Source organism: Neisseria animaloris, from assembly GCF_900637855.1.
GTDB lineage: Bacteria > Pseudomonadota > Gammaproteobacteria > Burkholderiales > Neisseriaceae > Neisseria > Neisseria animaloris.
This window is the reverse complement of sequence record NZ_LR134440.1, coordinates 1,778,385-1,836,055: the sequence shown is the minus strand read 5'-3', so window position 1 is coordinate 1,836,055 and position 57,671 is coordinate 1,778,385. Positions and strand designations below refer to the sequence as shown.

Sequence of the window (57,671 nt, the reverse complement as noted above, 5' to 3'; positions counted from 1 at the left end):
CAGATGGCCTCTTTACATATCCGCCATGTCTACTCGGTATCCAAGTGCTGCAACAAAGGCCGCAGCAAGTCTTCAATCAGATTCAAAAACAGCGGCGTTTCTATGGGGTCGGTGCCGCCGAACACCAGCGCCACTTCGGTATAGCTTTTCTGGCCGGTGTTTTCTTTATTGCCGAGATATTCTTTATAGGCTCCGGAAAGGGCTTTTCCACCCTCTCCGGTTTTCTGCCATTCTTCGGCGGCGGCAAGGCTGGTTTTGGCGAAAAAGGGCAGCGGGCGGGATTGGCCGAGCCGGTAGTATTCGAGCCACTTTTCCAAGAGTTCGCAAGCGGTCTGCCGGGGGATTTCGGGTAAGGTTTGGGGGTTGCCGGGCAGAAGCAGATGGGTGGCGCGGCAGTCGGTTTCAGACGGCCTTACGGCGCAGAAAATGAGGTGCTCGAGCATGCGGGCGATGCGGTCGGGGGCGGAGGGTGTTTTGTTTAAAAAATAAATCTGCCCGTGCCGGTAGAGATGATTGAGGCTGCCTTCGAGCGTGCCGTTTTCCAAAACGAGGGTGTAGGCGCGGGCAGGCAGTTTGGGGCTGCATACAAGTTCACCGTCGAGCGATTTGGCATTGATTTGATATTGGTTTTGCCACAATGTGCCAAGTTCGCCCGCAGGGAAAAGGCTGGCAGCTTGCAGGCGGCGTTCGGTTTGCCTGAAATCTTCGCGGTTGCGGCGGGCGGCGGTGTAGGCAGCAACGATGGATTCCGGCTGCTGCGGCTCGAAAGGTTCGGCGGATTTCCATGCGCCGTCGCGGTAGGGTTCGCGCCAGCCGAGGGTGTGTTGCAGCCACGCACGTACGGGGTTGCGCCAAAAAGCGATGAATTCGTGGTGGCCGATCATTTGCGGCGCGGCGGGGTCGGGAGCGTTGCCGAGCGGTTCGCTGAAAAACGGCCCGACTTCGGCAGCGGGGGCATTGAGGGCGGCGGCATAGTCTTTGCGGGAACTGACGAGGCCGTCTGAAAAAGCCTGCGGGGAAAAATAACGGTGTGAGAAGGCTTGCAAGGGCTGCTGCCTGACCCATTGTTCGTGCAAGTCTTTACTGCGCGTGCCGGTCATGGCGGCAACGGTATCAATGAGTTCGTTGAGCAGGGCGGAGGGGGCAAGCGGTTCGTCGCTGTGGATGCTGCGCCCTACATAAGACAGATAGAGGATTTCGCGCGCGCTGATGATGGCTTCGAGGAAAAGATAACGGTCGTCGTCGCGGCGGGCGCGGTCGCCTTTTTGCGGGTACTTGGCAATCAGGTCGAAGGCGGCGGCTTTGGTGTTGCGCGGGAAATTGCCGTCATTCAGCCCGAGCAGGCAGATCACTTTGAACGGCAGGCTGCGCATGGGCACCATGCTGCAAAAGGTGATGCCGCCGCGCAAAAATCCGGCTTGGCTTTCGCTGTCGAGAAAGCGGCTAAGATGGCGGATGACGGTGTGTCGGGGCAGTTTGCTGCCGAAACGGGCGAGTGCGGCTTCTTCCTGCCAGCGGGCAAGTGCCTGTTCGAGCTGTTGCAGAGCGTGTTGGTCGTCGCTGCCCGGGGCGAAAAGATCGGCGAGCAGCCGGCGCACGCGTTCCGTCCATTCTTCTATGCCTGCGGGCTGCTGCCAGCGGCGGGCGGTGTCGGCCAGCGTGCGCACGAAAGCGGTGAAGCGGCTGAACACGGCGGTTTGGTTGGGGTCGCCGTGCCATGCGCTGATGTCGAGCCACAAGGGATTGCCGCTTTCGGGCAGCAGCCAACCGAGCACAAGCCGTTCCAAACCTTGCTGCCAAGTAAAGAGGTTGTCGTTGCGGCCGCGCATGGTGCCGTCCAAGCCCCAATGGATGTTGAGTTTGGCGATGGTATCGTGCAGCAGCGGCAAATCTTCGCGGCCGAGGCCGAAGCGGTCGAGCACGAGGTTGTTGTCTAACAGCGGCAGCAGGCGATTTACTTCAAAACGGCTTTCGAGCAGCGCGAGGGTTTGTTCGAGCGCATAGAGTAAGGGCTGGCGGCGGCTGAGTTTCACGTCGGAGACGGAATACGGCAATGCCTGTGCGCCGTCCTGCGCCTGCCCGAACACGGCTTCGATAAAGGGACTGTAAGGTTCGATGTTCGGAGTAAGCACGGCGATGTCGTGCAGCTGCCAATCAGGGTGTTCGGCAAGAATCTTCAGCAGTTGGTCTTTCAACACCTGCAATTCGCGCAGGGGGCTGTGGGCGGAAACCACGCGGACGGAGTCGTCGTCCAACGTAGCTCTGTTTGTTTTTTCAGACGGCAGGGTCAGGGTTTGGATGTCATGCTGCAAACGGTGCAGCAAAGTAGGTTCGGAGGCCGTCTGAACGCTTTCCATGTCGGTGAAATAGTTGCGCTCTTCGGTAATCTGCGCTTCGGCAAGCGCATCGAAAAAATCGCGCCCTTGTTTGCCCAGCGAGGCTAGCAGCGGATGGCCACTTTGCGAAAGGTCGATGTCGTCTTCGCTTTGCAGAATCTGCGCGGCTTCGATAACGTTACCCCAGTATTCGCTGCTGGGGTTGAGCGCGAAAATGTGTACGTCGCAATGCTCGGCCAGCGCCTGCAACAGTTGCAGATACATCGGTGCCATGGTTGCGATGCCGAACACGAAAAAGCGTTCGGGCAGTTTGTCGGCGCTCAATGCGTCGAGTAGTCGCCGCCACAAGGCCACGCGGTGGGGAGCGGTTTGGCGGCCGTCGTCGAGATAACGCCACAACTGCGCCTGCCAGATTTCGTCGCCGCCCAATCCTACCAGCCCGCCGGCTTGCCAAGTGTTGATCCATTGCGGGCGGTAAACCAGATATTGGTCGAAAATATCGGCAAGCTGCCCCGCCAACTGATAGGCCGCCGATTCGCCGCTGCCGAGATAGCCGTGCAGTGCCGAGCGTGCCGCTTCGTATTCGGAGGCCGTCTGAAAAACGGGGCTTTGAAACAAATCGAGCAGCCGCCAGCACATCACTTCGGGCGCAAACGGGCTGAGGGCGGGAATATCGGGAATCAGACCGCACATCAGCCGCCAAGTCAAACCGGCGGGCAGACTGAAATGCAAGTTGGCCGCCACGCCTAATTCGCGCGCGAGATACGTGTTCAGATAACGGCGCATGCCTTGGCTTTGCACCACAATCTGCTCCGCCGCCAGCGGGTTTTGCAGCGGGGCGAGCTGTTGCAGCCGGGTGAAAACGGCGGCAAGGTTTTCAAGGCGGTTGGATTGGTAAAGATAAAGCATGGCGGCTTTGGCAGTGTGGACGGATAGCGGGATTATGAATGAAGAGAGGCCGTCTGAAAACCGCAACGGCAGTTTGTACAACCGGTTTTTCAGACGGCCTGCCAACCATGCCGAAGGCCGTCTGAAAGGTGGAAAGATATGGCAAATAGACTTAACTTGCCACGGCGTTGCCGCGCTTCAGCCCGAAGAGAATCATTTTGCAGGCTGCCACGGCGGTAACAGAATCGGCTACGTGCTGCCCGTACCGCCTACGGTTTGCCGCCTTGTATCGGAAATAAGTCATTGCCCATATGACGAGGCCAAGCTGCCGGAAGCACTTGCGGGCTTGAGAGCAATTGAAACAGGCCGTCTGAAAATAAGTTTTCAGACGGCCTGTTTATTAAACGATACGGTAATGCAACATACGGCCCATATTCCGCAACGGGGCAAACCGTTTCAGCAGACACCCGCGCCAACCTACGCGTTTCCAAGCGTCGAAATCACAGTAACAGCGGCTGTCGATCAAACGCAGGTTTTCCGCCCAATTCTCCATTTCGCGGTCGTTATCGCAGCTGTAATCGAAGCGTGCACCGTTTTTTCTTTGCGCCGGATGGAGGTAGGCATGCCGGCAACCCCATGTACTGAGCACGTTAAACAATATTTCGCTGCTGCAACGTTTGAAATGGGCGGCAATGTTTTGAAAAAGTTTTTCAACCTGTTCGCGGGAAAAATACATCAACAGCCCTTCGGCGATAATCAGAAATTGCGACTCGGGATGCAGGCGGCGCAGCATGTCCATCCAATGCGTGTCCAATATCGAACCGCCGAGCAGGTATTCGTTGCTCAATGCCGGCAGCAAGGCAGCTCTGAATTTGATTACCCCAGGCAAATCGAGCTGGTAGAAAAAGGCTTTTCCGGCAACCCTGCCGATGCGACCCGTGCGGTCGTCCAAACCGCACCCCAATTCGATAATCACCGGCCGTCGGTGGGTTCGGATGAAATCGGCAGTCACACGGTCGAAATAAGCAGCACATATAGCCACACCCAATGCGCCTTTCTTGTCATTGCGGAAGGCGTCAAAGTCGAAATCTATTTGTTTCACCAGGCTACAGGCAGTGGAATCGCAAATAACGGGGTTGGCTTTTTGCGATTCGAGAGACTTCATATACAGGGAAATCAGCGAAGTATCGGAAACGGCATCTTGAAAATCGGGTTGCAACATAACGTTTCTTTCAAAAAATGGCATTTGACTATATATTCTAATAATTTCTAATCACTTGTCAAAAAAATGTCATTTTATTTGGCTGAGATTTGATTATATGCAATAAAATGCTTTGAAAACTTTAAAAAAACCAATAACTTCGGCGGACTACCGCATCCTTCCCGCACGTTTGTGCATCAATATAAAACCGCAGGCCGTCTGAAAACTTTTCAGACGGCCTGCGGTTTTCATTTTTTTCAACCGAAGAAGCCCATTTTCACTTCAATCAGTTTTTCCAGCTCCCGCAGCACACGGCGGCGGGATACGAAGAAGATGATATGGTCGCCGTCTTCCATAACGGCATCTTCTTTATGCCCCATCACCACTTCATTATCGCGCACGAGGGCGGCAAAATGGCAGCCCGACGGCCATTTGATTTCGGACACACGGCGGCCGACCAGCGAAGAAGTATGTTTGTCGCCGTGTACCACCACTTCGATGGCTTCCGCCGTGCCGCGCCGCAAAGGGTGGACGGCTACCACGTCGCCGCGGCGGATGTGGGCAAGTATCGAGCCGATGGTGATCAAATGCGGCGAAACCACGATGTCGATTTTGTTGCCCTCAAGCAAATCAACATAGCTGGAACGGTTCACAATGGTAATCACCCGTTTGGCACCGCGGTTTTTGGCCAGCAGGCTCGACATGATGTTGCTTTCGTCGTCGTTGGTGAGGGCGCAGAACACGTCGATTTCGTCGATATATTCTTCATCCAACAGCGTTTCGTCGGTAGCCGTGCCTTGCAGCACCAGCGTATTGTCGAGATGCTCGGCCAGCCATTCGGCACGGTTGCGGTTGTATTCGATGATTTTGATGTCGTATTGGTTTTCAAGCTGTTTCGCCAGCCGGTAACCAATATTGCCGCCGCCGGCAATCATGATGCGGCGGTTACTTTGCTCGCGCGGACGCAGCTCGCGCATGATGGCAGCCACATTTTCCGTGCCCGCCACGAAAAATACTTCGTCGCCTTCGATAATCACGGTTTGCGCGGAAGGCACAATCAGGTGGTTGTTGCGGTAAATGGCGCAGATTTGGCAATCGACCCCTTCCGGAAGATGTCGGTTGATTTGGGAAATTTCCCTATTTACCAACAAACCGCCTTTCCGCGCCTGCACGATGACCATACGTGCTTTATCATCGGCAAAACGCAACACTTGCAGGGCGCTGGTATAACTAAGCAGGCCGACCAGGCGTTCGGTAACCAGCTGTTCGGGGCTAATCGATTCGGTAATGTCAAATAAATCCAAGCTGTTGCCGTTGTCTTCGCCTTCGGTGCGGTAATCAAGGTAATCGGTGGAACGGACGCGGGCGATGCGGCTGGGAATATTGAACAAATCCGCCGCCATTTTGCAGGCGACGATATTGGTTTCGTCGCTGCGGGTAAGCGCCAGCAGCAAATCGGCATCGGCCGCACCTGCGCGTCTGAGCACAAACGGCGACGCGCCGTTGCCGAGCATGGTCTGCACATCGAGTCTGCTGCTCAAATTCTGCAAGGCTTTTTCGTTGATGTCGACGATGGTTACATCGTTTCCGGGCAAAGAAGCAAGGTTTTGGGCGACGGTCGAACCGACTTGGCCGCTGCCGAGTATCAGTATTTTCACGTTGGTTGCCGTATCAAAGCGGTAAAAGAAAAGTATTTTAAACCAAAAGACACGGAAAAGGCCGTCTGAAAAAGTATTTTAAGCAGACCGATTAAACGGTATTATGCAAAACATGCCGTCGCCATAAAACTTAACGGCGACCGCCGCATACGGAAACAGCTTCTCTATAAAAAGGCACGACAACGCGGCGGCTGCCGTTTGCAAAGCGATACCAATTGACTTGCGTCATATCTGCCGAACGGTAAAAACGGTAGCGTGATGGGATATAATTCTAAAATACCTATTGATTCAGAGGACGCAAACAATGGAAAATTGGACCCAAACTTTAGGCACGGGCGAATTGCTCGGCATTGCGGCTGGGGCGATTCTGCTTATTTTGGTACTAATCATCAAATTCCGCATACATGCCCTGCTGACTTTGATGATCGTCAGCCTACTTACTGCAATTGCCACCGGTCTGCCGATGGGCAGTATCGTAGGCGACGTATTGGTGAAAAGTTTCGGCGGCACACTCGGAAATGTGGCCTTGCTGGTGGGTTTGGGTGCCATGCTCGGCCGCTTGGTAGAAACATCGGGCGGGGCGCAATCGCTGGCCGATGCGTTGGTACGGGCATTCGGCGAAAAACACGCACCTTTTGCATTGGGTGTGGCTTCGTTGATTTTCGGTTTTCCGATTTTCTTTGATGCCGGTTTGGTGGTGATGCTGCCGATTGTGTTTGCCACCGCCCGCCGCATGAACGCACCGGTTCTACCCTACGGCTTGGCTTCCATCGGCGCATTTTCGGTAATGCACGTGTTTCTGCCACCGCATCCGGGGCCGATTGCCGCGTCCGAATTTTACGGTGCCAGCATCGGCCACGTGCTGCTGCTCGGTTTGCCGCTGGCATTTATCACCTGGTATTTCAGCGGTTATTTGTTGGGTCAGTTTCTCGGCCGCCGCATTCATGTGCCGGTGCCGGACTTGCTCAGTGGCGGCAAACAGGATGACGACGAACCTAAAACACCAGCCAAAGCCGGCACGGTTATCGGGATTATGCTGATTCCTATGCTGTTGATTTTCCTTAACACCGGTTTGGCCACACTGACTGCGGAGAAGGTGGTGGACGGCAGCGCAGAATGGGTGAAAACCTTGCGTATGATCGGTTCGACACCGGTTGCACTGCTGATCTCGGTATTGGTAGCCATGTTTGTGCTGGGGCGTAAACGCGGCGAAAAAGCGACGGCTCTCGAAAAAACCATCGACGGCGCACTCGGCCCCGTTTGCTCGGTGATTCTGATTACCGGTGCGGGCGGCATGTTCGGCGGCGTGCTGCGTGCTTCCGGCATCGGCCAGGCTTTGGCCGACAGCATGGGGCAATTGGGTATTCCCGTATTGCTGGGCTGCTTCTTGGTGGCATTGGCTCTGCGTATCGCTCAGGGTTCGGCAACCGTGGCGTTAACCACTGCCGCCGCATTGATGGCACCGGCGGTTGCCGCAGCCGGATTCAGCGATTGGCAGCTTGCCGCGATCGTATTGGCTACTGCCGCCGGTTCGGTGGGCGTGAGCCATTTCAATGATTCCGGCTTCTGGCTGGTGGGCCGCCTGCTGGATATGGATGTACCTACTACGCTGAAAACGTGGACGGTCAACCAAACCCTGATTGCCATTATCGGCTTTGCTTTGTCAGCTTTGGCATTCAGCGTGTTGTAACGATAAGGAGCGTCGAAATGAGTAAACCGACCGTGCATTTTGTGGTAATGGGCGTAAGCGGCTGCGGCAAAACCACCGCTGCGGTTGCCCTGCAACAACATTACCGATGCCCTTATGCCGAAGGCGACGATTTTCATTCGCAAGCCAACCGCGACAAAATGGGTTCGGGCATTCCGCTTACCGATGAAGACCGCTACCCGTGGCTGCGTAATCTGCGCGATTGGATGAGTAGGCAGGCGCACAACGGTGAAGCCGTCAGCGTGGTAACGTGTTCGGCTTTGAAACGCCAATACCGCGATATTCTGCGCGAAGCCGAAGGCAAAGTGGTGTTCATCCACCTCGCCCCGCCGCACGATGTAAACTTGGAACGCATGATGGCGCGTAAAGGCCACTATATGAAAGCGGATATGCTGGCTTCGCAACTCGAAATTTTGGAAGATCTGCAAGCCGATGAAAACGGCGTGCGTATCTGCAATGCCGGCAACGCGGAAGATGTTCAGGCAGAAATCATGGCTTGGATTGAAGCGCAAAAGCTGGTTTGATAACCGGGGAAGAATGCCGTCGACGATACGGCATCGGAAAGGCCGTCTGAAACTTTTCAGACGGCCTTTTTTTCACATTCATATCGGGGAGGAAACGCTGCAAAGCACGGGCTGTTGCTGTTTTATTCCGCCGTTACCGAATAAACCCGACCGATACTGCTTTCATCGCCCAGCACTTCGCACACGGCGGCGGCCAAACCGTTGCGGTTCATATATTGGCGGGGGATGTCATTAAGGTTTTGGTGCAGCCGGTAAGCGTCGGAATCGCCGCTGCCCAAGCCGCACGGGCGCAGAATTGTCCAGCGCAAACCTGTGCCGCGTAAAACGTTTTCCGCTTCCGTTTTCGCTGTCACAGCCTCGCCCAATGCCTGTTTGAACGGTTCGCTCATCCCTTCCCATTGTTCGCCGCAGCCCATGCTGGTAACGAATACGAAGCGGGCGGTGGGAACGTGGCGGGCGGTGGCTTCGATGATATGGATGTTGCCGGTTGCGTCGCTGCGGATGCCTTGTTCGTTTTTACCGCCGACGAAGCTGACCACCGTATCAGGGCAGTATTGTTTGATAACCGCTTCGCAAGCGCCTGCATCGAGCACATCGGCAGAGGCCGTCTGAAAACCGTGTTGTGCAAAAAAGTCGTCTTCGGCGGGTTTTCTTAAAACGGCAACGGTATCTTTGTTATTCAGGCGTTCCAGCAAGGCACGCCCTGAAGGGCCGTTGGCTCCGAAAATCAGCATCATGGTTTACGCCTCCGCGTTGTCGAAAAAACGGCGCATCGCTTCGATTTGGTTCGCGCGCAATTCGCCGTTTTCATCGCGGCCGACAAAAATTTTAAACATCGCCCCGCCTTTGCGGTTGATAAAGTTGAGCGACACGGTTGATTTGCCCATAAACGGGCGTTCCAGGAGGTAGATGGCAGCGCAGTTTTCATAATAAATATGCCCGTGCACACCGCCCTGCTCGGCATGCTCGAAGTTGTAGAAACCCCTGCCGATTTTGCCGCCCGGCAATTTTCCGGTTACTTCCACAATCGCATCGGGCGTGTGGGCGATAAAAGTAACGGCTTCGTTCCATAAGGCAATGCTCTGCAAAATTTCAACAATACGGCTGCCTTCGGTTTTGCGTACCATGTTTTCGGGCAGGCAGCGGATTACCGATTCGAAACTGCATTGGTGCTGGCCTGCCAGCATTTCGAGAATCTGGCCGGGGTTTTCGGCTAGCGAGTTGCGCAATACGGTTTGTTGTTCGGGGCTGAGTTCTGCGGTCATATTTTCGTCCTTTTCATCAGTTTCCGGAAGGGCAAGCATCAGCTTGCGGATTAGAGTGGGCGACCAATAGCGGCCGCTGGTGTTCAGGCGGGCGATGCCGTCCGAACCGATTCGGAGCAGCGATTGCCGCTGCCATTGCTGCAAAAGTTTTTGGGCTTCGCGGTTGTCGGCAAATAAAGCGGTGTCCAGCGAACCCAGCTCCATACTGTGCTGGATTTGCCCGAGTAAATGTTTGTGCGGACCGTGTTTGCTCATAAACGATAAGTTTTTGATGCCCGACGGCGTGGCGAGATAGCTTTGCAAATCGTTCTGAACCTGATAGCTGTATCCGCCGAAATTACCACCCGCGCACGAACCGAACGGCAGGCAGGGCATATTGGATTTTACCGAGGTATTGTAGCGGTTGCGCTCTCCCCTGCCCGGATAGGCAAAATGGCTGTTACTGACCTGCTGCCAGCCTTTTTCCGAAAGTTTTTCAACCGCATAGGCGTATTGGCAGGCTTGGGTATCAAACCCGGGCGGGGGCGGAAACGCGCCTTTTTCGATCATGCGGTTAATCGGCAGAAAGGGGTAGCAGTTGAAGGCATAGGTATCCAAGCCCGACAAAGGCAGGCTTGAAGCCAATTCGAGGTCGTTTGCCCAGATTTCATCGCTTTGGCCGGGCAAACCGAAAATCAAATCGGCAACGGTAACGACGTTCAGACGGCTTAGCTGTTCCAGATAACGCAAGGCTTCCTCACCGCTGTGTTTGCGCCCCAAACGCCTGCGGATGGCGGAATCGAAAGTTTGGATGCCGATGGAAATACGGTTCACGCCCGCATCGATGCAAGCTTGCGCTTTATCCGGCCCGAAATGGCTCATACGGCCTTCGAGGGTGAATTCGCAGTCATCCGACAGCGGCAGATAGCGGTAGCAGGCTTTAATCAAACGTACCAAATCGGCGGTTGCGAGCGCAGTGGGCGTGCCGCCGCCGAAATACACGGCCTGTATTTTGCCGCCGCCCTGCCGCAGTTCGGCTTCGTAGGCCAGTTCTTCGATAACTTTATCGGTGTAGGGGCGGCTGTGCTCTTCTTTCCACAGATTGCGGTAGAAACCGCAGAAAACACAATGGTTGGCGCAAAACGGAATATGTATGTAAGCCAAACCGTCTTCATCGAGCGAATGTACGACATTTTTGCGCCAAACATTCTGCCACTGCGCGGGCGGCAGCGGCACGCCGCCCCAAATCGGCATCAAAGCCTGTCTTTCGGGGAAAGCATCCGGTACAGCCTGCTCGGGCCGCCATTGAATGGCCTGAATCATGGTCGGCAAACCTTTATGAATAATATTAATGATAATGAATTGCTTTATATATAGTTGAGAAAAACGGTGCGTTGATATAAATCAAAATCAGAATAATAAATGAATCTTTATTATTCGGGATAAAGGAAACAAAATACCGATTGAAACTCAACACATTGTTTATTAGAATATTTTATCCTTCAAAACAACTGCATCGGAAATGCTTTTTGAATAAAGCAAACAGAATAACGAGATAAACAGAGGCCGTCTGAAATCCTTTCAGACGGCCTGTTTTAAATGACGCTTGTGCATCCGCACCTACGCTGTACCGCCGGCTTGTATGCCGTCGGGCTTTGAACGGCATCTTCCGAACGGCTTTACAAAAATTGCGCTTTCGCGGTCGAACGGCATGGCCGCATGCTATTTCCACTCCGCACAAAATTCCGCCCAATGCGGTTTTTCTTCAGCCAAGGTTTTCAAATAGCTTCTCACACGCTTGATTTCTATTTCGTACTCGTCAGCATCCAATGCACCGCTCATCATGCGGAAACGCAAATACATCAGATAGGTGTTGGCGGCATCGGTTTCACAGTAATCGCGGATATCTTTCAGATTACCGGCATGATAGGCATCCCACACTTTGCTGCCGTCCATGCCGAGTTTGCCGGGGAAGCCGCAAAGTTTGGCCATATCGTCGAGCGGCACGCTGGCGCGCGGCTGATAGAGGGCGAGCAAGTCCATCAAGTCGCAATGGCGGTTGTGGTAGCGGCTGATGTAGTTGTTCCATTTGAAGTCGCGGCTGTCGCCGAAATCGCCTTCGCCGGTATCCCAGTAACGGGCGGCAGGAATACCGTGGATAAGGGCACGGTAGTGCAGCACGGGCAGGTCGAAGCCGCCGCCGTTCCAGCTTACCAGTTGCGGCGTGTGGGTTTCGATAAGGTCGAAAAACTTGGCGATCATGGTTTCTTCGTCGTCGCTGGTTTCGCCTATGGTGCCGACGTGGATTTTATCCTGCCCCCAACGCATGCAGCAGGAAATCGCCACCACTTGATGCAGATGGTGCTGCATGAAATCATTACCTGTTTGGGCACGGCGTTTTTGCCGGGCAAACATAACCACATCGGCTTCGGCAACGCTGGAAGGCAGGCCGTATAGCAGGCGGATACCGTTTACATCGGGCACGGTTTCTATGTCAAATGCTAAAATCGGGGTCATGGCGGATGCTCCGTGATAGTTGCGGCATTGTGGCATGAAGTCGGGTATGCGCCAAGTATAGCGGAAAACCGCATCATGCTCTCCGGCCGTTGCGTTGGTTAAATCTAACGGGCATTGCCTTTTGATATGCGGGAGATTTTTCAGACGGCCTTTTTATTTGCTACAATCACTTCTCTGGTTTTGAAGCAGCTGCTCAACCTTACTTTACGGAACCCAGTTTATTTATGAAAAAATATTTAATCCATAGTTTATTGCCGCTGGCATTACTGCCCTTGCTGGCTTGCGGCCAAACACCGGTAAGCAACCACGGCAAGGCTTCCGACGCGCCTGCCGCATCTTCCGACATTAACGGCGCGATTACTGCCAAATTGGAAAAAACCTACGCCGGCCAAGGCCTGAAAGTGCAAAGCGTACGCACCACGCCGGTTACCGGTTTGTATGAAGTGGTGGTAAACGGCAACCAAGTCGTGTATGTCAACGAAAAAGCCACTCACATGTTGGTAGGCGATTTAATCGACATCGACACCCGCAAAAGCCTAACCGAAGAGCGCAACTTGGAGTTGAGCAAAGTCGATTTCTCCAGCCTGCCGTTCGACAAAGCCATTAAAGAAGTGCGCGGCAACGGCAAACTGAAAGTAGCAGTATTTTCCGACCCCGACTGCCCCTTCTGCAAACGCCTCGAACGCGAATTTGCCAAGATGGACAACATTACGATTTACAGCTTCATGATGCCGATTGCCAGCCTGCACCCCGATGCCGCCCGCAAGGCACAGCAGATTTGGTGCTCGCCCGACCGCGCTGCCGTATGGACGGCATGGATGCGCGAAGGCAAAATGCCGCCTAAAGTAGCCGACTGCGAAAACCCCGTTGAAGAAACCACCTCTTTGGGCGAACAGCTCGGCTTTAACGGCACTCCGGCCCTGGTTTTCCCGAACGGCCGCACCCAAAACGGTTACAGCCCGATGCCGCACTTGCAGGAAGCGATTGAGAAAAACCAATAAAGCCGTTGGTAACTTTACCGAAAGGCCGTCTGAAATGTTTTCAGACGGCCTTTACTTTAATATTCTCTTACATCCGACACCTGTTAAGCCGCACCGCATTCGGGTAAACTCTCCTCTATTATCCACCCGTCTGCCGCTTTCCCATGAACCCCGCTATCCCGCTCAAACAAATCACCCTTATCGGTGTCGGCCTGATAGGCGGTTCGTTTGTGCTCGATCTGAAACGCAAAGGATTGGTAGAAAAAGTGACGGGCATCGACATCAACAGTGAAAACCTCGAGCGCGCACTGGAGCGGAAAGTCATCGACGAAGCATTCACCGGTATTGGTGCGGAAAGTGTTGGCGAAGCGGATTTAGTCGTTATCGCCACACCCGTAGCTACCCTGCCCGCCGTATGCACCGCCCTCACCCCTGTGCTGAATAGCCGAACACTCGTTACCGATGCCGGCAGCACCAAACAATCCGCCATTGCCGCCTTCCGAAAATACCTGCCGAACCACCTGCCCCGCTGCATTGCCGCGCACCCGATTGCCGGTTCCGACCGCAGCGGCGCACTGGCCGCACAATTCGGGCTGTTCCAAGACAAAAAACTGATTGTCTGCCCGCACGGGCAAGAACATCCAGACGGCCTCGAACAAATAGAATCATTATGGCAGGCGGTGGGTGCACAAACCTACCGGATGCCGGCAGCCGAACACGATGCCATCTTTGCCGCCGTATCGCACTTGCCGCATATGCTCGCATACGCCTACGTACACCAGATTGCCGATCATTCCAACGGCGAAACCTATTTCAACTTCGCCGCCTCAGGCTTTCGCGACTTTACCCGCATCGCATCCAGCCATCCCGCAATTTGGACTGACATCTGCATGGCCAATAAAAACAGTTTGCTGGATTTGCTCGAAGGCCAACAACGCCAGCTTGCAGATTTGCACAAACTGCTCGAAGAAGGCGATGCCGTCGCACTTTACCGCTATTTTGCCGAAGCCAAGCAAGCACGGGATAATTGGCAGGCTTCGCAATAAAAAGCAGAGGCCGTCTAAAAAAATCCGACGGCACATCATCCTGTTCTTTAACTGCAACCGATTACGGAACCTCTCATCATGAATCTTTTCCGCAAAACCTTGTGGGGCATTGTATTTTTATCAGTGTTAACCACCATCGGCTCGTTTTATTCCCAATACGGCTTAGGGCTGAACCCCTGCGTACTGTGCATCTTACAGCGGTTGGCAGTGCTGGCCGTAGGCATAGCCGCTCTGCTTACCGCATTCGACCGGCAAACCGGCAAAACCAGCCGCACCGTCAGCGCATTGCTGGTCAGCATTCCCGCCGTTTACGGTACAGGCGTGGCAGTTTACCAGCTTTACCTCCAAAGCCTGCCGCCCGGTACCGCTCCCTCATGCGGCGCACCGTGGACATTCCGCCTGCGGGATTGGCCGCTGTTCGACTTGTACGAACCCGTTATCCGCGGCTTCGGTGACTGTGCCGTTCCGGATTATTTCCTAGGCGTACCCCTGCCGATCTGGAGCGTACTGTATTTCGGCTTCGTATTGCTGACCATATGGCTCGCATGGACAAAAACCCGTCCCTAAATGTACAGATGGCCTCAAGCGGGTTGCTTGAGGCCATCTGAAAAAACAAAACCGGCCCGAAAACCAAGCCGGTATAAAGCAAGATTCCATATCATTCCACCCACCTTTGCCATCGCGCAATATCGGCATTCCCCAATTGCCGCCATCTACCAACCATAGCTACGATAAACCTACTTCATTACGGCTCATCATACCCAACCTTAACCCGAATATCTCGAGCTTTCAGTAAGGTTTGGAAATACTCAAGCCCATCCCGAATATGACGAATGTTACTTTTTAAGCTGATTCACTAAAACTGTATAAGTCAAAAAACCACACTTACCTCTATCCCCTCAAAAACCCATTACCACATCGCGCATGCCGGCACACCCTGACAAAAATTGTTACATGACAGAAAAGTAGCCTCTGGCTACCGCGTAAGGGCAAAAATGTGACAAAAAACGGCATCAAAAAACGGCACCAAAATACAAACGGCACTTCCAAAATCTATTGTCATAGATAAATCTTAAAACTTAAATTCATTTAAATTAAATACTTATAAAATTTACTAACAAATCTTTACTAAATTGGCACACCCGTTGCTTTATACATAACATCCGCAGCAAGCCAAGCCGAAACAGAGCAGCGGCAAAAGCCCAAAACGGATAAGCTGTATATTCCTTCTTCTTTTGGTTGTAAAAAAGCAGTACCCGGGGCGTGCCCCAAAGAGCGCGCCCCGTATAACAAAAAAAAAACGTGCCAAGCACATTACGGTTTTATAACGGTTACATAACAATAGGTTTTATCAAAAACCAATTTATTCACTTTTTAAATTAAATTTTTAACTGGAGTTTTAAACATGAAAGCTATTCAAAAAGGTTTTACCCTAATCGAGTTGATGATCGTTGTAGCGATTATCGGTATTTTGGCTGCGATTGCATTGCCTGCTTACCAAGATTACACCGTTCGTTCCAAAATTTCTGAAGCCCTGATTTCTGCTTCTGCACCAAAGAGCCTGATCAGTGAAGCATTCCAAACAGATGGTTTAACCGGTGTGAAAAATGCTGCTGCTGCATATAATGCCAAATCTAAAGATGAAAAAGCCACTAAATATGTCGCCGACATGACAATTGGTGGAGGTAATGGTAACGGTGCTCCTGGTGCAGCTGATGGTGTAGGTGTTATTACTGTAACTTTGCAAGATGGGAATACCGCAGGTGGAGCTAGCTTCCCTACTGATGTACAAGGTAAAACTATTATTCTGACACCAAATGTACAGAAAAAAGCACTTGCCGCCGGTGCACAAGGTGCAATTGATTGGGCCTGTACCACAACAACTGGTGAAAATGCCAAAAATAGAGGCTTAACCGCGACTCTCAATGGAACTTTACCTGCCAAATACGCCCCTTCTGAGTGCCGTTAATATTGTTTTAATCTAATAAAAGCCCAAGAGCTTCATCTTATGCTCTTGGGCTTTTTTCTCAAAAAGGATACAGAAGCACATGCAAAAGAATAAGTTGGAAGCTTTTAAAATATTTCTAATGCAAGGTTTCACTTTGATCGAACTAATGATCGTTGTGGCAATAATAGGCATTTTGGCCGCCATCGCCTTGCCTGCCTACAGCGATTACACCGTACGCGCAAAACTTACCGAAAGCCTGTTAATGGCGAGCCAGCTTAAAACAACAGTCAGTGCAGCTTATACGGCAGGCGGTATGAGACGGGTAAGCTCGGTAGCTAAAAGCCATAACGCATTCCCGGATGTGGATAAACAAACCAAATATGTAGCTACCACCACGATCGACGAACAAACCGGAGCCATATCCATTCAAACTTCCGATTCCGATTCCCTGCCTTCGGATGCCCGCAATAAAACGCTGGCTTGGACACCGTTTATTGAAAAAAAACCTTTATCAGATGCTGTTAAAGTAGCCAGTATCGATTGGGCTTGTGCCTCCGATTCTGCAAAAACAGCCGGCGACCGTGGTTTTACCAATGTTAAAATGGGTACTTTACCCGCCAAATATGCCCCTTCTGAATGCCGTTGAATATTTTCCCAAATATTATGAACATTCCCGCTGCTCCAAACCGTTGGCGTTTTGCCGCCAAAGCCCTGCTTACCCATTTACTGATTTGCGCATTGATTGTGCTGCTGGTCAGCCTTTTAGTGTTTAAGGTGTGGTTTCCCTATCCTTATTATGAAATGATAGGCAGCCTGAAATTGATGGGGCTTATTGTGGCTGTAGATTTGGTATGCGGCCCTTTGCTTACTTTTGTGGTTGCCAACCCTGCTAAATCCAAAAACGAGCTCATTAGGGATTTCGGCTTGATAGGCCTGATTCAGTTGGCTGCACTATGTTACGGCCTATTTGCTTTGGCACAGGCCCGCCCGGTGGCTTTAGCTTTTGATAAAGACCGTTTCTATGTGGCAACTGCTGTACAAATAGAACCCGAGCGTTTGGCAAAGGCACCAAAAGCTTTCCAAAAACTGCCTTTATTCGGTATTTATCAAGTGGGAACTCGAAAACCCGCCAATGAACAAGAATTTTTTGACAGCATAAATCTTGCTTTTGCCGGCATTCCTTCCTCTACCCGGCCAGACTGGTGGCTGCCGCGCAAAGATGTAGAAGACAATATCACTAAAGCCAAGATTCCTTTGGCTTCTTTAATGGCTAAATATCCGGATCGTGCCCAAATTATCAATCGGCATCTGGGAAAGTTGGCACGAGACAGTACAAATTTATATTACCTGCCTCTTACGTCTGAAAAAACTTTGAATTGGATTATGGTGATGGATTTTGAGAATAAAGCAGTAGCTTATGTTCCTGTAGACGGTTTCTAAATCAATCGTTTTCTCAATCCCTCAACGGCCGTCTGAAAGGTTATTTCAGACGGCCTCCGTTATTCATGTTGCCGGACACTCCCTAAGCAGCTATTAGTCTTTGTTTTACAGTTTACCGCCCGGACCGCGTCGGTCCGTATCGTCCATGTATCCTTTATTGCTTCCTGCAATATAGCCGAGCAAAATACCGCCGCCGATTTTGCTGAACTCAATGGCAAAATCCATATGTTCGGTTAATACCGAAGTGAGTAACACAATCAAGCAAGATGCAACTACGATACCGATCAGGATAAACCGTATTTTCGTGGCACGGGCAAACATCATGGCTTCGTTAAGCCGTTTTTGATTTTTAGCTTCAATTTCGGCTAATGCAATTCTTTCTTCAGATTCGATTTTACGGCTTTCAAGTTGAAGCTCTTTGTATTTCAAATCAATATATCTTTGCTGACTTGCCAGCAATTCCTCTAGAGAATGGGTAATAACATTTTCAGTATCTGTTTTCGGCATCATTAAATCATTCATAATTCAGATTCCTGTTTCAGAAGTAAAGGTATAACATATCTGATTTTCGCCATCTTTTAAGTCGAATGGCCATACGAAACAAGCATATTGAGCTAAATTTTAATACAAATTCCTTTATTTTCAACCACTAAAGTAACAATATCAGCCATTTTATTTCATAGAGCTTTACTTCTAAACAATAAAATTATTTATATTTCATGCATTTACAAACAATCTTGTATATCAATAAACTTCTATGTAATTGTTGGTAATTGATGCTTCACGGCCAGTTTTATGTCTCAAACGGTAGCTCATTTTGCATAAAGAAACCTGATAAATGCTTTTCTTCTGAGTTACTGATTTTTGGCAGCAGATTACTGTACTTTTGTAGTGGTTACTTTGCTTACAATTATCTCATTATTTTTATATTAATAATATCCTTTGTAATATTATATCCTCATCAGAGGAGATAACCAACGGAAGGACAGAACTATGATTATGTAACATCCGTATCTGCATACTGCCTCTGTAAGGCTCACTGCAAATAAACTTTTTTATATTAGGCAATTAACTCGGATTAACGTATCATTCCACATTATATTTACAGCCAACCTACCTGGTTTTGGATGCCAATCTTCGGCTGACTGCCCAATTTCTTATAAAAATAAGGAAACAAACAATATCTTTGCCACCATTCGGATAAACGGGGGCTCTGTTTCTGCTTCTAACTAAAGAATTGAGCAAAATATAGTATGCCTGCAAATTGACATGTTATACCAGTGATTTACCCCCCTTGGCTATAGGCTATATAAAATCAAAAGGCCGTCTGAAAAACGGCTGAATAAACCAAACCTTCAAAGGAACACTCTCCATGACCGTTATCAAACAAGAAGACTTCATTCAAAGCATTGCCGATGCCTTCCAATTCATCAGCTATTACCACCCCGTCGATTACATCCAAGCCTTATACAAAGCATGGCAAAAAGAGGAAAACCCTGCCGCTAAAGACGCGATGACGCAGATTCTGGTCAACAGCCGCATGTGTGCCGAAGGCCACCGCCCCATCTGCCAAGACACCGGCATTGCCACCGTGTTTTTAAAAGTGGGCATGAACGTGCAATGGGACGCGCAAATGAGCGTGCAGGAAATGGTCAACGAAGGCGTGCGCCGCGCCTACACCCACCCCGACAACACTTTGCGCGCCTCGGTTTTAGCCGACCCTGCGGGCAAACGCCAAAACACCAAAGACAACACGCCGGCGGTCATCCACATGGAAGTGGTTGCAGGCGACAAAATCGAAGTAACCTGCGCGGCCAAAGGCGGCGGTTCGGAAAACAAATCCAAACTCGCCATGCTTAATCCTTCCGATTCGATTGTCGATTGGGTGCTGAAAACCATCCCCACTATGGGCGCGGGCTGGTGTCCTCCCGGCATTTTGGGTATCGGTATCGGCGGCACACCGGAAAAAGCGGCTTTATTGGCCAAAGAATCGTTGATGAGCCACGTCGATATTCACGAATTACAGGAAAAAGCCGCTTCGGGTGCGGAACTCTCCACCACCGAAGCCCTGCGTTTGGAGTTGTTTGAAAAAGTGAACGCGCTGGGCATCGGCGCGCAAGGCTTGGGCGGCCTGACCACCGTTCTCGACGTAAAAATCTTGGATTACCCCACCCACGCCGCGTCCAAACCCGTAGCCATGATTCCCAACTGCGCCGCCACCCGCCATGTGGAATTTGAATTGGACGGCTCCGGCCCCGCCGTACTGACCCCGCCTTCGCTCGATGATTGGCCGGACATCACATACAGCCCCGACAACGGCAAGCGCGTGGATGTGAACAACATCACCAAAGAAGAAGTGGCCACTTGGAAAATGGGTGATGTGTTGCTCTTGAACGGCAAAATTTACACCGGCCGCGATGCCGCCCACAAACGCATGGTCGATATGCTCAACAAAGGTGAAAAACTGCCGGTCGATTTCACCAACAAACTGATTTACTACGTCGGCCCGGTTGACCCCGTGCGCGACGAAGTAGTCGGCCCCGCCGGCCCCACCACCGCTACCCGCATGGATAAATTTACCCGCCAAATGCTGGAGCAAACCGGCTTGCTCGGCATGATCGGCAAATCCGAACGCGGCGCAGCGGCTTGCGAAGCCATTGCCGACAACCAAGCCGTTTATCTGATGGCCGTGGGCGGTTCGGCCTACTTGGTGGCCAAAGCCATTAAAGAAGCCAAAGTCGTGGCCTTTGAAGACTTGGGCATGGAAGCGATTTACGAGTTTGAAGTGAAAGACATGCCTGTAACCGTGGCGGTGGACAGCAGCGGAAAATCCGTACACGCCATCGCGCCGAAACAATGGCAGGCGAAAATCGGCATTATTCCGGTTGAGGCCTAATCGCAGCCCAACTTAACAATACAGGCCGTCTGAAACTTTTCAGACGGCCTTCACTATATAAGGAAATTCAATATCCGGCACAAAACGACAAACCTGTATCGCAGGGATTAATTTTTTCAGCCATATCTTCACATATCTTATCAAACAGCATGATAGGCTTATGCTAAATTATTGTTTATTTATATTTTTCCGGTAAAGTTTAAAATTATGTTGAAACCTGCCTTGCTATTGGCTGCTGTTGCCGCCATTGCCCTTCCTGCCGCTGTTGCGGAACCTCTGAATTACAACATCGTCGAATTTGCCGAGAGTGCTTCGCTTGAGATACCGCGCGATACTATGAGCGTGTTTCTACGTGTGCATGAAGAAGGCCGCAACCGAAATGCCGTTAATACGGCATTTATGAAAAAGTTCAACAGCCTGAACCGCAAAGCGGCAACCGGTAGCGGTTTTAAAACCGAATTGCTTTTCCGCAGGGCTTTTCCGCGTTATGAATACACCAATAACAAGCGTGAGCAGTCCGGTTGGGAAGAAGAAGCGCTTGTTAAAGTAACGGGTAAAAACTTCGATGCGCTCAATAAACTGATTGCTTCGGTACAAAACGAAGCCAGCCTCGACAATATCAAGTTCAGCGTGTCGAAAGAAAAACGTGAAGATGCGGTAGACCGAGCCAGCAAAGCCGCCCTGCTCCGCTTTAAAGACCGTGCCTCCACACTGACTAAAATAATGGGCTTCAACCACTATAAAATCGTCCACATTGATTTAGGGCAGATCGGTAACCGCTCCGCACAGGAAACCGAGCCGATGATGATGCGGTCTGCCAAGTCTGCCATGGCCGAAGATGTTTCTGCCCTGCCCGAAACCGCAAGCCCCGGCATGGAAGAAATCAGCATTACGGTGCGCGGTTCTATCCAAATGTAGTTTTTTTCAGACGGCCTTTGGTGCTTATGCCGTCTGAAGCAATTACCATTTATTCCATATGTATAAAATTTACCAAAATTGCGTTATAATTAATAACGTAACTTCCTAATTTTTAATTTGGAGTTTACTTCGATGAAATCACCAACTTTCCGCCTGTCCGCCCTGATGGTTTCCGCCGTCTTAGCTTTATCGGGCTGCACGTCCGTTGCCGATATAGTCGGCTACGATTCGGCCACTCTGAACGAAAGTGCTGCCAAAAGTTATACCCAAGTGATGCAGCAAGCCAAAAGCAAACGTATTTTGGACACTACTTCGCACACTTCGCGACGCATTCAAACCGTATTCAACCGTTTGAAACCCTATGCCGAGCAAGCTAACCAAACCGGTGTGCCGTTCCGCTGGGAAATGAGCGTGATTAAATCCGACGAATTGAACGCATGGGCCATGCCGGGCGGCAAAATGGCCATGTACACCGGCATGGTTGACCGTTTGAAATTGTCTGACGACGAAATCGCCGCCGTTGTCGGCCACGAAATGACTCACGCCCTGCTCGAACACAGCAAAAAAGCCATCGGCCAACAAGTATTAACCGGTTTGGCAGCCGATATCGGTGGTTCGTTAATCAGCGGCAAAGCGGGTGTAAGCAGCGATATTGTCGGCCTCTCTTCCAATATTCTCAGTCAATACGGTGTCAACATGCCTTTTTCCCGCAGCCAAGAACGTGAAGCAGATGCAGGCGGCGTACGTTTGATGGCTCAAGCCGGTTACAACCCGCAGGCAGCAATCACCGTATGGGAAAAAATGAACCGTATCAGCGACAACAACAATACTTGGAACGCCATTACGTCCTCACATCCGACCAATAACGCACGCATTCAGGCAATTCGCAATATGTTGCCCGAAGTGATGCCGATTTACGAGCGGAACAAACGCGGGCAAAACATACCCAAGCGCAACAGTTAAGATTTAGTTTTTAACCGGAAGAAGAAATAAGGCCGTCTGAAAGATTTTTCAGACGGCCTTCCGCTTGCAGATAATGCTCCGTTGTACTTCAAAAGGCTTGGCGGGCGATATGAAGTCGCTGCTGCGACATAAAAAAAGACGGCGCATTATTGAAGAGGCCGTCTGAAACTTTTCAGACGGCCTCTTCCCATCATCAGCGATTCCTCGTTTATAGCGTTCCCGAACCGTCAACTTCGATATTCACACGGCGGTTGGGTTGCAGGCAGTCGACTAATGCCCGGTGCGGAAGATCGTTACTGCATTGTTTTACCGGCACGGTATCTCCCAAACCCTGCGCACTCATTACTCCGGCAGGCACACCGCGCGAAATCAGATACCTGCGCACGGTTTCCGCTCGGCGTTCCGACAAAGCACGGTTGTAAACCGGACTGCCCAAGCGGTCGGTATGACCAATAATACGCACAGCCCTGATTTTATCAAAGTGTTTCACTTTGGCGGCAAACTCGTTCAGCTTGGTTTTTCCTTCGGCATGAATGTCTGCCTCGTCGCTTTTATCAAACGCGAATAACGCATCCGTATTCCATGAAACTTGCTGTGTAGATGCATCTGCTTTCCCGTTAGCCGGACAAACCGCATCTGTCGGATCAACCGCTTTCCAATGGAAACTGCGGGCGATTTTTTTGCGGTCGTAAATGATTTTGAATTGGCAAGTCGTTACATTATCCGTGCCTTGCCCCTGTGTGTGGAAATGGAACACATAATCCCATTCGCGCACATTAAACATACCTTCGTTGAAATGCGGGCGGCCCAAAAGTTTGTAAAACTGGTCTTTAGTCATACCTGCTTTTACCTGAGCCAATTCGTCCACAGTGGGGAAACTGCCTTTTTTATGGTCGAAGGAAGAAGAAATATGCCTCACATCGGGAAATACGGGGTTATCGGTGGTGCCGTCGCGTTTGACTATACTTTTGGTGGCACAGGCAGACAATACTGCCAACAACATCAGGCCCGCACCTGCTTGGATGATTTGTTTTGCTTTCATGTTTTTTCCTTGCCGTTTCAGACGGCCTTTGGTTTCAAGAGGCCGTCTGAAAACCTGATTTACCACTGATAACCCACACCTGCGGTTGCACCGTAGTGGCCGCGCGAATTGCCTGAAGCCGTACCTTTGATGATCCAGTTGCCGTTATCGGAAATGCTGGATACGCCCAAGGCATAGCCGCTTTCACCGCGATAAGTGCTGCCCGCAACGGCAACCATGCTCTTACCGGGCAAGTAAGCCTGCGGCAAACCGGCCATCGCCATCGCAGATGCCGTACCCGCATTGGCGCGGCGGCCCGTGTCTTCAATACGTTGGTTCAGATGGTTCCCTACCGCCATCAACTGGCCTACATTAACGGCATCGGTCGGAGCGGAACCTGCGCCTACGTTATGAATCACAACCGGCGCATTGGGATTGCCGCCAAGCAGTGTTACATCATTGGTAGCCTTGCCTCCATTGGTTTGAGTAGGTGTATCAGCATTGCTATATTGAACGATACCGGATCCGCCAGTTTTCACTTCTTCAATGGCTTTGTTGGTGTAGTAAAGCTGGCTGCCGTTGATAGCATCGGTGCTAGTTGCGGAAACCACACCCGCCGCTACGTTTTGGATCTGACGGGTTTGCCCGTCTTTACCCACGCTTACTACGCCGACAACGTCTTTCACGCCCGCCACATTGGCATCGTTTACCCCTCTGTAAGTATAATTACTGCCTTCTGCAGTTTTATGTACTTCAATTGCAGCAGATCCATTCCCTAATACCACAGAATTAGCAAGTGTTTGCGTTACCGAATTACCCAACACAAAGGTATTGTCAGTAATAACATTATTGTTGTTCCCCAGCGAATAGCTGTTGTTGCCGCTGATAGTGCTCGGGTCACCGATAGCACCTGAATTGCGACCAGTAACAATATTGCCGGTACCAATAGCCAAGGCGTTTTCAGCCAATGCTTTAGCGCCTTTACCGATGGCCAATGCGTTTTCAGAGTTAGCTGCCGCATTGAAGCCTACCGCTGTGGCAAACTTACCAGATGCGCTTGAATCTTCAGTATCATGAACGGCACCACCAATTTTCTGACCTGAATCGTCATTGGTATGGAAGTATTTGATACCGCCTTCGTTCATGTTTTTAATGGCCGAAATAACTGTATTGTTATCTGTAGCTGTCTGACCAGAGACATCGTAAGTGGTCAATGCCAACTTGCCATCTTTAGTCAATTCACCTTTTTCATTGGTATACAAGTTACCGTTATTATCTTTAGTACCCAAAATATTGTTGGTAACATTAGTAATGTTAACGACATTATTTTGCACTGATGCCAAATCTCCTACAGTAGCGGCATTATTCCATTGTTTGCTATTACTACCCTCAGCCTTGATCTCTTCAATGCTTCTACCTTCCAAACCACTCTTCAGACTGGTAATTTGCTGATTATTCATCACAATACCATTACTATTGATGATCGGGCCATCTGTAACTTGAACTTGTTTAACAGTAATGTTGTCGTTCAAGGCAACCTTCAAGCCTTCAGCAGTAGTTTCAGTACGAATATTGCTGCCATCACCAGTAACTTTGATCGTACTACCCAGTTTACGCTCAACGTTTCTACCGCTATCAGCCGCGAAAGTCAGCGGTTGGTTGACAGCATCACTGATACCTTTCAATGCTTCTCCTACATTTCCATACACTTTAGTCGTACTTTCCGCAGGATTACTGCCAGTTAAAGTATAAGTCGGAGCTGTTAAGTTGCCGTTGGCATCAACTGTTGCACTACCTCCCAAAGCATTAGCTATGTTTTGGCTCGCATTAAACAATTGAGTGCCATTTATCGCATCACGACTATCTGCGTGAACATTGCCTGCCGCCAAACCGGTAATTTTCTGGTCGTTGGCTTGGATGCCATTGCCGGTAATGTAGGTGTTGCCCGCTACACTTACGCCTTTATCATTTAACGTTACATGGTTGGCACCTTTGCCTACTTCAACACTATTAAAGGTTACGTCGTCTTTAGTGCCTATATTATAGGTAGTACTACCGTCAGCATTTTTCTCTGCAACAACCTTAATGTTTTTACCTTCTCCAACTTTATTGCTTGAAGCAGTAACTACCTCTCTCAGCTGCTTCAGATTCACTGCATCAGATTCAACCGTCGCATCAGCAACATTGGTAATACGTTCGCCGCCTGCATCAAAACCTTTAGCACTGACTTTACCTTTGAATACCGGTGCATCGGCAATCTGGATTTCTACTGTCCCATCAGTTACTACGGTACGGATATTATCGGCAGAAGATTCACCCTTATCGAAAGCACCTTTGATTTGCAACTTAGAACCCAGTTTTTGATCACTACCGCCCGCTACTGTTGTGCTGCTGCCATTATTAGTATTGCCGCTTACGATAATCGGAGCCTGCATAGTCATATTTAATTCTTTTAAGGCATCACCTACATTGCCAACTGTGCTAGCAACTGTACCATCCGCACGCAAAATGCTATAAACAGGATCTTTAATAGAACCGTCAGCACTTACTTTGGCGCCACCGCCTAAGGCTGAAACCGCTTTTTTCAACTGTCCCACATTCACAGCATCATTACTGTCTGTACCTGTTGCAACATTGGTTACACGGGTGGCAACGGCAGTTTGCGGGTCAACCGCATTCAGTGCACTAACAATGATATCGCTACCTTCGTAACGCGTATTGTCTTTTGCACGCAAAAAGTACGCCTTACCTTTCTCGTCTACTTTACGGATTAATTGCTCGTGAGCTCCGTTGACATAAGAGAACGGAGAATTGGCCTCCACCAACGATAAGTTTTCCACCTGCACGTCTTCCAAGGCTTTACGCAATTGGTTAACGTTTACGGCATCATTACCTTGCTCTCCGGCCGCCACTCCAGTGATTTTTTCATTGCCAACATCTAATCCTTTAGCACTGATTTTGCCTTTGAATTTCGGTGCATCAGCCAATTTGATGATAATAGTGCCATCACCATCGCTGCTGGTTAACAAATTATCTGACGATGATGCCCCCGCGTAATTACCTGCTTTAATTGTTAAGGTTGTGCCCAATACGCGTTTACTGTCTTTACCATTATCGGCTCTGAACGTAATCGGTTTCACGATCTCATCATTCAAACTACCCAAGGCCTCCTGAACCGTACCGACTGCCTGTTTCTGTGCGCCATCTGCTGCTTTAGTTGTAAACGACGGTGCAGTATACATGTTGTCAGTCGAGTTATAAGCCCCTCCCAAAACCTGCATACTGCCGTAAGCGATATTGTTGGCATCTTTTAACTGTGCCATATTCACGGCATCAGTATCTTCAATACCGGCGGTTACACCAGTAATTTTGCCCGTGTTACCCGCATTGATAGTTACCTTACCAAACTGTGGGCTTTCTGCCAGCTCGATAGCCATCATGCTATCAGTACCCACTTTTGTACGGATATTTTTATCTGAAGCACTTGCCATTTCATCCAACCCGCCTCGAATGGAAAGTGTATCACCCAGCTTTTTGTCAGCATGACCACTGTTGCCCGCAAAGCGAATAGGTTTTTGGATTTCTTTGCCGATATTATCCAATACCCCTTGAATAGTCGATGCGGCTGCATATCGATTGCCATCCGATTTAGTAACCTCCCATTGCGGTGCAGCTGGCAGGCCCGTGACAAGATCTACTGGCATGCCCAATGCTTGTATAAAGGGTTTCAGTTGAGAAACATTTACAGCATCGCTGTTCTGTTTACCTGCAGCCATGTTGGCAATTGTTTGATTATTGGCATCTAACCCTGCGTTGCTTACATATACTTTGCCGTTTACCTTCACGCCGTTGCCATCCAACGTAACGGCATCGTTTCCCTTGCCGGCTACTACGCTGTCAAAGCTGGCATGATTGCGCGTGGCAATTCGGACAGTTTTGCCGTCTTGGGTAAGTTTGATGTTTTTACCGGCATCAATAGTAAAGGTTTCACCTGGTTTAACAGCAGTCGATACATTGCCGCTCACTTCACCTTCTGAGACTGTGGTGTAAAGCTGGAAGCCTTGAGCGATATGTCTTACAACATCATCGACATTGGTTTTCCCCGTACCACCGATATCTCTTGAAATAATCGTGCCATCAGGCTGCACAGAAGCACTGCCACCGAATACATTTTTAATGCTGTCTGCAATACTGCGAATTTGGCCACCGTTAACTGCTTCTCGGCTATCTACTTGAATTTCGCCCGAAGAAATGTTACTGAGCTTTTTGCCACCTGCATTAATACCTGCTTTGGTTACGGTAGGGCCATTTTTGATGGTAAGGCCATCTGAACCCAGTCTATGTCCTGCAGCAACAGTAATGCTGTCAACGCTTAGATCTCTCGCTAAATCGAAGTTCACAATATCGGATGCAGCGGTTTTTTTAATAACAATATTCTTATCATTATTAGTCAAATCCACTGTCTCACCAGGAGCAACAGTGCTGCTGTTTTCACCTTGTGCAGTCAACTCCCAGCCTTTATTTACAGCATTCTTAACTATGCGGATAGCTTCATCAATATTGCTTGCACCTGTATCACCGATGCTGGCATTGATGTATGTACCGCTTTTGGGGTTGTAAACAGTCTGGCCACCAATGATGTTCTTCACACCGTCGCCCTGCGCATAGAACTGGCTGCCGTTAACTGCTTCTTGGCTACCGACTATTACGTTGCCTGCTGCAACATTAGTAATTTTATTCCCCCCATTGTTAAGGCCGTCTGAAGTAAGGCTTACAGCCTGTTTGGCTCCAATAGGGGTAATTTTCACTCCGTCATTATCTATAACGGTATTGCCCGCAGTGACGCTACCTGCCCTCCCCAAATTAATATTTTCAGCAAGTTTAACTGTCAGCCCGCCATTTACATCTCCGGTTATCCCAATATTTTTATCGGTCAGATTGCCCGTAGCTCCGCCTTTTACAGCAAGCTCGCTACCTAGTTTGCGTGCAACTTTCACGTCGTTATTGTCACCAACGAAGGTCAATGGTTTGACTACTTCAGTATTCAATGCACTTAAAGCAGAACCGACATCTTTATAGTTGCCGCCATTAATCGTGTACTCAGGCGTATTTATAGTACCATCTGGATTAACTTTGGAACCGCCACCCAAAATAGAGGCAATACTGTTTGCTGTGTTGTGCAACTGACTGCCATTAACTGCATCGTTGCTGTTTGCCGCCACATTGCCTTTAGCCACATTAGTAATAGTTTTACCACCTGCATTGATACCGTCTTTACCATCAATTTTTACTTCGCCTAAAGTTATGCTGTTTGCAGTTAGATCATCAGCAGTAGCAACGGTTAAATTAGTACCATCTTGAGTAATCTTGATATTCTTGCCGTCTTTAAAGGTTACTGTTGCACCTGGTGCCACCTTTTGAGCAGCCGATTCATTAGCTTGAACATTCCAGCCTTGACCGGCTAAAGTCTGCACTTTATCCAACTGACCTTTATTGACAGCATCATCAGCAGCCTGACCTTCTGCTACTTTGGTGATCTTCTTTCCACCATTACTAAGGCCATCTGAAGTCAGACTGATGACATCGCCGTTTTCAGGTTTAACGGTTACCCCTTTATTATCCACAACAGTTTTACCTGTTGTAACGCTGCCCGAATCTCCCAAATTGATGTTTTCTATAAGCTTAATTTTGATTTGATTATTTTCAGCAATGGTGCTGATATTTAAGTCTGCTCCTTTAATAGCAATGGTTTGGCCCAATTCACGTTTGAATTGCGCCCCTTGGTCGCCAGCGAAGTTCAAGCCTTGATTGATTTTCTCGGTATTAGCTGTAATCACCTTAGTGTTTTCGGCAATTTTTCCTAAGCTGTTTTCAATTGTCTTAGTATTTTCAGCAATTTTTCCTGTATTGGTTTCAATCAATGCAGTATTAGCACCAATTTTATCGGAGTTGGTTTTAATAGCTTGAGTATTATTAGCAAGTTGGTTCTTGTTTTCGGCTACACCAGCTTTGCTCGCAGCAATATCATTTTTCACTTCATCAGCCAGCTTAAAAGTAATTTGGCCATCTGATGCAGTAGTTATAATTTCTCCAGCCGTACCTTTAAATGCAGTAGAAGTATTTTGCAGGTTGCTACCAGCACTGTTACCATCAGCAGTATATTGAAAACGAATGTTACTGCCATCATTTTTAGCTAAAGAAGAAGTATCTATAGATAAGTCATAAACCTTAGCTCCGTTTTTATCAGTTTCAACAATTTTTACGCTATGGTCATCAGAGTTAATTTGTGTACGTACACCATCGACATAAGCCTTATTGGCAGCATCATCGTTTTGTATAGGAGTCGACACACCACTGATACGCCCATTACCCTCATCATTGATTTTTACATTACCAAACTGAGGTGTATCAGCAATTTGAATATCAATCTTACCTTCTGACACTACAGTACGAATGTTACTGTTACTTGACGTTTGACTCACATTAGTAAGGCCACCTGAGATCTCCAAATTGTTACCTAATTTACGAGCAGTACTGTTACCACTATTGCCCGTGAAAGTAAGTGGTTTAATCACTTCTTGATTCAGATTCTGCAACGCTTGTTCCACATTATTAGCAACATCATAAGCTGAACCATCTGTTTTATTAATTGTGTAGGTAGGTGCGACCAAGCTACCATCTAGCCTAACCGCTGCATTCCCGCCAAGATAATTAGCTGTGCTAGCAGCCAATTTATCAATAGACAGCTGGGTAGCATACAGTTGACTACCATTTATAGCATCTGTACTGTTTGAATTAATCAAACCTGCCGCCACGTTGGTAATAGTACGTTCTCTCCCCACCTTGCCTATACTTACTGTAGAAATAGGCATAACTCCGGCAAAACCACTATATTCCAAATTATTAACTTTAGCTTTATGTCGATTGGTGTTATCTACATCAGCAGTCTCAGAATCACTACCCAACGCAACTGATAAAGCATGAGTAGCATTGGCTCCGTAGCCAACAGCTAACGCTTGACGAGTGGTAGCACTACTGCTTGCCCCTAATGCAATACCATCTTGATCACCTGTAACTTGAGCTCCATTACCAATGGCCAAAGCATTACGTCCTTGTGCACTCGCCGCTCCACCAATAGCAATGGCAGGGCCATAGTTTTCAGCTCTTATATTTTTTCTATCAGCTTTTGCAGAAGAAACATTACCAACTCCTTCTGCAATAGCATTTTGCCCAATAGCAATATTCCCACTCTGCACTGCCCGAGCAGAAGTACCGATTGCTATACTGTCATCCTTCTCTGCTCGTCCTTGAGAACCAATGGCAATAGCATTTTTACCATTGGCTTGCGTATTAGTTTTACCATCAAATTCAGTAATTGCTCTATTTGATACTGAAGAGGGAATAACATGAGCACTACCGATAGCAATAGATTGATGGCCATTTGCTTGAGCAGAGTGTCCCATTGCCAAACTGCCTTTTCCTCTTGCCCAAGCTACTGTACCAATTGCCATTGCATAATCGTCTGTCGCAGCAGCTTGCCGCATCATCGCCAAAGCATTAAATCCTGATGCCAAACTCGCCGTACCAATTGATGTGGCCCCTGTATTAATCGCCTTAGCAAAACTTCCAAATGCCAGCGATGAACCACTTCTTGATTGTGCATAATCTCCAATGGCAATATTTCCATAACCTTGTACTCCGACATGACCCTTTGTTGCCGCATTGGCATATCTTCCAATTGCAATTCCTTCTGCAATAGTTTTTGCAGGAGAATAAAGTTTCCCACCAGCTTCACCTGATCGTGTCGGGTCTGCATAAGATAAATTCCCAGGGTTTTTATAATTTAATATGCTAGCACCATTTCCTTTATCATCAACTTGTGCAATTTCTGCACCACTGTTATCAACAACACCATCTTTTACAGAACTAAAAGCAATGGCCGCATAAGCATTACCCGAAAAACTAAAAGTCATACAAACTAATAACGGAATAACACGCAATGATGCTTTGATTCTCTCAAAACGTTTGAAACTCCTATTTATATCTCTGCTACCTCCTGCAGGCTTTCCCTTTGCGTTCTCAATTTCCGAAACTGCGACCCATGCCCCTAAAGCCTCATTCCAAATACTGCGATAATTCTTATTCATAATGTGCTATTCCTAATTAATTTGTATAAACCAGCATATCTAAAAATTTCAAACTGACATTTATTGTCACTTAACGACAAAATACAACTTTGGTTTTAATACCTTAAATAATAATATTTCAAGATACATAAAAACCGCTTATACATTAAAAAATCCGACTATCAATATATCCTTGCTTTAAATATTCGTATTTTTACGTTTCTTAAAAAAATTATTCAAATATAAACATGCAATTTCAATGCCAAAATCGTAAGTCTATCGATAAATATTGAAAAATTATTCTTTATTCATATTCATTATGAAAATTCAAAGTATTAGCAATAAATCAAATGTCATTTCCTCCAAAGGAAAACCATTACCTTAAAAACAATCCGACCCAACATTGATAAGTATTTCAGGCGGCTTCTGAAAAAAACGTTTAAATATTACATATGAAGCAACATCCAACTCTCCAAAACAGCACTCCGACAGAGGTTCAAAAAAACATCAAAACGTGAATGCCTTTAAGTTGCCTCCCAAAGTTTCTCCTTCTAATGCAAAGAACCGTAAACATCAAATAGATAAGTAATGCAACAGGTAAAAAGAAGTACAGGAGGTTGCAGGGGAATCGGCAGATGTTTAGCATGCAGCCATCTCGGTAAACGGTTGCATTCTGCAATCTATAGTCCGAAGAGAAGGAGTTTTTTATGAAAAAACCCAAAACCATGCTGCTCACCGGCATCATGGCTTTGTTTTCAGCCAGCGTAATGGCTGCGGAACTGCCGGGCGAAATCTACAAGCCTCGCGGTGCAGAAGTGGTTAAGGCAGATGCTCAGGATAATGGGGAGTTTGAAGCGGAATTCAGGCTTCACGGAAACGGCGACAGCGTTAAAAACTTGGCCGAACAGGTACGTGCCCATGCAAAGCGGCATGGCTTCAGCGTAATCGAAGCCAAGGTAAAATCGGGGGATGCGGATTTGAAATTCAAGCGCCGTAATCAGGAATTGGATGTGTCTATCGAACAGATAGAACAAGGTATGATTCAGTATAAGGCTGATCTCGATACCAATAAGCCCCAAGGATCAGGCCGTTGATGTTGTCTTGCACCGAATCGATGAGGCCGTCTGAAACCGTGTTTTCAGACGGCCTCCCACCAAGGCGGCTTTGCGCAAACCATGCGTTTCGCGTATGATTACAGGCAGCAACAAACGATAAAAACACTTTTGCAACCGGCTTTCAAAGCTGAGATTCGGTTGCAAAAGTATTTTTATATTCAGAGAATGATTATGTTAACAGGTATCCCTTTACCTAAAGACACCGTTCGTCCGCCCGAAACGGTGTTGGTCAATATCACGCCGCAGGAAACGCGTGTGGCGATGCTGGAAGAAAACAATATCTGCGAGCTGCATATTGAGCGTAACAGCGGCCACGGTTTGGTCGGCAATATTTATTTAGGCGTAGTCCGCCGCGTTTTGCCGGGCATGCAGAGTGCTTTTATCGACATTGGTTTGGAACGTGCCGCTTTCCTGCATATTGTCGATGTATTGGAACAGCGGCGTAATCCCGAAGAAATCCAGCGCATCGAGCATATGCTGTTTGAAGGCCAGTCGGTATTGGTGCAGGTGATTAAAGACCCGATCAATACCAAAGGGGCCCGCCTTTCCACCCAGATTTCTCTTGCCGGCCGCTTTCTGGTGCATCTGCCGCAAGAAGAACATATCGGCATTTCCCAACGCATTGAAGACGAAAGCGAACGCAACGGTCTGCGTGACCGTCTCAACAACCTGCTTCCCGAAAATGCCTGCCGCGGCTATATCATCCGCACCAGTGCGGAAACTGCAACCGATGCCGAATTGCAGGCAGATATCGATTATCTGACCAAAGTATGGGAAAACATTCTGCACCAATCCAAAACCCAGCCGCCTGAAACGCTGCTGTATCAGGATCTGCCGCTCAGTTTACGCGTATTGCGCGATTTGTTCAGTGAAAACACCCGTGAAATTCTGGTCGACTCCAAAGAAAATTATCTGCGTATGCGTGAATTCGCCGAGCAGTATGTGCAAGGAGCCACGGATAAAATCACCTTGTTCAAAGGCGAGCGGCCGCTGTTTGAAACCCATAATGTCGAACAGGAAATCAACCGCTCACTGCAACCGCGAGTCAACCTCAACTTCGGTAGCTATCTGATTATCGAATCCACCGAAGCAATGACTACGATAGATGTGAATACCGGCGGGTTTGTTGGTGCGCGCAATTTTGAAGAAACCATTTTCAGAACCAATCTCGAAGCCTGCCACACCATCGCCCGCGAGCTGCGGCTGCGGAATCTCGGCGGTATCATCATCATCGATTTTATCGATATGCTGTCGGAAGAGCACCGCGAAGCCGTGTTGCAGGAGCTGGCCAAAGCCCTGAGCTTCGACCGCACCCGCGTTACCCTCAACGGCTTTACCAGCTTGGGCTTGGTCGAGCTAACCCGCAAACGCACACGCGAAAATCTGAACCAAGTGTTGTGCGAGTCCTGCCCTTCCTGCCAAGGCAGAGGCCGTCTGAAAACGCCGCAAACCGTGTGCTATGAAATCCAACGCGAAATCGTGCGCGAGGCCCGCCGGTATGATGCGAAAAGTTTCCGCATCCTTGCCGCACCGAATGTGATCGATCTGTTTCTCGACGAAGAGTCGCAATCGCTTGCCATGTTAATCGACTTTATCGGCAAGCCCATTTCGTTGGCGGTGGAAACGGCTTATACACAAGAGCAATACGATATTGTGCTGCTGTAAAACCACAGGCCGTCTGAAAAATGGTTTTCAGACGGCCTGAAACATTCCTCCGCCGATGGCGAACCCCATTCGGCTTTCAACTTTCTAAGCCTTCCGTCTGGTGCTAAAATCCTGACCCATCAGACAAAATAAACCGTAGGCCGTATGAAAAACCGTTTCAGACGGCCTGACAACAACGGAACAGCCATGACCCCGCCCTGCCCGCTCTGCCACCTCGAAAACGAAGACGTATTGCTGCAAAACGAACACCTGCGCGTGATTGCCGTACACAACGAGCCGAATGCACCGGCGTTCTGCCGCGTTATCTGGCAGAGGCATGTGGCGGAAATGACCGACCTGCTCCCCGCCGAACGCCAAGAACTCATGGATATGGTGTACCGCGTAGAAGCGGCCATGAGACAAGTGCTGCGCCCCGTTAAAATCAATCTGGCCAGCTTGGGCAATGTCGTGCCGCACCTGCACTGGCATGTGATCGCCCGCTTTAAAAACGATGCCAACTTCCCCGCTCCCATCTGGGCGGCGGCGCAACGCGAAGCGGGCATGGCTCTGCCAGAGAACTGGGCACAGCAGGTAAAAACGCTGCTTCAGGCCGTCTGAATACATTGAACACCAGCAAACAAGGAAAATTTATGACCTGGCAACCTTCGCGACGTAATTTTCTGAAAGCATCCGCCGCTGCCGCGGGTGCAGGCATTCTGACAGCCTGCGGCAGCAGCGGAACCGCCCAGCCAATCCAACCGACCAAAGCCAAACCTGTGCAACCCAAACGTACCCCCACCCGCTCCGGCGACAACGTACTCCGTGTCGTCGCCCCATCAGGATTCGCGGACAACAGCGACCGCACCGAAACCGGCCTTACCCGTCTTTACAATGCCGGTTTTACCGTAACCAACCAGCAGGCAGGCTACCGCCGCTACCAGCGTTTTGCCGGCACTGATGCCGAACGTATTGCCGACTTCCAAGATGTCGCCGCCGGCCGTGTCGCCACGCCCAAAGTATTGATGGGATTGCGCGGCGGCTACGGTGCCGCACGCCTGCTGCCGCATATCGACTTCGAACGGCTCGGCGCGAAAATGCGTGAACGCGGCACTTTATTTTTCGGCTTCAGCGATGTCTGCGCCATCCAGTTGGCATTATTGGCCAAAAGCAACATGAGCAGCTTTGCCGGCCCCATGATATACAGCGAGTTCGGCAAACCCGTGCCCAGCGTTTACACCATGGAATCGTTCATCCGCGGCACCACCGACACCGAAAACACCTTGAGCATTTCCGCCATCCAGCGCAGCGGCGTAAATGTCGAAGGCACATTCTGGGGCGGCAACCTGAGTGTTATCGCTTCACTGGTAGGCAGCCCGTATCTGCCCGATATCCAAGGCGGCATTCTGTTTCTGGAAGATGTGAGCGAGCAGCCCTACCGTATCGAACGTATGCTGCAAACCCTGCATCTGGCCGGTATTCTTTCCAAACAGCGGGCGATTGTGTTCGGCGATTTCCGCATGGGCACGATCCGCGACGTGTATGACAGCAACTACAATTTCTCATCGGTAATCAACACCGTCAGCCGTGTTGCCAAAGTGCCGGTGCTGACCGGCTTTCCGTTCGGTCATATCGCCAACAAAGCCACTTTCCCGCTGGGCACACATGCCAAAATCCGCAGTACATCAAACGGCGGCTATTCGGTTACGTTCAGCGGTTATCCCACCCTAAACCCCTCAGGCCTGATGCTTGACGCACTTTTGCCGCCTCCGGCCTACCAACCTATCGAAGCTGTAGCGGAAGACCCTGTAACGGAATAACTCCCCATATGGCAAGAGGCCGTCTGAAAACCTTTTCAGACGGCCTCTTACTATTACGCACCGGAAACATCAAGGCTTCCCATGCTGCCCTGCTTCGTCCCCAATCCGTGCACGGGTTTCGAATTCTGCCAACGTGATGTTCAAAGTATCCAAACACGGATGCATGATTTTATCTATCGCTGCATTCACTTCATTCCGATTCAAACGTGTCGGGCGGTAAACGAAGAATTTAAACAAGTCGCTCAACTCAATCGAAGCAGCATTGGTTTTCAATACCCAACCTTGTTTGCCGTGATACACGTAGCCGTGGCGGGCAAGTTTTTCAAGCAGCTCGCCCAATTCATCGTAGCCCATATTGATGTGCGGCCGGAAATCCTGCACCTTCAATGACGAACCTTTTTTCTGAGCCTCGTGAAGCAGCAGCAGGATTTTCAATACATCGTCGAAACGGCCGCGCACATCGAAACTGCGCCGGAACGCCTCGCCCTGCCAATAAGACAGTGAAGCCGTCAGCACCGCGCCCGACAACACCAGCATCCACAACAAATTCAGCCACAACAGAAAAAACGGAATGGCGGCAAACGCACCGTAAATCAGCGTGTAGCCGTTAAACGTACTCACATACCATGCAAAACCGTAGCGGGCGGCTTCCAGCAACAGAGCCGTCAGCATCGCACCGACAAAAGCATGCCGCGCGGGCACGAAACGGTTGGGTACCAACCGGTAAAGCAACCACAGCAAAACCGTAGTAAACGCTATCGAAAACGACACGCGCAAAACACCGGCAAACAACGGAAAACTCTCGCCAAACCGGCTATAAGTGAGCAGCGAAGACCATAACGATAAGCCGATACCCAAAGTAACAGGCCCGAACGTAAGTAACGCCCAATACACCAAAAACTGCATCCACAGCGGTCGCTGCGTACTCACACGCCAGATACGGTTGAATGTTTGGTCGATGGTTTGAATCAACATCAGCGACGTTACCACCAACATAATGATACCGATGGCTGTGAGCTTACTGGCCTTGGATTGGAAGTCGTTGATATATTCAAACACCGTATCCGCACCTTGCGGCACAATGGTACGGTTGACAAAATGCACAAAAGCATTGGAAAGATTGTCGAACATTGGAAACGCCGACACCACGACCAGCGTAACCGTCAGCACCGGCACAAGTGCCAGCAAAGTGGTAAAAGTGAGACTGGCGGACACCTGCGGCACACGCACCTCATTGAAGCGTTTGTACAAAAACCATACGAATCCGCTCAGGCGCGATGCACGCAAATCTTGCCACCACGATAAATTAGGCATAATCTTCCTCAATTATCAATCGAAGTGCAATTGTAACGGAAAGTTTTAATGAACCCAAATCCCTTGAAAATCCTCATTTTGTACTATTCCCAACACGGCAGTACGCTGAATCTTGCCCGCCAAATAGCCCGCGGCATTGAAAGTATAGAAGGGTGCGAAGCCGTATTACGCACCGTGCCGAAAGTATCAGCCGTATGTGAAGCCGTGGAAAATGATATTCCCGCAGAAGGCGCACCTTACGCCACCGCTGAAGACCTGAAAACCTGCTCCGGTCTGGCATTGGGCAGCCCCACCCGCTTCGGCAACATGGCCGCCTCCGTAAAATATTTTATCGACGGCACCGTGCCGCAATGGCTGGGGGGAGAATTGATCGGTAAACCCGCCACCGTATTCACCAGCTCGTCCAGCCAGCATGGGGGGCAAGAGTCCACCCTTTTAAGCATGATACTGCCGCTGCTGCACCACGGCATGATTATCAGCGGGATACCGTTTAGCGAAGCAGCATTAAGCCATACCCAAACCGGCGGTACGCCCTACGGCGCATCCCATGTTGCAGGGCACGACGGCAAACCGAAACTGAGCCAAGACGAGCAGCAAATTGCTTTTACCCAAGGCAAGCGTTTGGCCGAGCTGGCTTTGAAGTTGGCCAGATAAAACCGAGATATATTTTCAGACGGCCTACGGTAGATAAAATGCCAAAAGGCCGTCTGAAAAACAGTGCTGGTATGCCCAAACGCTTATCAAAGCAAACGTGCCGCCAAACTGCCACTGATCCGACACCATTTTCAACCATTCTTCCAAATACCTCAAAACAGGAGAACGCTCATGATACCTTTACCTAGCAAACCCGCGCTGGAAACCGCGTTAAACCACCGTTCCATCCGTAAATTCACCGGAGAAGCAATTGCTCCCGACATGCTGGATGCCGTCTTAAAAGCAGGTCAGGCAGCTTCTACTTCGAGTTTTTTGCAGTCCACCCATATTATCCGCGTTACCGACACCGACATGCGCAAACAGCTCCGTGCCGTCGGTGCAAACCAGCACTATATCGAAACCTGCGCCGAGTTTCTGGTGTTCTGTATCGACTTCGCCAAACATAAACACATCGCCCCCGATGCCCAAACCGACTGGATGGAAATGACACTGATGGGTTCGGTAGATGCGGGCATCATGGCGCAAAATGTGCTGTTGGCGGCGGAATCGCTGGGCTTGGGCGGCGTGTATATCGGCTGTCTGCGCGACGACATCAACGCCACCGACAACATCCTCAACCTGCCCGAAAACGTCGTGCCGCTGTTCGGCCTGTGTTTGGGCCATCCCGCGCAAGAACCTCTGATGCGTCCGCGCCTGCCTACCGAATGCGTGGTATCCGAAAACGGTTACCGCGGTTTGGATGATGCGGTCTACACCGAATACAACGCCGTGGTTAAAGACTATTACAAACGCCGCAGCAATCTGGATTTGGATTTTAGCCGACAAGTACGCGACACTTTATGTCATGAAGTGCGCCCAGACGTGTTACCGTTCTTACAACGTAAAGGGCTGGCAAAACGATAATTTGCCGCCAAGCAACAAAGAGGCCGTCTGAAAATATTCAGACGGCCTCTTGCATACTTCTACCGATGCTTATTGTTGCAACTGCTGTTGGGCAGCGCGTACTTTTTCTTGATCGGGATTAATCAAGATTTCCACACGGCGGTTTTTCGCGCGGCCTTCAACAGTATCGTTACCGGCGATAGGCTGGCGCGAACCATAACCGATGGTGCTCAAACGCGAAGCTGCAACACCGCGTTGGTTCAAATAATCGGCAACCGATTGGGCACGGCGGCGCGATAAAGGCTCGTTGATCCGATCGTTACCGGTGTTGTCCGTATGGCCGGCAACCGTCAGGGTGGTGTCAGGATATTGCACCAACGTTTGTGCAGCTTTGCTCAATGCATCCATTGCATTACCGCTCAAAGCCGAACTGTTAGTGGCAAAAGTTACGTTTTCAGGCATCACCAATTTGATCTGGTTGCCTTGGCGTTGCACCTCCACATCAGTGTTGGCCAAACTTTCACGCAATTTCTTCTCTTGGTAGTCCATGTAACCGCCGATACCCGCACCTACCGCACCACAAGCTAAAGCCGAATTACGCGCACCTTTACCGCCGTGAGTGAGTGCACCGATAATGCCGCAAACAGTTGCGCCGCCCAAACCATATATGGCAGTTTTACTAGCTCTCGGTTGGCCTGTGGTCGGATCGGTTACACAGCCGGCCAATGCCAGCACACCGCTCATGGTCAATACGGTTAGGGGTTTCAACACTTTCATGGTATTTCCTTTCAATGTAAATCAGTTATTTGATCTGATTGTTCTGTTACGGCACCAGCCGCACTCTGCAATCCACTATATAGAACATCATTCAGGCTTAAAAGTTTGCTTAACTTGATATTACACAGACAATCAGTCGCTAACTTTTCCTATCGCTTCAGGCCGTCTGAAAACAGAGGAGCGTATCTTTTTTGATACAAACACATTTATTGCTTTGTTCTCTGTCTACGCAGATTGAAACGACGTACCAGTATAAATTTAATCCTCAGCCGTACATCATAGCCCACGGAACCGAAACCCAAAACAAACAATACGGCAGCAACAGGCAAAGTAAAGTGATGGCCCACCGTATGATAACCCCATGCACCAACAACTCCGCCTAGCAGAAAAGCAATCATCAATCCGGCAAACAACTTGGCTTTAGGCTTGTTCACGTGCACATGTGGTAACTTCGGATTATCACTGCGGCGGTAATACAACATCTTTGAGATTTCAATACCCAAATCAGTGGCCGTACCGGTCATATGGGTAGAACGTATCGCCCCTCCAGAAAGAATCGTCATTACCGTATTGTGCATGCCCATGATGAAACACAGCAGTAACATGGCAACCGAGGGCATTTCACTTCCTCCCCATTTCAAAGCCGCCACCCCTATCAAACCAAACAGCAACAGATACACCGCTTCCAGCCACATCGACAAACCGAAACTACCTCGAAAACGCTGACGCTTAGTCCATAAAATCACCCAACTGGAATGAGCCGCCCCCAAGATAAACGACACAACACCTAACATGGCCATACTCACGGCCTTCCACTCCCCTAAATAAGCCATATCTGCCGCATACGACATCTCACCCGTAACATGCGAAGTGTAACGCGCCACTGCAAAAAAACCGCCAGCATTAATGGCCCCCGCCAAAAAAGCCATTACATAGCCAAGCACACGAAAGCGCACATCACTGATATGATGCTCGTGAAGATACGGCTTATCAGCCTGCCAAAACGGAGGGCGATGACTTTTGACACGGCGGACTCGACGGGAATCGTTTTTCTGTTTTTCCATACAGGTTCAAAAATTTTAGAAGGACAAAACCGTTTTTCCTGCTTCTATTTCCACCGGCAAATATAGCGGGCAAATCAGGTAATACAACTTAGCAATGTCCTCGAATACTTGGGTTTCAAGGTATGACCCGCTTCTGTGTGATATTGTACAAGGCCGTTTGAAAAAAGAAAGTAGAACATATTGAAAAATAGAAACACAATAAAAGGCCGCCTGAAAAAGCTTTAACTAAAGTCAAAACCTTTTCAGACGGCCTTTTCATAATATCGAACCGACAAGGATTATCTTTTACTGATACCGTTCTGCCAATCAGAAATATTCTTACGTATAAATGTCAATTGCTTTTTATAACGGCGGCAATGAGGACAAAAAGCCAAATGCAGCAAGACCAGGCTACGTTCACTCAGAGTCAGTTTTCGATCCTGTTCTTCTGAAAGCAAAACACAAGCTTGCTTGCAATTCAACATAGTATATTTCTCCCTTAATAATTGTTATCGGTTCAAATTAAACCAATTGTTATTCGTTCAGATCAAACCAACGATGCTGCAAACAATTTCTTAAACCATTTCGGGCTCGATGTAAAATAACGTAGCAGTTATCTTTACTGATGTCAAAACGGCTACAAATTTCTGTTATTTCCAATCCCATGATTTCACGCAAATAAAAAATTTGCGCAGTATCTTCAGGCAGTCCTTGCATACAGTTTTCCAACGTTCGGAAGAAATCCTGCTGTCGGGTAAATTCTTCAGGAGCCTCCCGCCATTGTTGCGGGCTGGCAGATGCAAACCAATGACCGGTTTCATCAAAACATTCATTGTATGCATCATCAATAGCTGCATTTTCTTCTTGCAGCCCTTCAATGCTGACAATATTTTTCTTACTACGGAAATAATCAGTAATTTTGTTTTTAAGGATGGTCATAACCCACGTTTTCAAACCCGCATCGCCGCGAAACTGGCTATACTTATCAATAGCAGCAGCTAATGTCTCTTGCACAATATCTTCGGCAAGATGATCATCACGCAGCTGGATACGGGCAAAACGCAAAATATCGGGTTGTATCGAAGTGAGTAGCTTCTTGAAATTTTCCATTTTGGGATTTGAGTTTTTAATCGAGTAGCGTATTGTAAAGCTTTTACTACTTCATGACGACTTTTTTCTCGTCTCCACAATATGGTATTTCTCTATATTTACATATGGGTAGGCAGTAATACGCCCGCTTCAACCCAACCGTCTATATTTTCTCTTAACCATGCCTCAATGTCTTGTCCATCCAACATTTCTTTCAAATTATTTAAAACATTGATAAACGTATCACTTTGCTTTCTGAAATGTTCCAATAAAAACAAATCTGCATCTTCTACTGAACGATAATACACTTCATTATCAAGGTTGCGCCAAGTTAATACTATACTCGGCTCCTCTTCGATACTTTCCAAATGACTGTCAACAAAATTATAATTGTAGTGCCTGATTTGAGCAGCTGGAGCCCATGATAATACAGTGTTATCTTCCCATCGGCCGTCTGAAGCAGGTTGAACCATAGTTTCAGCATGAAGCAAAGCTGTTTCGAAATCCATCATTTCCAACACATTATCAGGTAAGCGTTGCAAACCTTCTCTAGTACGTGCATATTCAAGAAATTGTGTAGGAATATCATTAAAAAATGGCGACTCAGGACGCGCCTCAATCAGAAATCGGTTTTGCAGTTCTTGCCAGAGGGCCGCATCTGCAAATTCACTGCTGTCACTGAAACACAAATCCAAAAAACTACGCAAATTATTCCGCACTAAACGGGTATACACGGCAAGACGTTCAGAAGCGATACCTTCCGGTGCAGGCAATGAAGGATCACGCACATGATCGGCTAAAACAGACTGAAAATCCGCACTACTTATAGGTGTTGTTAAAACACTACGCTGCTGCATGACGAGCCTCCTCTGCTTGTTGCTGAATTGCAGCAATACGGGAGACTTCAGCTTCAAGCTCTGCAAACGGCGGGAAATTACTATCTCGCTCTAGTAATGTAGGCACATTATGTGGTAACTTATGACAAGTATAGGCGAACAAGTCCCAAACATCAGCACAAACAGGTTGCCCGTGTGTATCTATCAATAGGTTTTCACTTTCTTCATCATGCCCTGCCATATGCATATAGCACACTCGATTTAAATCAGTGCGATTGATGTAATCGTTTGGCTGCACAATACCGTGGTTAACAGCATTCACATAAACATTATTCACATCAAGATGAATGTTACAATCTGCCTCACGTACAACAGCATTCAAAAAATCAACTTCATCCATCTCCGCAATCGGGCTGTGAGCGTAATAAGATGTATTCTCTATTGCAATGCGCTGCTCAAGAATATCTTGCACTAAACGAATACGAGCAGCAGTGTGGTGAACTGACTCTTCAGTAAACGGCAGCGGCAGTAGATCATAAACATGTCCGTGATGGCTGCAATAACTCAGATGTTCAGAAAAGAATTCAATATCATATTGTTGTAGAAACGCTTTAACCTGTCTTAAAAAATCAATCTGCAATGGATCTTGCCCACCTAAAGATAAAGATAGACCGTGACAAGCAATAGGAAAACGCTCAGCAACTGCATCAAATTTTTTACGCGCAGCTCCCCCCATTCTTAACCAATTTTCAGGGGCGATTTCAATAAATTGAATCGCACTGGTTTCAAGATTCAGATTCAGAAAGTCATCGGCCATACTACGTTTATAACCTAAACCTGCTCCGTGTAAGGTTTTCATTTTGTGCTCCTTAGAAAATAGATATATCCGTATCAAAATGCTTACTGTAGCATGTCTAAACACATTGATAGAGAAATACCCGTTTAATAGCGGAAGACCGTCCGAAAGGTTCAGACGGCCTTTCCAAGATATTTAAAAGGTGTCGATTTGTTTACTGCTTCAGTTTAGCGGTTTAACCGCCGCATTTACCTTCGCCGCATTTACCTTCACCGGCTTTAGTAGATTTCTTCTTACCGTGTGCTCCGCATTTGCCTTCACCGCATTTGCCTTCGCCAGCTTTAGATGATTTCTTACCATGTGCACCGCATTTACCTTCGCCACACTTACCTTCGCCGCATTTACCTTCACCGGCTTTAGCAGATTTCTTCTTACCGTGAGCACCGCATTTGCCTTCGCCACACGCACCTTCGTGTGCCTTTTTAGCAGCAGTTTTCACGATGTTAGAAGAAGCATGTTTGCTTTCAGCAAATGCAGCTTGACTACCCAACAAGGCCAATGCACCGGCCAATGCAATTAAAGATGAAGATTTTTTCATAGATACTCCTTAGTTTTATTGAGAGAAAAAGAATTTATATCACAGCTCACTTGTCAAATCAGGTCGTTTAAATCTGAAAAACTTGCCTATTCAAACGGCCCGAACTAAAAAATCAATGGCTACCGCACTTGCCCTCACCGCATTTACCTTCGCCAGCTTTTTCGCCAGCGTGTGAGGCTCCACACTTACCTTCGCCGCATTTACCCTCACCAGCTTTTTCGCCAGCATGTGAGGCTCCACACTTACCTTCGCCGCATTTACCCTCACCAGCTTTTTCGCCAGCATGTGAGGCTCCACACTTACCTTCGCCGCATTTACCTTCTTCAGCTTTAGGTGCTGAAACACTAGCGGCAGGTGTTGATTCTGCTGAACCATTTGACTGCCCCTGACAACCAGCTAATGCCAAAAAACCAGCTAATGCAATCAAAGAAGAAGTTGTTTTCATGTTTTAATGCTCCTGAATAAATTTTAATTAGATTAAAAATTTGAAATTTAAAAAATATGATTGGATAAAATTTTTTAATGAACTATTTCATTATTAGGTCATAAGGAATTTTTCTTATCCACTCGTCTGAAAATTACATGATCCAATGATAAGCGCCCCATACCTTGCATAACTAACGGCAGCAAAGCCACTAGGTAGATCAAAGCCATTTTGTAACCATTGCTACATACGTTGTAACCATTTTCACCATGCACAGCAACCCAAGCTACTATGGTCACACCCATCAGTGCTAATGCTCCCCAACGGCCAGCTAGCCCCAATATCAACAAAATAGGTACGACTAGTTCAGTTCCCATTGCTAATACCCAATTGAAATCTGCAGAAAACAGATTAAAAGGGAAAGGGAATGAATCTTGGATACTCGCAAACCAGTTTTCACCATTCCACTTTTCAAAACCTGCTTCCCAGAATTCATAAGCTACGAATAGACGTAATCCTAAAAGAGCAATATCTTTACCCCAAGTATCCGAAAAACGGCTTAAACAAGCGGCTTTAATCATAATTTTTTCCTGAAAATTAATGTTATGCTAAGTAGACGACCAATAACGGTGTTTCTTACTCAACACTAAAAATTTTTCGAACTATATTTATATCCTTTTGATTTATATAAATTAAAAATATTCAATATATAAGAAATAGCCTAATAGAAATTTATGATGGTTTTATGAAAATTACTTCTCGAGAACAAAAAATAATTTCTCATCGATTCCATCTTAAATACCGATATAACTCTATAAATAATATTGTAATTTCAACAGTTATTTTATTTATATACCATTGTTTTTTTAATCTTCAGTTTATTCTTTTGTAATTTAATAATCTTGATATCATAAATCCATGAGTTTCTTATATAAAGCAGATAAAAAACCAATATCACCTCCTATAGCCGTTTTGCCTCAAGCCCCGAACGGCCCGGTGGTCGGGTGTTGAGCCCGCTTTCATGACAGGACTTCATCAACACCCACGACATTATCCCTCCCAACCTCCATTATCACCCTCTTTCCTGCCACATCGGCCTCTCCCACAAACGCCAAAGGCTGCGGAGTCACCCCCACAGCCCCAACATCCTTCCAGGCTTCCTTACTTCTTCAGCACCGGCTGCGCCTTCCCTTTCGCCGATCCATGACCGGATACCACCGCCTCCACTTTCAGCTTCGACAATATCCCCTCACCGATTCCCTTTACATTCTTCAACTCGTCCACACTCTTGAACTTGCCGTTCTGCGTCCGGTATTCCACTATCGCCGCCGCCTTCGACGGCCCGATTCCCGGCAGTGCCTTCAATTCTTCCGCCGTCGCCGTATTGATGTTCACCGCCGCCAACGACCACGCCGATACCAGCAGACCCACCAGAGCCAATACATACCGTTTCATGTTTTCCCTTTCATAATATGAATTCAAATAATCTTATTGCTGTCAATAACCGCACGAATCCGGAAACATACTTCCATATCGCAGAAACAGCTGCGCTATCATAAGCATATTTCCCCTCCCGCTCAAACATTTTCAGCGCAACGCTGCCGACCCACTCCCCCACTGTCGCCCTCCCGCGACAACACCCACGTCCCTCCCCTCCAAGTAAAAACCCCCGATACTTCTCAGTATCAGGGGTTAGCAATGAGTGTCTGGCAGTGACCTACTTTCACATGGGTATCCACACTATCATCGGCGCTGAGTCGTTTCACGGTCCTGTTCGGGATGGGAAGGCGTGGGACCAACTCGCTATGGCCGCCAGACGTAAACTGTACAAATCGGGAAAGCCGTCAGGGAAATGCATCCCTTCTCTTTATTCTTCAATCAACGGTGATGGGTATCGTCTTCAAGACTGATATAAGCTTTATTTTCGAAGCCTCAACACCCACTACGGTGCAAAAGTCCTTCAAATGATAGAGTCAAGCCTCACGAGCAATTAGTATCGGTTAGCTTCACGCATTGCTGCGCTTCCACACCCGACCTATCAACGTCCTGGTCTCGAACGACTCTTTAGTGCGGTTAAACCGCAAGGGAAGTCTCATCTTCAGGCGAGTTTCGCGCTTAGATGCTTTCAGCGCTTATCTCTTCCGAACTTAGCTACCCGGCGATGCGACTGGCGTCACAACCGGTACACCAGAGGTTCGTCCACTCCGGTCCTCTCGTACTAGGAGCAGCCCCCGTCAAACTTCCAACGCCCACTGCAGATAGGGACCAAACTGTCTCACGACGTTTTAAACCCAGCTCACGTACCACTTTAAATGGCGAACAGCCATACCCTTGGGACCGACTACAGCCCCAGGATGTGATGAGCCGACATCGAGGTGCCAAACTCCGCCGTCGATATGAACTCTTGGGCGGAATCAGCCTGTTATCCCCGGAGTACCTTTTATCCGTTGAGCGATGGCCCTTCCATACAGAACCACCGGATCACTATGTCCTGCTTTCGCACCTGCTCGACTTGTCGGTCTCGCAGTTAAGCTACCTTTTGCCATTGCACTATCAGTCCGATTTCCGACCGGACCTAGGTAACCTTCGAACTCCTCCGTTACTCTTTGGGAGGAGACCGCCCCAGTCAAACTGCCTACCATGCACGGTCCCCGATCCGGATCACGGACCTGGGTTAGAACCTCAAAGCCACCAGGGTGGTATTTCAAGGACGGCTCCACAGAAACTGGCGTCTCTGCTTCTAAGCCTCCCACCTATCCTACACAAGTGACTTCAAAGTCCAATGCAAAGCTACAGTAAAGGTTCACGGGGTCTTTCCGTCTAGCAGCGGGGAGATTGCATCTTCACAACCATTTCAACTTCGCTGAGTCTCGGGAGGAGACAGTGTGGCCATCGTTACGCCATTCGTGCGGGTCGGAACTTACCCGACAAGGAATTTCGCTACCTTAGGACCGTTATAGTTACGGCCGCCGTTTACTGGGGCTTCGATCCAATGCTCTCACATCTTCAATTAACCTTCCAGCACCGGGCAGGCGTCACACCCTATACGTCCACTTTCGTGTTAGCAGAGTGCTGTGTTTTTAATAAACAGTCGCAGCCACCGATTCTCTGCGACCCTCCAATGCTTACAGAGCAAGTCTTTCACATCGAAGGGCATACCTTCTCCCGAAGTTACGGTATCAATTTGCCGAGTTCCTTCTCCCGAGTTCTCTCAAGCGCCTTAGAATTCTCATCCTGCCCACCTGTGTCGGTTTGCGGTACGGTTCTGATTTAGCTGAAGCTTAGTGGCTTTTCCTGGAAGCGTGGTATCTGTCACTTCTTGTCCGTAGACAATCGTTATCACTTCTCGGTGTATAAACATCCGGATTTGCCTAAATGTTCCACCTACCGGCTTGAACGACCTATTCCAACAGGCCGCTGACATAACCTTCTCCGTCCCCACATCGCACTAAATCAAAGTACGGGAATATTAACCCGTTTCCCATCGACTACGCATTTCTGCCTCGCCTTAGGGGCCGACTCACCCTACGCCGATGAACGTTGCGTAGGAAACCTTGGGCTTTCGGCGAGCGGGCTTTTCACCCGCTTTATCGCTACTCATGTCAACATTCGCACTTCTGATACCTCCAGCAACCTTCTCAAGTCACCTTCATCGGCCTACAGAACGCTCCCCTACCATGCACTAGGTGCATCCGCAGCTTCGGTTATAGATTTGAGCCCCGTTACATCTTCCGCGCAGGACGACTCGACCAGTGAGCTATTACGCTTTCTTTAAATGATGGCTGCTTCTAAGCCAACATCCTGGCTGTCTGGGCCTTCCCACTTCGTTTACCACTTAATCTATCATTTGGGACCTTAGCTGGCGGTCTGGGTTGTTTCCCTTTCGACAACGGACGTTAGCACCCGCTGTCTGTCTCCCATGATTGCACTTTCCGGTATTCTTAGTTTGCCATGGGTTGGTAAGTCGCAATGACCCCCTAGCCATAACAGTGCTTTACCCCCGGAAGTGATACATGAGGCACTACCTAAATAGTTTTCGGGGAGAACCAGCTATCTCCGAGTTTGTTTAGCCTTTCACCCCTATCCACAGCTCATCCCCGCATTTTGCAACATGCGTGGGTTCGGACCTCCAGTACCTGTTACGGCACCTTCATCCTGGCCATGGATAGATCACTCGGTTTCGGGTCTACACCCAGCAACTCATCGCCCTATTAAGACTCGGTTTCCCTACGCCTCCCCTATCCGGTTAAGCTCGCTACTGAATGTAAGTCGTTGACCCATTATACAAAAGGTACGCAGTCACCTAATTAATAGGCTCCCACTGTTTGTATGCATCAGGTTTCAGGTTCTATTTCACTCCCCTCCCGGGGTTCTTTTCGCCTTTCCCTCACGGTACTGGTTCACTATCGGTCGATGATGAGTATTTAGCCTTGGAGGATGGTCCCCCCATATTCAGACAGGATTCCACGTGTCCCGCCCTACTTGTCGTATACCTAGTACCACTGATGAAATTTCGAATACGGGGCTATCACCCACTATGGCCAAGCTTCCCAGCTTGTTCTCCTATCTCAACAGCTATCATATACAGGCTCCTCCACGTTCGCTCGCCACTACTTGCGGAATCTCGGTTGATTTCTTTTCCTCCGGATACTTAGATGGTTCAGTTCTCCGGGTTCGCTTCGCTTATCCTATGTATTCAGATAAGGATACCGTACAAAATACGGTGGGTTTCCCCATTCGGACATCACCGGATCATAGCTTTATTGCCAGCTCCCCGATGCTTTTCGCAGGCTTACACGTCCTTCGTCGCCTATCATCGCCAAGGCATCCACCTGATGCACTTATTCACTTGACTCTATCATTTGAAGTACCTTTTTGACTTCGTTGCTACAGTGTTGACTACCTTCGCAACTTAAAGGCCTCTACTTTGATAAAACTTACTGCTTGTTGTGTACCGAACTGTGCCTTTTGTCTTTCACAGCCCGGTCGATACAATCATCACCCAAATACTGCGGCTTACCTGTTACGGCAAGCCGACATTGTCTTTGTTTGTTGATTTCGGCTTTCCAATTTGTTAAAGATCGATGCGCTTCTTAAAAAAAGGAATAAGTAAACTTTTCCTTCTCTAACCTACACAAATTAAAATATTCTTTACTTCATCTTTATCTATTCAGATGCCAAACATCTAAAGACTAAAGACAAACAAAAATACTTTGATTTGCAAAGTATTTGGTGGAGGCAAACGGGATCGAACCGATGACCCCCTGCTTGCAAAGCAGGTGCTCTACCAACTGAGCTATGCCCCCCAATCTCTTGGTGGGTCTGGGAGGACTTGAACCTCCGACCCCACGCTTATCAAGCGTGTGCTCTAACCAGCTGAGCTACAAACCCAGATTACTCCAACTTCGTCGGGATTCTCCCAACCAGTCTTGCATCTTTAATACACAGTTTACCGATAAGTGTGAATGCGACCAAACCTCTTTTTTCTCTAGAAAGGAGGTGATCCAGCCGCAGGTTCCCCTACGGCTACCTTGTTACGACTTCACCCCAGTCATGAAGCATACCGTGGTAAGCGGGCTCCTTACGGTTACCCTACCTACTTCTGGTATCCCCCACTCCCATGGTGTGACGGGCGGTGTGTACAAGACCCGGGAACGTATTCACCGCAGTATGCTGACCTGCGATTACTAGCGATTCCGACTTCATGCACTCGAGTTGCAGAGTGCAATCCGGACTACGATCGGTTTTCTGGGATTGGCTCCACCTCGCGGCTTGGCTACCCTCTGTACCGACCATTGTATGACGTGTGAAGCCCTGGTCATAAGGGCCATGAGGACTTGACGTCATCCCCACCTTCCTCCGGCTTGTCACCGGCAGTCTCATTAGAGTGCCCAACTTAATGATGGCAACTAATGACAAGGGTTGCGCTCGTTGCGGGACTTAACCCAACATCTCACGACACGAGCTGACGACAGCCATGCAGCACCTGTGTTACGGCTCCCGAAGGCACTCCTCCGTCTCTGGAGGATTCCGTACATGTCAAGACCAGGTAAGGTTCTTCGCGTTGCATCGAATTAATCCACATCATCCACCGCTTGTGCGGGTCCCCGTCAATTCCTTTGAGTTTTAATCTTGCGACCGTACTCCCCAGGCGGTCAATTTCACGCGTTAGCTACGCTACTAAGGCATCAAGTACCCCAACAGCTAATTGACATCGTTTAGGGCGTGGACTACCAGGGTATCTAATCCTGTTTGCTACCCACGCTTTCGGGCATGAACGTCAGTATTATCCCAGGGGGCTGCCTTCGCCATCGGTATTCCTCCACATCTCTACGCATTTCACTGCTACACGTGGAATTCTACCCCCCTCTGACATACTCTAGTCACCCAGTTTCAAACGCAGTTCCCAGGTTGAGCCCGGGGATTTCACATCTGACTTAAGTAACCGTCTGCGCCCGCTTTACGCCCAGTAATTCCGATTAACGCTCGCACCCTACGTATTACCGCGGCTGCTGGCACGTAGTTAGCCGGTGCTTATTCTTCAGGTACCGTCATCACCCAAGGGTATTAACCTCAAGCTTTTCTTCCCTGACAAAAGTCCTTTACAACCCGAAGGCCTTCTTCAGACACGCGGCATGGCTGGATCAGGGTTCCCCCCATTGTCCAAAATTCCCCACTGCTGCCTCCCGTAGGAGTCTGGGCCGTGTCTCAGTCCCAGTGTGGCGGATCATCCTCTCAGACCCGCTACTGATCGTCGCCTTGGTAGGCCTTTACCCCACCAACTAGCTAATCAGACATCGGCCGCTCAAATAGCGCAAGGCCCGAAGGTCCCCTGCTTTCCTCCTCAGAGAATATGCGGTATTAGCCATCCTTTCGGACAGTTATCCCCCACTACTCGGTACGTTCCGATGTATTACTCACCCGTTCGCCACTCGCCACCAAAAGAGCAAGCTCTTCCGTGCTGCCGTTCGACTTGCATGTGTAAAGCATGCCGCCAGCGTTCAATCTGAGCCAGGATCAAACTCTTATGTTCAATCTCTAACTTTAACTTCTGGTCTGCTTCAAAGAAACCGACAAAGATATTTATCTTGTCTGTTTTTGTCGCAGTGTGAGGCCCAATCGCACTCACACTTATCGGTAATCTGTTCTGTTAAAGAGCGTCCCGAACATCATCACAACCAATACTGCCTAACGCAAAATCTGTTATAATGAATATTCGCTTTCAAACACCGCCGAAGCAGCGAAGAACCGAACTATACCCGCCCTCCCCCAATAACGTCAACCCCACAGCAGAAAAATCCGACCGAAAAACAAACAGACCACTGTTTTATCAAGAAATTTTATTTATTTTTTGATGCTCTTTATCAACTGACTTCATCCACAGCCCAAATTAAGATTATTTAGAACTGAATCAAATATCTGATTTTAATAATTTTAAAATTACTCAATAAAATTAAAAAGTCTTTACAGCTTACATAAAATTAAATTCTACAAACATTTAAATATCAGCTTTTTAAAACCAGCTTACTACGTGTTTTCTCGATTCTATTTTTTATTTTTTGCCTACTGACTTGATTGCTTGCTCTTTTATTTTGGATAGATTAAATTCTGTTACATAAAGTGATTTATTTCACACCGCCAAGTACACAAAGGCTTGAGAAAAATTGAGAGAGAAATCGTAATTTGTATTTGTTCACATGTTAAGAAGGCCGTCTTAAGATATTTTTAAGACGGCCTTCTTAACATGTGAACAAATCAATATCCACGAGAAAAAATATTAATGTTATTGTTATTTATGTAACACTACTTCTAATATAAATTTACTACCAATATATGCAAGCAACAGGCTGATAAAACCAACTATTGTCCAAACTGCTGCTTTTTTGCCCCTCCATGCGGTCATACTGTGGTTTAGCAATAATCCACCATAAATCAGCCATGACAATACACCAAACACCGTTTTATGAGTGAATGATACCGGCCTGCCAAATACGGCTTCTGCAAAAAACGTACCGCTCACAACGGAATAAGTTAAAAGTATGAACCCCGCCCACATGCCTTGAAACATCAATTTTTCCAGACTGAGCAATGGCGGTAAGAATGATACGAGCGGCGAGAATCTTTTTTTATGTAGGTCGTGATTCAACAATAAAATCAACACTGCCAGCAAAGTTACGATACCAAATAATCCATAAGCCAATAATGAAGTACTGATATGTAACATAAATGGCCAGTCGCTGATTTGATAACCGATAAATTTACCCGGAAACACCAAACCAAGTAATAAAGACAAAGCAGCGCAAGGATATAGCAATAACTGCAACCCTCTCAAACAGTAAAAAAAACTACCCATCCAATACATCATCAGCATCAACCATACAATCAAACTGATTGAATATCCGAATCCCATTATCAAAACTTGGTCTTGCAGCACCGGTAAAGACAATACTGCCCCATGCGTAACTAATGCCGGCATAAGTATGCCCAACTCGGTTTTTAACGGATATGGTTTATCGTTACGTTTTTTGTGATGCAGCCATACAAACCCTGCCAGTCCGGCATACACTAACATGAGGCAAATCAATACATATGGCATGACAAACTTTCTTATCTTATGTGTACATATTCATCAACGCACACGTGGTGTAAAATATAGCAATTTTATCAAATAACGCCCGATTCGGGCAGCTATTCTCAATTATCTAAGGATACGCATGTTAGACAACTTAACCAACCGCTTCAGTAATGTACTGAAAAATATTCGCGGCCAAGCCAAATTAACTGAAGACAATATTAAAGATGCCTTACGGGAAGTGCGCCTCGCATTACTTGAAGCTGACGTTGCCCTACCTGTTGTCAAAGAATTTATCAATAACGTCAAAGAAAAAGCCCTTGGCCAAGAAATCGCCGGCAGCCTTACTCCCGATCAAGCGTTTATCGGCGTTGTGAATAATGCACTCATAGAATTGATGGGCAAAGAAAACAGCACACTAAACTTAGCTGTATCACCTCCTGCCGTTATTTTGATGGCCGGCTTACAGGGTGCAGGTAAAACAACTACCGTTGGTAAATTATCCCGCTTACTAAAAAATAATAACCAAAAGAAGAAAATTCTAGTTGTTTCTGCCGACGTTTACCGCCCTGCCGCTATTGAGCAACTGAAATTACTTGCAGAACAAGTAGGCGTAGATTTTTTCCCGTCCAATACAGGCCAGCAACCTGTTGAAATTGCAAAAGCCGCCGTAGACCACGCCAAACGGCATTTTTATGACGTATTAATGGTTGATACCGCAGGCCGCCTGGCAATTGACGAAGAAATGATGAACGAAATTAAAGCCCTGCATGCAGCGGTTAATCCTGTTGAAACACTGTTCGTTGTCGATGCCATGCTCGGCCAAGATGCCGTAAATACCGCTCAAGCATTCAACGAAGCTCTACCGCTAACCGGTGTAATTCTAACCAAAATGGATGGCGACTCACGCGGCGGCGCGGCATTATCAGTACGCCAAGTAACTGGGAAATCAATTAAATTTATTGGTGTAGGTGAAAAAATCAGCGGCCTTGAGCCTTTTTATCCCGACCGCATTGCCAGCCGTATCCTCGGCATGGGCGACGTATTGAGTCTCATTGAAGACGTACAAAAAGGCATTGATGAAGAAGCCGCCGCTAAAATGGCCAAAAAGCTAAATAAAGGCAAAGGCTTTGACCTCAACGACTTCAAAGAACAAATCCAACAAATGCGCAATATGGGCGGGCTGGAAAACCTGATGTCGAAAATGCCGGGTGAACTGGGCCAACTTTCCAAACAAATCCCCGAAGGTACGGCAGAAAAAGCAATGGGACATGTCGAAGCCATCATCAATTCCATGACGCCTAAAGAACGTGCTAACCCAACATTGATCAAAGCAAGCCGCAAACGCCGCATTGCCGAAGGTTCAGGCACTTCGGTACAAGAAGTTAACAAAATGCTTAAGCAGTTTGAACAATCGCAACAGATGATGAAAATGTTTAGCGGCAAAGGCATGGCAAAACTGATGCGCATGGCAAAAGGAATGAAGGGAATGAAAGGCATGTTCCCCAGCTTGTAATTTCTATCCATCTGTTAAATCATTTTCTATTTTTTACTGATTAAACAGAAATAAGGCCGTCTGAAATTTTTTCAGATGGCCTTGTCTAATTCAACACCCGAAAGCGGCTGGGTCCGAGATGAAGAAAATAAACCTTTCATGGATGTTTCAACACACAGCCGCCCGAAGGCGGCTGAAGCCTTCTCGGAAACCTTTATCCATCAAGGCTTGCTTAGCCCTGATTCGCTAAAGCTCTCCGAAAATGAGAAAAGCGAGTATAACACAGCCTTTTCCGCTACACTCGCTTTCCTAATTTCCTGATTGTTAAAGAACAATCCTGCATCGCTAACCACCCCGCATTTTCATGAGAACCGCAGGTTAGCGATTCACACTATGAGCGTATCCTGAAACACATCCACTGCTGCCTTCGCGCCGTGATGTTCCACCTTGCGCCGCCATTTGCTGCCCAGATGATAAAAGCGCAAGCTGTCGGTTTCGGGCTGGTAAGTATCCAGCAGCTTGGCCTTCAGTTTTACCCACTGATCCGGCGTAATGTCGCACTCGAATACCGAATATTGCACGCGCACGCCGTAATCCAAACAATGATTGGCGATGCGCCGCAGCCTCGCCTGCCCGGCCGCGTCTTCCAGCGAAATATCATAAGTAATCAACATCAACACGCCATTTTCCCTTATTTATTTTTCAGACGGCCTCAAATATAAGCGGAAAGGCCGTCTAAAAATGCCTGTCTGAAAAACTCAACGCATCAAAAACGGCAGATATTCCGCCAAATCCCCGCGCAAATGGCGCGCCAGTAGCATCGCCTGAATATACGGCAGCAGGCCGATTTCCACCTCCGCCTGCAAAAAAGGATGCACAATCTTCTCCTGCTTTTTCGCCTGCAAGGCTTGAAAAACCAGTTTGCGCGCTTCGGGTTTGATACTCACCGCGCCGCTGGCCTCATGCACAAAATCCTGCGGCTTGATTTGTCCGCGGTTAATCAGGGAAAGCACCAACCTATCCACCCACCACGCGCGGAACTCTTCCAAAATATCCTGCGCCAAACTGTCGCGCCCCGGCCGGTCGGCATGCAGAAAGCCCACCTGCGGATCCAAGCCCACGCCCTGCAACGCCCCGCTGATGTCCTTGCCCAGCACCGCATACAGAAAAGACAGCAGCGCATTCACCCCATCGCGCGGCGGACGGCGGTTGCGACCGTCAAAATCAAAACCGCTTTTCTCCGCAAGCAAATACCGGAACACCCCGAAATAACGCGCCGCCGCATCGCCCTCAATCCCGCGCACCTTGTCCAAACACTCCGCCCGCTGCAACTGCTGCAAACTGAAATTCAACGCCGTTACCGCCGCCCGCACTTCCGCATGCTCGCCATGATTACGCAAACGCCGCTGCAACACCCGCTTGGCCGACTGAATCTTCGCCGCAATAATATGCCGCGCAATCGGCACAGGATTCTGCTCCGACAGCCGATACTGCGCCCGCCGCAACAACACATTACCACTCTGCCGCCCCTGCAAACGCCCCAAGAACCGCCCGTTTTCAGTAAAAAACGCCAAATTCACATTGTTTTCACCGCAAAACCCCATCAAAAAGGGCGACACAAGGGCGAGCCGACCATTCAGGATAGCTCGGATTTTTCGCGATAAGCATGCAGATACAAGGCAAAAAGCGCAGCAAGGTTGCACACCTTGCGAGCATTTTTAACGCAGTAGATGCGTGTTTAGCGCGGAAAAGATGCCATCATGAATGGTCGGCTCGCCCTGATACATTGCCGAAACAAAAAATATGCCCGATCGCATGCACCGGCAACTGCGCCACCTTCTTGCGCTCCTGCTCCACCACCAGCGTTTCCCGTTCTTTGTGAAGATAACTGCCTTGCGTGGTGATGTAGAGTGTGTTTTGCAGTTTGCGCATATTTGTAAAATTCCCTTGATTTTGACCGCGCTTTCATTTGAGAACGGCTCGCCGTTTAGGCCGTCTGAAAAATAACGTATTGTTTTCAGACAGGCATTAGATAGGTAATGCCTGCCTGAAAACGGTTTAAATGCAGCTTATGTTAGACCAAGCCAGCATTTGTCAACTGGCTACTACTAACACACTCACAAACTTCCTTTTTTTGTTCTTCAGAGATATGCGGAAAATTTTCTTTTATGATTTTACTCAAAAGAAATTTTTTCACATTAAATTCTACATATTTTTCAGCATCTGATTTTAATATTAAACCAACTCCTTCGGGTATTTTGCAAAAAGTAGAATCTATATATAAGATTTTTCTTGCTCCATCTGGTAAGTCTGAATGCTCACATATTTTTAGTGCAAACTCGTTGTGATTGATACTTAAGTAGCCTATTACATCTTTTCCAGTTTGAAAAATTGAAATTACGATTGCCCCATCTTCGGATAAGAAAGATCTATTCTCTTCCGATTTCAAAAACATCTTGAATCGCCCTATATCATAATCAGACAAGACTGCTCTTGAAGAATATGATCTAACAATTTCTATTAACTTAATAGCAATATTATGATAAATGAAGTCATTCCCCATAAATCCACACAAAACACCCAAATACAGTTTAGATAAAAAACGCACATAATCATTTAAATCAATCAACAGGCTTGACTTAAACCCTGCAGAGTTTTTTGCAGCCGAAGGACTTAATCTTTCTTTTATTTTTTCTTCTTGTTCAGTAAACTCCCAAATAAACTTTAAGCCCCTAACACCCAATTCATCTTTTATTTGCTTACGATACAAAACCATTTGTTCTTCATTAAAAATTGAATCACATAAAAAATCAACACAAAGCAAAATTTCTAATTTCTTATAATCTTTAAATTTTATTCTAATATCATTTAATAACTGCTGGATTTCTTCCTTACCCAGTTCTTTTGTTAAAAATAAAAATAACTGAGATTTTTTACTCTTACTTAAAGGTGCGTGACCTCCTACCAAGCCAAGAAATTCTTCAGTATTTTCCTTAACCCAAAACGCAAACGACTTATCATTACTCATCATTTCCACATGACTATTTTTAGATATTAAGTCATAAATTTCATCATCATCTTCAAAATCTATAGACGTAAATTGACCAAAAAATACTTCATTATTAAGCTTATTTAGCTCCATTACATTTATAAACGAACGAGCAAATCTTGCATCTACATGTGTACCCAATCCACTATTGC

The 57,671-nt window shown here is 48.1% G+C and carries 39 protein-coding genes, 2 tRNA genes, 3 rRNA genes and 6 pseudogenes (1 of these 50 only partly in view); 18 read left to right on the top strand and 32 right to left on the bottom strand.

All coding sequences use genetic code 11. From position 1 onward, the window contains the following. Nucleotides 1-29: 29 nt before the first annotated feature. From recC to trkA, 3 genes are all read right to left on the bottom strand, one after another. Nucleotides 30-3,245, bottom strand: coding sequence for an exodeoxyribonuclease V subunit gamma (gene recC / locus EL216_RS08615; RefSeq protein WP_085390980.1), 3,216 nt, complete (start codon nt 3,243-3,245; stop codon nt 30-32). Nucleotides 3,246-3,624: 379 nt separating this feature from the next. Beyond that, entirely contained in the window at nt 3,625-4,446 is an 822-nt protein-coding gene (locus EL216_RS08610) for a class I SAM-dependent methyltransferase (protein WP_085390959.1), read from the bottom strand. Between the two features lie 236 nt (nt 4,447-4,682). Next, a complete protein-coding gene (gene trkA / locus EL216_RS08605; protein ID WP_085390958.1) occupies nt 4,683-6,083 on the bottom strand; it encodes a Trk system potassium transporter TrkA in 1,401 nt (466 codons plus the stop codon). Nucleotides 6,084-6,387: 304 nt separating this feature from the next. Here trkA and EL216_RS08600 point away from each other — a divergent pair, with 304 nt between their 5' ends. Both EL216_RS08600 and EL216_RS08595 read left to right on the top strand, forming a co-directional pair. Beyond that, complete coding sequence (locus tag EL216_RS08600) at nt 6,388-7,773, top strand: GntP family permease (RefSeq protein WP_085390957.1); 1,386 nt, start codon at nt 6,388-6,390, stop codon at nt 7,771-7,773. Nucleotides 7,774-7,790: 17 nt separating this feature from the next. Then, complete coding sequence (locus tag EL216_RS08595) at nt 7,791-8,315, top strand: gluconokinase (protein WP_085390956.1); 525 nt, start codon at nt 7,791-7,793, stop codon at nt 8,313-8,315. A gap of 122 nt (nt 8,316-8,437) precedes the next feature. Here EL216_RS08595 and EL216_RS08590 read toward each other — a convergent pair whose 3' ends face one another. From EL216_RS08590 to EL216_RS08580, 3 genes are all read right to left on the bottom strand, one after another. After that, entirely contained in the window at nt 8,438-9,052 is a 615-nt protein-coding gene (locus tag EL216_RS08590; RefSeq protein WP_085390955.1) for an NAD(P)-dependent oxidoreductase, read from the bottom strand. A gap of 3 nt (nt 9,053-9,055) precedes the next feature. After that, nucleotides 9,056-10,882 (bottom strand): heme anaerobic degradation radical SAM methyltransferase ChuW/HutW, encoded by a 1,827-nt coding sequence (gene hutW / locus EL216_RS08585; RefSeq protein ID WP_085390954.1) that lies wholly within the window; start codon nt 10,880-10,882, stop codon nt 9,056-9,058. A 399-nt stretch (nt 10,883-11,281) separates the two neighbouring features. Next, nucleotides 11,282-12,076: a 3'-5' exonuclease gene (locus EL216_RS08580; protein WP_085390953.1), complete on the bottom strand. Its 795-nt coding sequence runs from the start codon at nt 12,074-12,076 to the stop codon at nt 11,282-11,284. A 224-nt stretch (nt 12,077-12,300) separates the two neighbouring features. Here EL216_RS08580 and EL216_RS08575 point away from each other — a divergent pair, with 224 nt between their 5' ends. From EL216_RS08575 to EL216_RS08550, 6 genes are all read left to right on the top strand, one after another. Then, complete coding sequence (locus EL216_RS08575) at nt 12,301-13,077, top strand: DsbC family protein (protein ID WP_085390952.1); 777 nt, start codon at nt 12,301-12,303, stop codon at nt 13,075-13,077. Nucleotides 13,078-13,220: 143 nt separating this feature from the next. After that, complete coding sequence (locus tag EL216_RS08570) at nt 13,221-14,102, top strand: prephenate dehydrogenase (RefSeq protein ID WP_085390951.1); 882 nt, start codon at nt 13,221-13,223, stop codon at nt 14,100-14,102. 78 nt (nt 14,103-14,180) lie between these two features. After that, a complete protein-coding gene (locus tag EL216_RS08565; protein ID WP_085390950.1) occupies nt 14,181-14,669 on the top strand; it encodes a disulfide bond formation protein B in 489 nt (162 codons plus the stop codon). 838 nt (nt 14,670-15,507) lie between these two features. Beyond that, the gene (locus tag EL216_RS08560) at nt 15,508-16,071 is read left to right on the top strand and encodes a pilin (RefSeq protein WP_085390949.1); all 564 of its coding nucleotides are present in this window, start codon (nt 15,508-15,510) and stop codon (nt 16,069-16,071) included. Nucleotides 16,072-16,150: 79 nt separating this feature from the next. Further along, nucleotides 16,151-16,696, top strand: a complete 546-nt coding sequence (locus EL216_RS08555; protein ID WP_085390948.1) for a pilin — start codon at nt 16,151-16,153, stop codon at nt 16,694-16,696. Between the two features lie 17 nt (nt 16,697-16,713). Beyond that, nucleotides 16,714-17,490 carry a fimb protein gene (locus EL216_RS08550; protein ID WP_126300857.1) on the top strand — a complete coding sequence of 259 codons (777 nt, stop codon included), beginning with the start codon at nt 16,714-16,716 and terminating at the stop codon, nt 17,488-17,490. Between the two features lie 105 nt (nt 17,491-17,595). On the opposite strand, the gene EL216_RS08545 is transcribed toward EL216_RS08550, so the two are convergent. Then, on the bottom strand, nt 17,596-18,012 hold the full coding sequence (locus EL216_RS08545) for a hypothetical protein (protein ID WP_085390946.1): 417 nt from the start codon (nt 18,010-18,012) through the stop codon (nt 17,596-17,598). Between the two features lie 850 nt (nt 18,013-18,862). Here EL216_RS08545 and EL216_RS08540 point away from each other — a divergent pair. The 3 genes from EL216_RS08540 (at nt 18,863) to EL216_RS08530 (ending at nt 22,267) form a co-directional block, all read left to right on the top strand. Continuing rightward, nucleotides 18,863-20,386 (top strand): fumarate hydratase, encoded by a 1,524-nt coding sequence (locus EL216_RS08540; RefSeq protein ID WP_085390945.1) that lies wholly within the window; start codon nt 18,863-18,865, stop codon nt 20,384-20,386. Nucleotides 20,387-20,593: 207 nt separating this feature from the next. Then, nucleotides 20,594-21,304, top strand: a complete 711-nt coding sequence (locus EL216_RS08535; protein WP_085390979.1) for an SIMPL domain-containing protein — start codon at nt 20,594-20,596, stop codon at nt 21,302-21,304. Between the two features lie 132 nt (nt 21,305-21,436). After that, on the top strand, nt 21,437-22,267 hold the full coding sequence (locus tag EL216_RS08530; protein WP_085390944.1) for a M48 family metallopeptidase: 831 nt from the start codon (nt 21,437-21,439) through the stop codon (nt 22,265-22,267). Between the two features lie 208 nt (nt 22,268-22,475). On the opposite strand, the pseudogene EL216_RS11335 reads toward EL216_RS08530, so the two are convergent. From EL216_RS11335 to EL216_RS08520, 3 genes and pseudogenes are all read right to left on the bottom strand, one after another. After that, nucleotides 22,476-22,757 (bottom strand): annotated as a pseudogene (locus EL216_RS11335) (OmpA family protein); the annotation flags it as partial. Between the two features lie 132 nt (nt 22,758-22,889). Continuing rightward, a pseudogene (locus EL216_RS11330) lies at nt 22,890-23,309 on the bottom strand (outer membrane protein assembly factor BamE); the annotation flags it as partial. Between the two features lie 59 nt (nt 23,310-23,368). Then, the gene (locus EL216_RS08520; protein WP_085390942.1) at nt 23,369-31,435 is read right to left on the bottom strand and encodes a YadA-like family protein; all 8,067 of its coding nucleotides are present in this window, start codon (nt 31,433-31,435) and stop codon (nt 23,369-23,371) included. 686 nt (nt 31,436-32,121) lie between these two features. Here EL216_RS08520 and EL216_RS08515 point away from each other — a divergent pair. The 4 genes from EL216_RS08515 to EL216_RS08500 all read left to right on the top strand — a co-directional run bounded on the left by EL216_RS08515 (nt 32,122) and on the right by EL216_RS08500 (nt 35,990). Continuing rightward, nucleotides 32,122-32,508 (top strand): hypothetical protein, encoded by a 387-nt coding sequence (locus EL216_RS08515; protein ID WP_085390941.1) that lies wholly within the window; start codon nt 32,122-32,124, stop codon nt 32,506-32,508. Between the two features lie 192 nt (nt 32,509-32,700). Beyond that, entirely contained in the window at nt 32,701-34,194 is a 1,494-nt protein-coding gene (gene rng / locus EL216_RS08510) for a ribonuclease G (RefSeq protein WP_085390978.1), read from the top strand. A gap of 186 nt (nt 34,195-34,380) precedes the next feature. Further along, nucleotides 34,381-34,791 (top strand): HIT family protein, encoded by a 411-nt coding sequence (locus tag EL216_RS08505; protein WP_085390940.1) that lies wholly within the window; start codon nt 34,381-34,383, stop codon nt 34,789-34,791. Between the two features lie 32 nt (nt 34,792-34,823). Then, nucleotides 34,824-35,990 (top strand): LD-carboxypeptidase, encoded by a 1,167-nt coding sequence (locus EL216_RS08500; protein ID WP_085390939.1) that lies wholly within the window; start codon nt 34,824-34,826, stop codon nt 35,988-35,990. A 69-nt stretch (nt 35,991-36,059) separates the two neighbouring features. On the opposite strand, the gene EL216_RS08495 is transcribed toward EL216_RS08500, so the two are convergent. Beyond that, a complete protein-coding gene (locus tag EL216_RS08495; protein ID WP_085390938.1) occupies nt 36,060-37,304 on the bottom strand; it encodes a YihY family inner membrane protein in 1,245 nt (414 codons plus the stop codon). Between the two features lie 48 nt (nt 37,305-37,352). On the opposite strand from EL216_RS08495, the gene wrbA reads away from it, so the two are divergent. Together wrbA and nfsA are read left to right on the top strand one after the other, a co-directional pair. After that, a complete protein-coding gene (gene wrbA / locus EL216_RS08490; protein ID WP_085390937.1) occupies nt 37,353-37,958 on the top strand; it encodes an NAD(P)H:quinone oxidoreductase in 606 nt (201 codons plus the stop codon). A gap of 171 nt (nt 37,959-38,129) precedes the next feature. Then, nucleotides 38,130-38,861 carry an oxygen-insensitive NADPH nitroreductase gene (gene nfsA / locus EL216_RS08485; protein ID WP_085390936.1) on the top strand — a complete coding sequence of 244 codons (732 nt, stop codon included), beginning with the start codon at nt 38,130-38,132 and terminating at the stop codon, nt 38,859-38,861. Nucleotides 38,862-38,930: 69 nt separating this feature from the next. Here nfsA and EL216_RS08480 read toward each other — a convergent pair whose 3' ends face one another. From EL216_RS08480 to EL216_RS08405, 17 genes and pseudogenes are all read right to left on the bottom strand, one after another. Then, a complete protein-coding gene (locus EL216_RS08480; RefSeq protein ID WP_085390935.1) occupies nt 38,931-39,617 on the bottom strand; it encodes an OmpA family protein in 687 nt (228 codons plus the stop codon). A 206-nt stretch (nt 39,618-39,823) separates the two neighbouring features. Next, complete coding sequence (locus EL216_RS08475; RefSeq protein ID WP_085390934.1) at nt 39,824-40,681, bottom strand: YoaK family protein; 858 nt, start codon at nt 40,679-40,681, stop codon at nt 39,824-39,826. Nucleotides 40,682-40,959: 278 nt separating this feature from the next. Continuing rightward, the gene (locus EL216_RS08470) at nt 40,960-41,145 is read right to left on the bottom strand and encodes a zf-HC2 domain-containing protein (protein ID WP_085390933.1); all 186 of its coding nucleotides are present in this window, start codon (nt 41,143-41,145) and stop codon (nt 40,960-40,962) included. 49 nt (nt 41,146-41,194) lie between these two features. Next, nucleotides 41,195-41,770: a sigma-70 family RNA polymerase sigma factor gene (locus EL216_RS08465; protein ID WP_085390932.1), complete on the bottom strand. Its 576-nt coding sequence runs from the start codon at nt 41,768-41,770 to the stop codon at nt 41,195-41,197. Nucleotides 41,771-41,868: 98 nt separating this feature from the next. Next, on the bottom strand, nt 41,869-42,606 hold the full coding sequence (locus EL216_RS08460) for an HvfC family RiPP maturation protein (RefSeq protein WP_085390931.1): 738 nt from the start codon (nt 42,604-42,606) through the stop codon (nt 41,869-41,871). After that, nucleotides 42,593-43,444, bottom strand: coding sequence for an HvfB family MNIO-type RiPP peptide maturase (locus tag EL216_RS08455; protein ID WP_085390930.1), 852 nt, complete (start codon nt 43,442-43,444; stop codon nt 42,593-42,595). Before EL216_RS08455 ends, EL216_RS08460 begins: the two co-directional genes overlap by 14 nt. Before the next feature lie 172 nt (nt 43,445-43,616). Continuing rightward, a pseudogene (locus EL216_RS11535) lies at nt 43,617-43,676 on the bottom strand (HvfA family oxazolone/thioamide-modified RiPP metallophore); the annotation flags it as partial. 6 nt (nt 43,677-43,682) lie between these two features. Continuing rightward, nucleotides 43,683-43,979, bottom strand: a pseudogene (locus EL216_RS08450) (HvfA family oxazolone/thioamide-modified RiPP metallophore); the annotation flags it as partial. 112 nt (nt 43,980-44,091) lie between these two features. Then, entirely contained in the window at nt 44,092-44,424 is a 333-nt protein-coding gene (locus tag EL216_RS08445) for an HvfA family oxazolone/thioamide-modified RiPP metallophore (RefSeq protein WP_085390928.1), read from the bottom strand. 98 nt (nt 44,425-44,522) lie between these two features. After that, complete coding sequence (locus EL216_RS08440) at nt 44,523-44,984, bottom strand: HvfX family Cu-binding RiPP maturation protein (protein ID WP_085390927.1); 462 nt, start codon at nt 44,982-44,984, stop codon at nt 44,523-44,525. Between the two features lie 580 nt (nt 44,985-45,564). Further along, nucleotides 45,565-45,858 carry a ComEA family DNA-binding protein gene (locus EL216_RS08435; protein WP_085390361.1) on the bottom strand — a complete coding sequence of 98 codons (294 nt, stop codon included), beginning with the start codon at nt 45,856-45,858 and terminating at the stop codon, nt 45,565-45,567. Between the two features lie 249 nt (nt 45,859-46,107). Beyond that, a 5S ribosomal RNA gene (gene rrf / locus EL216_RS08430) occupies nt 46,108-46,220 on the bottom strand. Between the two features lie 152 nt (nt 46,221-46,372). Further along, nucleotides 46,373-49,258: ribosomal RNA gene (locus EL216_RS08425) — 23S ribosomal RNA — on the bottom strand. A gap of 375 nt (nt 49,259-49,633) precedes the next feature. Next, a tRNA-Ala gene (locus EL216_RS08420) sits at nt 49,634-49,709 on the bottom strand. Nucleotides 49,710-49,717: 8 nt separating this feature from the next. Continuing rightward, nucleotides 49,718-49,794, bottom strand: a tRNA-Ile gene (locus tag EL216_RS08415). A 101-nt stretch (nt 49,795-49,895) separates the two neighbouring features. Next, nucleotides 49,896-51,436 (bottom strand): 16S ribosomal RNA (locus EL216_RS08410). Together the 16S, 23S and 5S rRNA genes with 2 tRNA genes alongside form the textbook arrangement of a ribosomal RNA operon. Before the next feature lie 756 nt (nt 51,437-52,192). Then, nucleotides 52,193-52,999 carry a cytochrome C assembly family protein gene (locus tag EL216_RS08405; RefSeq protein WP_085391313.1) on the bottom strand — a complete coding sequence of 269 codons (807 nt, stop codon included), beginning with the start codon at nt 52,997-52,999 and terminating at the stop codon, nt 52,193-52,195. A gap of 118 nt (nt 53,000-53,117) precedes the next feature. Here EL216_RS08405 and ffh point away from each other — a divergent pair, with 118 nt between their 5' ends. Next, nucleotides 53,118-54,491: a signal recognition particle protein gene (ffh, locus tag EL216_RS08400; RefSeq protein ID WP_085391314.1), complete on the top strand. Its 1,374-nt coding sequence runs from the start codon at nt 53,118-53,120 to the stop codon at nt 54,489-54,491. Nucleotides 54,492-54,856: 365 nt separating this feature from the next. On the opposite strand, the gene cas2 is transcribed toward ffh, so the two are convergent. From cas2 to EL216_RS08380, 4 genes and pseudogenes are all read right to left on the bottom strand, one after another. Further along, a complete protein-coding gene (cas2, locus tag EL216_RS08395; RefSeq protein WP_085391316.1) occupies nt 54,857-55,150 on the bottom strand; it encodes a CRISPR-associated endonuclease Cas2 in 294 nt (97 codons plus the stop codon). Nucleotides 55,151-55,228: 78 nt separating this feature from the next. After that, nucleotides 55,229-56,092 (bottom strand): annotated as a pseudogene (gene cas1c / locus EL216_RS08390) (type I-C CRISPR-associated endonuclease Cas1c); the annotation flags it as partial. 160 nt (nt 56,093-56,252) lie between these two features. Continuing rightward, a pseudogene (locus EL216_RS08385) lies at nt 56,253-56,402 on the bottom strand (CRISPR-associated endonuclease Cas1); the annotation flags it as partial. Between the two features lie 142 nt (nt 56,403-56,544). Then, nucleotides 56,545-57,671 carry the 3' portion of an HNH endonuclease gene (locus EL216_RS08380; RefSeq protein WP_085391317.1) on the bottom strand. The gene runs 121 nt beyond the window's last position, so 1,127 of the gene's 1,248 nt are visible here — the last part of the coding sequence; the start codon falls outside the window, past its right edge; the stop codon is at nt 56,545-56,547.

Coding starts and splice junctions, on each gene's coding strand:
- recC (WP_085390980.1), bottom strand. CDS start 3,245: ATGCTTTATCTTTACCAATCCAACCGCCTTGAAAACCTTGCCGCCGTT.
- EL216_RS08565 (WP_085390950.1), top strand. CDS start 14,181: ATGAATCTTTTCCGCAAAACCTTGTGGGGCATTGTATTTTTATCAGTG.
- hutW (WP_085390954.1), bottom strand. CDS start 10,882: ATGATTCAGGCCATTCAATGGCGGCCCGAGCAGGCTGTACCGGATGCT.
- EL216_RS08445 (WP_085390928.1), bottom strand. CDS start 44,424: ATGAAAACAACTTCTTCTTTGATTGCATTAGCTGGTTTTTTGGCATTA.
- EL216_RS08520 (WP_085390942.1), bottom strand. CDS start 31,435: ATGAATAAGAATTATCGCAGTATTTGGAATGAGGCTTTAGGGGCATGG.
- EL216_RS08545 (WP_085390946.1), bottom strand. CDS start 18,012: ATGAATGATTTAATGATGCCGAAAACAGATACTGAAAATGTTATTACC.
- EL216_RS08480 (WP_085390935.1), bottom strand. CDS start 39,617: ATGAAAGTGTTGAAACCCCTAACCGTATTGACCATGAGCGGTGTGCTG.
- EL216_RS08475 (WP_085390934.1), bottom strand. CDS start 40,681: ATGGAAAAACAGAAAAACGATTCCCGTCGAGTCCGCCGTGTCAAAAGT.
- EL216_RS08530 (WP_085390944.1), top strand. CDS start 21,437: ATGAAATCACCAACTTTCCGCCTGTCCGCCCTGATGGTTTCCGCCGTC.
- EL216_RS08460 (WP_085390931.1), bottom strand. CDS start 42,606: ATGCAGCAGCGTAGTGTTTTAACAACACCTATAAGTAGTGCGGATTTT.
- EL216_RS08595 (WP_085390956.1), top strand. CDS start 7,791: ATGAGTAAACCGACCGTGCATTTTGTGGTAATGGGCGTAAGCGGCTGC.
- EL216_RS08575 (WP_085390952.1), top strand. CDS start 12,301: ATGAAAAAATATTTAATCCATAGTTTATTGCCGCTGGCATTACTGCCC.
- EL216_RS08550 (WP_126300857.1), top strand. CDS start 16,714: ATGAACATTCCCGCTGCTCCAAACCGTTGGCGTTTTGCCGCCAAAGCC.
- EL216_RS08440 (WP_085390927.1), bottom strand. CDS start 44,984: ATGATTAAAGCCGCTTGTTTAAGCCGTTTTTCGGATACTTGGGGTAAA.
- EL216_RS08435 (WP_085390361.1), bottom strand. CDS start 45,858: ATGAAACGGTATGTATTGGCTCTGGTGGGTCTGCTGGTATCGGCGTGG.
- EL216_RS08465 (WP_085390932.1), bottom strand. CDS start 41,770: ATGGAAAATTTCAAGAAGCTACTCACTTCGATACAACCCGATATTTTG.
- EL216_RS08495 (WP_085390938.1), bottom strand. CDS start 37,304: ATGCCTAATTTATCGTGGTGGCAAGATTTGCGTGCATCGCGCCTGAGC.
- EL216_RS08535 (WP_085390979.1), top strand. CDS start 20,594: ATGTTGAAACCTGCCTTGCTATTGGCTGCTGTTGCCGCCATTGCCCTT.
- rng (WP_085390978.1), top strand. CDS start 32,701: ATGTTAACAGGTATCCCTTTACCTAAAGACACCGTTCGTCCGCCCGAA.
- EL216_RS08570 (WP_085390951.1), top strand. CDS start 13,221: ATGAACCCCGCTATCCCGCTCAAACAAATCACCCTTATCGGTGTCGGC.
- EL216_RS08560 (WP_085390949.1), top strand. CDS start 15,508: ATGAAAGCTATTCAAAAAGGTTTTACCCTAATCGAGTTGATGATCGTT.
- EL216_RS08470 (WP_085390933.1), bottom strand. CDS start 41,145: ATGTTGAATTGCAAGCAAGCTTGTGTTTTGCTTTCAGAAGAACAGGAT.
- EL216_RS08515 (WP_085390941.1), top strand. CDS start 32,122: ATGAAAAAACCCAAAACCATGCTGCTCACCGGCATCATGGCTTTGTTT.
- EL216_RS08505 (WP_085390940.1), top strand. CDS start 34,381: ATGACCCCGCCCTGCCCGCTCTGCCACCTCGAAAACGAAGACGTATTG.
- EL216_RS08555 (WP_085390948.1), top strand. CDS start 16,151: ATGCAAAAGAATAAGTTGGAAGCTTTTAAAATATTTCTAATGCAAGGT.
- EL216_RS08500 (WP_085390939.1), top strand. CDS start 34,824: ATGACCTGGCAACCTTCGCGACGTAATTTTCTGAAAGCATCCGCCGCT.
- EL216_RS08405 (WP_085391313.1), bottom strand. CDS start 52,999: ATGCCATATGTATTGATTTGCCTCATGTTAGTGTATGCCGGACTGGCA.
- EL216_RS08455 (WP_085390930.1), bottom strand. CDS start 43,444: ATGAAAACCTTACACGGAGCAGGTTTAGGTTATAAACGTAGTATGGCC.
- EL216_RS08610 (WP_085390959.1), bottom strand. CDS start 4,446: ATGTTGCAACCCGATTTTCAAGATGCCGTTTCCGATACTTCGCTGATT.
- EL216_RS08580 (WP_085390953.1), bottom strand. CDS start 12,076: ATGACCCCGATTTTAGCATTTGACATAGAAACCGTGCCCGATGTAAAC.
- EL216_RS08590 (WP_085390955.1), bottom strand. CDS start 9,052: ATGATGCTGATTTTCGGAGCCAACGGCCCTTCAGGGCGTGCCTTGCTG.
- nfsA (WP_085390936.1), top strand. CDS start 38,130: ATGATACCTTTACCTAGCAAACCCGCGCTGGAAACCGCGTTAAACCAC.
- EL216_RS08600 (WP_085390957.1), top strand. CDS start 6,388: ATGGAAAATTGGACCCAAACTTTAGGCACGGGCGAATTGCTCGGCATT.
- EL216_RS08540 (WP_085390945.1), top strand. CDS start 18,863: ATGACCGTTATCAAACAAGAAGACTTCATTCAAAGCATTGCCGATGCC.
- ffh (WP_085391314.1), top strand. CDS start 53,118: ATGTTAGACAACTTAACCAACCGCTTCAGTAATGTACTGAAAAATATT.
- wrbA (WP_085390937.1), top strand. CDS start 37,353: ATGAACCCAAATCCCTTGAAAATCCTCATTTTGTACTATTCCCAACAC.